The sequence below is a fragment of the Bradyrhizobium sp. B097 genome, from assembly GCF_038957035.1.
In the GTDB taxonomy this organism is placed as follows: domain Bacteria; phylum Pseudomonadota; class Alphaproteobacteria; order Rhizobiales; family Xanthobacteraceae; genus Bradyrhizobium.
In genome coordinates, this window is sequence record NZ_CP152412.1 from 2133889 (window position 1) to 2189428 (window position 55540).

At 65.7% G+C, this 55540-nt stretch carries 55 protein-coding genes (2 of these 55 running past the window's edge); 22 read left to right on the top strand and 33 right to left on the bottom strand.

Annotated features, from left to right (window positions below):
* The 3 genes from AAFG07_RS09845 to AAFG07_RS09855 form a co-directional block, all read right to left on the bottom strand.
* Positions 1–739, bottom strand: partial view of an SDR family oxidoreductase gene (locus tag AAFG07_RS09845; protein WP_342727102.1) — the 5' portion only. 122 nt of this gene lie to the left of the window's left edge; only the first 739 of its 861 coding nucleotides appear in the window; it begins with the start codon at positions 737–739; its stop codon lies off the left edge, out of view.
* Between the two features lie 237 nt (positions 740–976).
* The gene (locus tag AAFG07_RS09850) at positions 977–1480 is read right to left on the bottom strand and encodes a DUF1993 domain-containing protein (protein WP_342727103.1); all 504 of its coding nucleotides are present in this window, start codon (positions 1478–1480) and stop codon (positions 977–979) included.
* 321 nt (positions 1481–1801) lie between these two features.
* On the bottom strand, positions 1802–3148 hold the full coding sequence (locus AAFG07_RS09855; RefSeq protein ID WP_342727104.1) for a lytic murein transglycosylase: 1347 nt from the start codon (positions 3146–3148) through the stop codon (positions 1802–1804).
* Positions 3149–3331: 183 nt separating this feature from the next.
* On the opposite strand from AAFG07_RS09855, the gene AAFG07_RS09860 reads away from it, so the two are divergent.
* Both AAFG07_RS09860 and htpX read left to right on the top strand, forming a co-directional pair.
* Positions 3332–4984 carry an ATP-binding protein gene (locus AAFG07_RS09860; RefSeq protein WP_342727105.1) on the top strand — a complete coding sequence of 551 codons (1653 nt, stop codon included), beginning with the start codon at positions 3332–3334 and terminating at the stop codon, positions 4982–4984.
* A 239-nt stretch (positions 4985–5223) separates the two neighbouring features.
* A complete protein-coding gene (gene htpX, locus AAFG07_RS09865; RefSeq protein ID WP_342727106.1) occupies positions 5224–6156 on the top strand; it encodes a zinc metalloprotease HtpX in 933 nt (310 codons plus the stop codon).
* A gap of 232 nt (positions 6157–6388) precedes the next feature.
* Here htpX and AAFG07_RS09870 read toward each other — a convergent pair whose 3' ends face one another.
* Positions 6389–7339 carry an aldo/keto reductase gene (locus tag AAFG07_RS09870; RefSeq protein ID WP_342727107.1) on the bottom strand — a complete coding sequence of 317 codons (951 nt, stop codon included), beginning with the start codon at positions 7337–7339 and terminating at the stop codon, positions 6389–6391.
* 269 nt (positions 7340–7608) lie between these two features.
* Between AAFG07_RS09870 and AAFG07_RS09875 the strand changes: the two genes are divergently transcribed.
* Positions 7609–8070, top strand: a complete 462-nt coding sequence (locus AAFG07_RS09875) for a GYD domain-containing protein (protein WP_342727108.1) — start codon at positions 7609–7611, stop codon at positions 8068–8070.
* A 267-nt stretch (positions 8071–8337) separates the two neighbouring features.
* Here the strand turns inward: AAFG07_RS09875 and AAFG07_RS09880 are convergent, their stop codons facing one another.
* Together AAFG07_RS09880 and AAFG07_RS09885 are read right to left on the bottom strand one after the other, a co-directional pair.
* Complete coding sequence (locus AAFG07_RS09880; RefSeq protein ID WP_342729108.1) at positions 8338–8670, bottom strand: nuclear transport factor 2 family protein; 333 nt, start codon at positions 8668–8670, stop codon at positions 8338–8340.
* Entirely contained in the window at positions 8615–8752 is a 138-nt protein-coding gene (locus AAFG07_RS09885; RefSeq protein WP_342727109.1) for a hypothetical protein, read from the bottom strand. Before AAFG07_RS09885 ends, AAFG07_RS09880 begins: the two co-directional genes overlap by 56 nt.
* A 431-nt stretch (positions 8753–9183) precedes the next feature.
* Between AAFG07_RS09885 and AAFG07_RS09890 the strand changes: the two genes are divergently transcribed.
* A complete protein-coding gene (locus tag AAFG07_RS09890; RefSeq protein WP_342727110.1) occupies positions 9184–9822 on the top strand; it encodes a serine protease in 639 nt (212 codons plus the stop codon).
* A 351-nt stretch (positions 9823–10173) separates the two neighbouring features.
* Here AAFG07_RS09890 and AAFG07_RS09895 read toward each other — a convergent pair whose 3' ends face one another.
* On the bottom strand, positions 10174–10416 hold the full coding sequence (locus AAFG07_RS09895; RefSeq protein ID WP_342727111.1) for a DUF1127 domain-containing protein: 243 nt from the start codon (positions 10414–10416) through the stop codon (positions 10174–10176).
* 163 nt (positions 10417–10579) lie between these two features.
* On the opposite strand from AAFG07_RS09895, the gene AAFG07_RS09900 reads away from it, so the two are divergent.
* The 3 genes from AAFG07_RS09900 to AAFG07_RS09910 all read left to right on the top strand — a co-directional run bounded on the left by AAFG07_RS09900 (position 10580) and on the right by AAFG07_RS09910 (position 13593).
* On the top strand, positions 10580–12214 hold the full coding sequence (locus AAFG07_RS09900; RefSeq protein WP_342727112.1) for a winged helix-turn-helix domain-containing protein: 1635 nt from the start codon (positions 10580–10582) through the stop codon (positions 12212–12214).
* A gap of 218 nt (positions 12215–12432) precedes the next feature.
* On the top strand, positions 12433–12864 hold the full coding sequence (locus AAFG07_RS09905) for a hypothetical protein (protein ID WP_342727113.1): 432 nt from the start codon (positions 12433–12435) through the stop codon (positions 12862–12864).
* A 471-nt stretch (positions 12865–13335) separates the two neighbouring features.
* A complete protein-coding gene (locus tag AAFG07_RS09910; protein WP_342727114.1) occupies positions 13336–13593 on the top strand; it encodes a hypothetical protein in 258 nt (85 codons plus the stop codon).
* A 186-nt stretch (positions 13594–13779) separates the two neighbouring features.
* On the opposite strand, the gene AAFG07_RS09915 is transcribed toward AAFG07_RS09910, so the two are convergent.
* Positions 13780–15222 (bottom strand): short-chain fatty acyl-CoA regulator family protein, encoded by a 1443-nt coding sequence (locus AAFG07_RS09915; protein WP_212315602.1) that lies wholly within the window; start codon positions 15220–15222, stop codon positions 13780–13782.
* A 242-nt stretch (positions 15223–15464) separates the two neighbouring features.
* On the opposite strand from AAFG07_RS09915, the gene AAFG07_RS09920 reads away from it, so the two are divergent.
* From AAFG07_RS09920 to AAFG07_RS09930, 3 genes are all read left to right on the top strand, one after another.
* Positions 15465–15674 carry a hypothetical protein gene (locus AAFG07_RS09920; protein WP_016839740.1) on the top strand — a complete coding sequence of 70 codons (210 nt, stop codon included), beginning with the start codon at positions 15465–15467 and terminating at the stop codon, positions 15672–15674.
* A gap of 209 nt (positions 15675–15883) precedes the next feature.
* Complete coding sequence (locus AAFG07_RS09925; protein WP_342727115.1) at positions 15884–16459, top strand: hypothetical protein; 576 nt, start codon at positions 15884–15886, stop codon at positions 16457–16459.
* 74 nt (positions 16460–16533) lie between these two features.
* Positions 16534–17301 (top strand): hypothetical protein, encoded by a 768-nt coding sequence (locus AAFG07_RS09930; RefSeq protein ID WP_342727116.1) that lies wholly within the window; start codon positions 16534–16536, stop codon positions 17299–17301.
* Here the strand turns inward: AAFG07_RS09930 and AAFG07_RS09935 are convergent.
* Positions 17298–18185, bottom strand: a complete 888-nt coding sequence (locus tag AAFG07_RS09935; protein WP_342727117.1) for a metallophosphoesterase — start codon at positions 18183–18185, stop codon at positions 17298–17300. The two genes, AAFG07_RS09930 and AAFG07_RS09935, sit on opposite strands and share 4 nt — an antisense overlap.
* 147 nt (positions 18186–18332) lie before the next feature.
* Here AAFG07_RS09935 and AAFG07_RS09940 point away from each other — a divergent pair, with 147 nt between their 5' ends.
* From AAFG07_RS09940 to AAFG07_RS09950, 3 genes are all read left to right on the top strand, one after another.
* Positions 18333–18821 carry an NUDIX domain-containing protein gene (locus tag AAFG07_RS09940; protein WP_342729109.1) on the top strand — a complete coding sequence of 163 codons (489 nt, stop codon included), beginning with the start codon at positions 18333–18335 and terminating at the stop codon, positions 18819–18821.
* A gap of 39 nt (positions 18822–18860) precedes the next feature.
* Positions 18861–19373 carry an N-acetyltransferase gene (locus tag AAFG07_RS09945; RefSeq protein WP_092124535.1) on the top strand — a complete coding sequence of 171 codons (513 nt, stop codon included), beginning with the start codon at positions 18861–18863 and terminating at the stop codon, positions 19371–19373.
* A gap of 114 nt (positions 19374–19487) precedes the next feature.
* Positions 19488–19805: an EthD family reductase gene (locus tag AAFG07_RS09950; RefSeq protein WP_092124536.1), complete on the top strand. Its 318-nt coding sequence runs from the start codon at positions 19488–19490 to the stop codon at positions 19803–19805.
* 185 nt (positions 19806–19990) lie between these two features.
* Here AAFG07_RS09950 and AAFG07_RS09955 read toward each other — a convergent pair whose 3' ends face one another.
* The 6 genes from AAFG07_RS09955 to AAFG07_RS09980 form a co-directional block, all read right to left on the bottom strand.
* A complete protein-coding gene (locus tag AAFG07_RS09955) occupies positions 19991–22357 on the bottom strand; it encodes a TonB-dependent receptor (protein WP_342727118.1) in 2367 nt (788 codons plus the stop codon).
* 123 nt (positions 22358–22480) lie between these two features.
* The gene (locus AAFG07_RS09960) at positions 22481–22903 is read right to left on the bottom strand and encodes a DUF2946 family protein (RefSeq protein ID WP_342727119.1); all 423 of its coding nucleotides are present in this window, start codon (positions 22901–22903) and stop codon (positions 22481–22483) included.
* Positions 22904–23075: 172 nt separating this feature from the next.
* A complete protein-coding gene (locus AAFG07_RS09965; protein WP_342727120.1) occupies positions 23076–25139 on the bottom strand; it encodes a hypothetical protein in 2064 nt (687 codons plus the stop codon).
* A 1-nt stretch (position 25140) separates the two neighbouring features.
* Positions 25141–27951, bottom strand: a complete 2811-nt coding sequence (locus AAFG07_RS09970; protein WP_342729110.1) for a DUF4159 domain-containing protein — start codon at positions 27949–27951, stop codon at positions 25141–25143.
* Positions 27951–28892, bottom strand: coding sequence for a DUF58 domain-containing protein (locus AAFG07_RS09975; RefSeq protein ID WP_342727121.1), 942 nt, complete (start codon positions 28890–28892; stop codon positions 27951–27953). The genes AAFG07_RS09970 and AAFG07_RS09975 overlap by 1 nt, the downstream gene beginning before the upstream one ends.
* Positions 28892–29896 (bottom strand): MoxR family ATPase, encoded by a 1005-nt coding sequence (locus tag AAFG07_RS09980; protein WP_342727122.1) that lies wholly within the window; start codon positions 29894–29896, stop codon positions 28892–28894. Before AAFG07_RS09980 ends, AAFG07_RS09975 begins: the two co-directional genes overlap by 1 nt.
* Positions 29897–30125: 229 nt before the next feature.
* Between AAFG07_RS09980 and AAFG07_RS09985 the strand changes: the two genes are divergently transcribed.
* The 4 genes from AAFG07_RS09985 to AAFG07_RS10000 are packed head-to-tail and all read left to right on the top strand — an operon-like array spanning position 30126 to position 32963.
* Positions 30126–30782: a DUF1285 domain-containing protein gene (locus AAFG07_RS09985; protein WP_342727123.1), complete on the top strand. Its 657-nt coding sequence runs from the start codon at positions 30126–30128 to the stop codon at positions 30780–30782.
* Positions 30779–31450 (top strand): CoA pyrophosphatase, encoded by a 672-nt coding sequence (locus AAFG07_RS09990; protein WP_092124541.1) that lies wholly within the window; start codon positions 30779–30781, stop codon positions 31448–31450. Before AAFG07_RS09985 ends, AAFG07_RS09990 begins: the two co-directional genes overlap by 4 nt.
* The gene (locus AAFG07_RS09995; RefSeq protein ID WP_342727124.1) at positions 31447–31710 is read left to right on the top strand and encodes a DUF6111 family protein; all 264 of its coding nucleotides are present in this window, start codon (positions 31447–31449) and stop codon (positions 31708–31710) included. Before AAFG07_RS09990 ends, AAFG07_RS09995 begins: the two co-directional genes overlap by 4 nt.
* A complete protein-coding gene (locus tag AAFG07_RS10000; RefSeq protein WP_342727125.1) occupies positions 31707–32963 on the top strand; it encodes a CCA tRNA nucleotidyltransferase in 1257 nt (418 codons plus the stop codon). Before AAFG07_RS09995 ends, AAFG07_RS10000 begins: the two co-directional genes overlap by 4 nt.
* 145 nt (positions 32964–33108) lie before the next feature.
* Here the strand turns inward: AAFG07_RS10000 and AAFG07_RS10005 are convergent, their stop codons facing one another.
* The 6 genes from AAFG07_RS10005 to AAFG07_RS10030 form a co-directional block, all read right to left on the bottom strand.
* Complete coding sequence (locus tag AAFG07_RS10005) at positions 33109–33360, bottom strand: DUF2158 domain-containing protein (protein WP_342727126.1); 252 nt, start codon at positions 33358–33360, stop codon at positions 33109–33111.
* A 138-nt stretch (positions 33361–33498) separates the two neighbouring features.
* On the bottom strand, positions 33499–34239 hold the full coding sequence (locus AAFG07_RS10010) for an HAD family hydrolase (RefSeq protein ID WP_342727127.1): 741 nt from the start codon (positions 34237–34239) through the stop codon (positions 33499–33501).
* Positions 34230–35126 carry an oxygen-dependent coproporphyrinogen oxidase gene (gene hemF / locus AAFG07_RS10015; RefSeq protein WP_342727128.1) on the bottom strand — a complete coding sequence of 299 codons (897 nt, stop codon included), beginning with the start codon at positions 35124–35126 and terminating at the stop codon, positions 34230–34232. Before hemF ends, AAFG07_RS10010 begins: the two co-directional genes overlap by 10 nt.
* A gap of 2 nt (positions 35127–35128) precedes the next feature.
* Positions 35129–35494 carry a 6-carboxytetrahydropterin synthase gene (locus tag AAFG07_RS10020; protein ID WP_342729111.1) on the bottom strand — a complete coding sequence of 122 codons (366 nt, stop codon included), beginning with the start codon at positions 35492–35494 and terminating at the stop codon, positions 35129–35131.
* Positions 35495–35528: 34 nt separating this feature from the next.
* Entirely contained in the window at positions 35529–36161 is a 633-nt protein-coding gene (gene queE / locus AAFG07_RS10025) for a 7-carboxy-7-deazaguanine synthase (RefSeq protein ID WP_342727129.1), read from the bottom strand.
* Positions 36162–36171: 10 nt separating this feature from the next.
* Positions 36172–36672, bottom strand: a complete 501-nt coding sequence (locus AAFG07_RS10030; protein ID WP_342727130.1) for a tRNA (cytidine(34)-2'-O)-methyltransferase — start codon at positions 36670–36672, stop codon at positions 36172–36174.
* A gap of 277 nt (positions 36673–36949) precedes the next feature.
* Here AAFG07_RS10030 and petA point away from each other — a divergent pair, with 277 nt between their 5' ends.
* The 3 genes from petA to AAFG07_RS10045 all read left to right on the top strand — a co-directional run bounded on the left by petA (position 36950) and on the right by AAFG07_RS10045 (position 40514).
* Positions 36950–37480: a ubiquinol-cytochrome c reductase iron-sulfur subunit gene (gene petA / locus AAFG07_RS10035; RefSeq protein WP_342727131.1), complete on the top strand. Its 531-nt coding sequence runs from the start codon at positions 36950–36952 to the stop codon at positions 37478–37480.
* 72 nt (positions 37481–37552) lie between these two features.
* Positions 37553–39625: a cytochrome c1 gene (locus AAFG07_RS10040; RefSeq protein ID WP_342727132.1), complete on the top strand. Its 2073-nt coding sequence runs from the start codon at positions 37553–37555 to the stop codon at positions 39623–39625.
* A 214-nt stretch (positions 39626–39839) separates the two neighbouring features.
* Positions 39840–40514 (top strand): dienelactone hydrolase family protein, encoded by a 675-nt coding sequence (locus tag AAFG07_RS10045; RefSeq protein ID WP_342727133.1) that lies wholly within the window; start codon positions 39840–39842, stop codon positions 40512–40514.
* Between the two features lie 148 nt (positions 40515–40662).
* Here the strand turns inward: AAFG07_RS10045 and AAFG07_RS10050 are convergent, their stop codons facing one another.
* Positions 40663–41661, bottom strand: coding sequence for a VOC family protein (locus AAFG07_RS10050; protein ID WP_342727134.1), 999 nt, complete (start codon positions 41659–41661; stop codon positions 40663–40665).
* Positions 41662–42016: 355 nt separating this feature from the next.
* Here AAFG07_RS10050 and AAFG07_RS10055 point away from each other — a divergent pair, with 355 nt between their 5' ends.
* Both AAFG07_RS10055 and AAFG07_RS10060 read left to right on the top strand, forming a co-directional pair.
* Positions 42017–44182 (top strand): anthranilate synthase component I, encoded by a 2166-nt coding sequence (locus tag AAFG07_RS10055; RefSeq protein ID WP_342727135.1) that lies wholly within the window; start codon positions 42017–42019, stop codon positions 44180–44182.
* 116 nt (positions 44183–44298) lie between these two features.
* Positions 44299–44838, top strand: a complete 540-nt coding sequence (locus AAFG07_RS10060) for an adenine phosphoribosyltransferase (RefSeq protein WP_092124551.1) — start codon at positions 44299–44301, stop codon at positions 44836–44838.
* 144 nt (positions 44839–44982) lie between these two features.
* On the opposite strand, the gene AAFG07_RS10065 is transcribed toward AAFG07_RS10060, so the two are convergent.
* The 11 genes from AAFG07_RS10065 to AAFG07_RS10115 all read right to left on the bottom strand — a co-directional run.
* Positions 44983–45651, bottom strand: a complete 669-nt coding sequence (locus AAFG07_RS10065) for a hypothetical protein (RefSeq protein WP_342727136.1) — start codon at positions 45649–45651, stop codon at positions 44983–44985.
* Between the two features lie 132 nt (positions 45652–45783).
* Positions 45784–46527 (bottom strand): hypothetical protein, encoded by a 744-nt coding sequence (locus AAFG07_RS10070; RefSeq protein ID WP_166214394.1) that lies wholly within the window; start codon positions 46525–46527, stop codon positions 45784–45786.
* 163 nt (positions 46528–46690) lie between these two features.
* Positions 46691–47953, bottom strand: a complete 1263-nt coding sequence (locus AAFG07_RS10075) for a M48 family metallopeptidase (protein WP_342727137.1) — start codon at positions 47951–47953, stop codon at positions 46691–46693.
* A gap of 34 nt (positions 47954–47987) precedes the next feature.
* Complete coding sequence (locus tag AAFG07_RS10080; protein ID WP_092124555.1) at positions 47988–48548, bottom strand: LemA family protein; 561 nt, start codon at positions 48546–48548, stop codon at positions 47988–47990.
* Between the two features lie 291 nt (positions 48549–48839).
* Entirely contained in the window at positions 48840–49133 is a 294-nt protein-coding gene (locus tag AAFG07_RS10085) for a small ribosomal subunit Rsm22 family protein (RefSeq protein WP_342729112.1), read from the bottom strand.
* Positions 49016–49804, bottom strand: coding sequence for a small ribosomal subunit Rsm22 family protein (locus tag AAFG07_RS10090; RefSeq protein ID WP_342727138.1), 789 nt, complete (start codon positions 49802–49804; stop codon positions 49016–49018). The genes AAFG07_RS10085 and AAFG07_RS10090 overlap by 118 nt, the downstream gene beginning before the upstream one ends.
* A 146-nt stretch (positions 49805–49950) precedes the next feature.
* Positions 49951–53415, bottom strand: coding sequence for a chromosome segregation protein SMC (smc, locus tag AAFG07_RS10095; protein WP_342727139.1), 3465 nt, complete (start codon positions 53413–53415; stop codon positions 49951–49953).
* Positions 53416–53761: 346 nt separating this feature from the next.
* Positions 53762–54418, bottom strand: coding sequence for a DsbA family protein (locus tag AAFG07_RS10100; RefSeq protein ID WP_050403998.1), 657 nt, complete (start codon positions 54416–54418; stop codon positions 53762–53764).
* Between the two features lie 122 nt (positions 54419–54540).
* The gene (locus AAFG07_RS10105) at positions 54541–55020 is read right to left on the bottom strand and encodes a DciA family protein (RefSeq protein ID WP_342727140.1); all 480 of its coding nucleotides are present in this window, start codon (positions 55018–55020) and stop codon (positions 54541–54543) included.
* Positions 55021–55052: 32 nt separating this feature from the next.
* Positions 55053–55373 carry a HigA family addiction module antitoxin gene (locus AAFG07_RS10110; protein WP_229164846.1) on the bottom strand — a complete coding sequence of 107 codons (321 nt, stop codon included), beginning with the start codon at positions 55371–55373 and terminating at the stop codon, positions 55053–55055.
* Positions 55345–55540, bottom strand: partial view of a type II toxin-antitoxin system RelE/ParE family toxin gene (locus tag AAFG07_RS10115; protein ID WP_342727141.1) — the 3' portion only. It continues 89 nt past the right edge of the window; only the last 196 of its 285 coding nucleotides appear in the window; the start codon falls outside the window, past its right edge; its stop codon occupies positions 55345–55347. The genes AAFG07_RS10110 and AAFG07_RS10115 overlap by 29 nt, the downstream gene beginning before the upstream one ends.

Genomic DNA, 55540 nt, shown 5'->3' on the forward strand with positions numbered 1-55540 from the left:
GGCGGCCGAAAGGCACTGTCACGGCGCGGTCCGATCGCCTGCGGCTGGCATCGCGGCCCATCGGCGTGTCCATGAAGCCGGGCGCGATGACATTGCAGCGAATGCCCTTGTCCTCGCCGGCCCGCGCGATCGCCCGTCCCAGCGCGATCTGCGCTGCCTTGGAGGATTCATAGGCCGGGTGGCGGCCGCCGGCGCGCTGGCTCGCCATCGAGGAGATCAGGATGATCGCGCCGCCCGGCGCCATCACCTCGAGCGCCTTCTGCGCGAACAGCATGTGGCTGCGGACGTTGACGGCGTAGTCGCGGTCCCAGGCTTCTGCCGTCATTTTGGGCAGCGACAGGCCGGAGGAAATGCCGACATTCAGCGCCAGCCCGTCGAGCCCGCCGAGTTCTTGCGCGCAGCGTTCAACCGCGGGGGCGATCGCCGCGACGTCGGAGACATCGACCACGTCGGTGAAGGCCTTGCCGCCTTCACCCGTGATTTGCGCGACGGTATCGTCGGCGGCGGCCTTGTTGACGTCGAGGCACGCGAGCGCGGCGCCTTCGCGCGCGAACAGCACGCTCATGGCGCGGCCGTTGCCGATCGGCGGCGCTTCATCCACGGTGGTGCGCTGTCCCGCGCCGACCACGATGATGCGCCGGTCGGCGAGGCGGCCGTGGTTCTTCGCAAGCCCCAGCGATTCCGCATGCAGCGAGGCGGACGGATCGACGGCTCTTGGTGCGTGGGTTGTGGTCGGCATGGTGTGCTCCCTGACGTCTTGTTGTTGTCAGGGAGCAGTAGCACGGCCAAGCGTGCGAGGCGACGTGTCGCGCCGAAACCTTGGCGAAGGCGGAAAATCCCGCGGCGGGGAATATATTTGCCGCCGTCATTCCGGCGCGATGCGCAGCATCGAACCCGGAATCTCGAGATTCCCCGGTGCGCAATAGCGCACCTGAGGTTCGTCCTTCGGACGCCCCGGAATGACGCGCGGAGCGCGTCAGCTGACGCCGAGGAAATCGCGCTTGCCGATCTCGACACCGTTGTGGCGCAGGATGCCGTGCGCGGTGACGGCATGGAAGTAGAAGTTCGGGAGCGAGAAGGCGCTGACGAATTGCTGGCCCTTCAGGGTCATGGTGCGCTCGGCGCCGATCGGGAAGGTGACGTCCTTGGCGTCGGCGCCGTCGAACTGCTCCGGCTTGAACGATTTCACATAGTCGATCGTCTTCGCCAGCCGCTGCTTCAGTTCGCCGAAGCTCTTCTCGGTGTCGGGCGTCGACGGCACCTCGCTATGGGTCAGCCGCGCACAGCCTCTTGCGGCGTGATCGCAGACCAGCTGCACCTGCTTGGTCAGCGGCAGCATGTCGGCATAGAGCCGCGATCCCAGCAGCACCTCGGGCGCGATCTTCTTCGCTTCGCAATGCGCCTCGGCCTTGGTCAGCTCGCCGGTGAGGCTGTTGAGGATCTGCAAGTACGCGGGGACGACGGCGTCATAAAAGGACATGTGGATGCTCTTTGTTCTGATGAAATCCGGATCTGCCGAACGGCGATGCTGCACATGGGGCCGCGAAGGGAATAATACAACTGCGGACGGCTGTAACACTTGGTCAAATATTTCTCGCGGTGGCGCTCTTAATCCCGTCATCCCGGCGCAAAGGCTTCGCCTTTGTCGCTGGAGGTGCGAGCCTCCTCGGCGAGCCTCGAAGGATGCACGGCCCGGCTGTTGGCCGATTCATCCTTCGAGGCTCGCTCCGCTCGCACCTCCAGCGACAAAGGCGAAGCCTTTGCGCGGGGATGACGGGGAGAGATTTCGCGCGTAGCATCCCTACCGCGTCGGCGGCATCGCGGCGTCCGCGGCCGGCTGCGTGCGGCCACCGCCGCGCATCCGCGCCAAGAGCTCCGCGGTCGGCCAGGAGTCCGCCGGCAGGCCGTATTTTATCTGCATCGCTTTCACCGCGCTGCGGCTCGCCTGGCCGAGCACGCCGTCGATCTTGCCGACGTCGTAGCCGGCGCGCGCGAGAAGAGTTTGCAGCTCCTTGATCTCGCCAAACGGCAGTTGCGCGACCGGCGCGTGCGGCCGCTGCATCGGCGGTGCGCCCGCGATGCGGCCGGCGAGATAGCCGGCAGTGGTCGAATAGATCAGCGAGTTATTCCACTCGGTGTAGGCGGCGAAGTTTGGATAAGCGAGGAAGGCTGGTCCCATTCGGCCCATCGGCAGCAGCAGCGAGGCCGCCATCTCGTCATTCGGCAGAGCCTTGCCGTCGGTCAAGGTGACGCCGAGCGCTGCCCATTTCGAGCGCGGCAGCTTGACAGTGAGGTCGGCCTGGTCCCACGGAAAGTTCGCGGCCTGCGGCACGCGCACCTCCTGCAGCCACGGCTCGCCGCGGCGCCACTTCAATCCGTTGGCGATGTAATTTGCGGTCGAGCCGATCACGTCGGGGCCGCTCTGCAGGAGATTGCGATGGCCGTCGCCGTCATAGTCGACGGCATAGTTGAAATAGTGCGTCGGCAAAAATTGCGTCTGGCCGAGCTCGCCGGCCCATGAGCCGATCATCTCGTCGGGCGTCAGGTCGCCGCGCTCGATGATCTTCAGCGCCGCGATGGTCTCGCCCTGGAACATTTCCGAGCGGCGGCAATCATAGGCCAGCGACACCAGCGATTTCAGCGTCGGCAGATTGCCCATCTGGACGCCGAAATCGCTCTCTAGTCCCCAGAACGCGGCGATCACCGCCGGCGGCACGCCATACTCCTTCTCGGCGCGCGCGAACGCGGCCGCGTAGGTTCGGATGTATTGCTGGCCCTGCTGCATCCGGTAGTTCGCAGCCATGCGGCCGGCGAACTGGGTGAAGATCTGCCCGAACACGCGCTGGCCGCGGTCGCGGTTGACGATGCCCTGGTCGTAAACCAGATAGGGCGCGGTCTCTGCGATCGTACGCTGCGAGACGCCGGCGGCGACCGCCTTCTGCTTCAGCTCGGCGAGGAAGCGATCGAAGTTCTGCCCGTTGTGGCAGGACGCAGCCCTTGGCGATGCTGTGGTGGCCGGGCGCGCCCTGACCGGGGCCGGCCCTGCGGGATTGGGCAGCGGCTGCTGCGCCTGACCCAGCGATGAGAGCGCCAGCGCCCCCGCGATCGCTGCGAACATGATCGGGGCGCGGAGGGCGGATGCTGGCATCGATGTCACCGGCTGGAAAGGAGGATCAAGGCACATCCTGCATACACCAGGGCGACAGCGGGCAACAACGGGGGTGCCGCTGTTAGACCAATTGGGCTTCGGCAGGTTGAGGAGCCGCCGCTATGATCGGCAGGTGATTCGCGGGCAGGGGTGTCGGCGGATCGATCACGCCCGGAGGGACCCATGTGGAGTTTTCTCGAGCGTCTGTTGGATTCGTCGACGTTTTCGCCACACGGCATCTGCCTGTTGTGGGAGCCGGAGTTGATCTGGCTGCACGTGATTTCAGACGCGATCATTGCCGCTTCGTATTTTTCGATTCCGTTTGCGCTGGCGATCCTCGTCTCCAAGCGCCGCGACTTCCAGTTCGGCTGGATGGCCTGGCCGTTCGCCGCGTTCATCCTCGCCTGCGGCCTCACCCATGTGTTCTCGATCTACACGCTGTGGGTGCCGATCTACGGGCTCGAAGGAATAGTCAAGGCGCTCACCGCTGTCGCCTCGATCTTCACCGCGGTGCTGCTCTGGCCGCTGATCCCGAAAATCCTGGCGATCCCGACCGAGGCGCAGCTGCGCGAGGCCCATGTCGCGCTCGCCGAGGAGGGCCGGCAGCGCCAGCGCTCGGAAGTCCTGCTCGAGCGTTTCCGCGAGGCCGAGGTCAATGAGAGCAAGATACGCCAGGCGCAGAAGATGGAAGCGGTCGGACAGCTCACCGGCGGCATCGCGCACGACTTCAACAACATCCTCACCGTCATCACCGGCACCATCGACATCCTGGCCGAGGCGGTCACCCACAACCGCCAGCTCACCGAGATCACCAGTCTGATCCGCGACGCCGCCGAGCGCGGTGCATCGCTGACGCGGCATTTGCTCGCCTTCGCGCGCAAGCAGCCGCTGCAGCCGAGTGATGTCGACGTCAATGCGCTGATGATCGACACCATCGAGCTGCTGCGGCCGACCATCGGCGACCATGTCGATATCGACTTTCGCCCGATGCCCGATCTGCCGCGCGCGCTGGTGGATTCCAACCAGCTGGTTACCGCGATCATCAATCTCGCGCTGAACGCGCGCGACGCGATGCCGAAGGGCGGCAGGCTGCGGATCGAGACCCGCACCGCCGAGCTGAAGCCATCAGACGTGCACGGCCATGACGGGCTTGCCGCCGGCGACTATGTCGCGATTGCGCTGATCGACAACGGCCAGGGCATCGCAGAAGCCGATCTCGCCAAGGTGTTCGAGCCGTTCTTCACCACCAAGGACGTCGGCAAGGGCACCGGCCTCGGGCTTTCCATGGTCTACGGCTTCGTCAAACAGTCCAACGGCCACATCGCGCTCGATAGCGAGGTCGGCCGCGGCACGCGGGTGATGCTCTATCTGCCGCAAGCGGCGGTGCTCTCGCCGGCCGTGGCGCCCGAGCGGCGGCAGCCGGAGGTGCGCGGCGCGCAGGAGATCGTGCTCGTCGTCGAGGACGACAGGCTGGTGCGCTCCTACGTGCTGACCCAGATCGAGAGCCTCGGCTACACGACACGCTCGGCCAACAATGGCGGCGAAGCGCTGGCCGTGCTCGACAGCGGCGCGCCGGTCGATCTGTTGTTCACCGACGTCATCATGCCCGGTGCGATGAACGGACGCGACCTCGCCACCGAGGCGCAGCAGCGGCGGCCTGGTTTGCGCGTGCTGTTCACCTCGGGCTACACCGATGACGCCATCGACCAGGACGGCAAGCTCGAGCAGGGCATCCTGTTCCTGGCCAAGCCCTACAGCCGCGCCCAGCTCGCCCGTATGCTGCGGGTCGCGCTGCGCGAGCAGGCGGCGGCGCGCGCGCAGGAGCCAGCGGAGTAGCCACGATGCCGTAGCCGTAGCCCGGATGGAGCGAAGCGAAGTCCGGGAACAGTTTCACCACGGGGACGGCCCCGGATTCCGCTCCGCTCCATCCGGGCTACCGATCGCGACACATGACCAATCGTTAATCCACGCCGCGTCGCTGCGACGCACACCTTCCCCTTGCGGCCTCGGCGGCAAAATCCCTACCTCAGCGGCGTCAGTTGTGGCAGCATTCCGCTCGCCGTGAGGGAACCACGATGAATTATTTCCGCACCGCGCTTCTGCTTGCCGGCCTCACTGCGCTGTTCATGGGCGTCGGCTATCTGATCGGCGGCGGCACCGGCGCCGTGATCGCGCTGATCGTCGCGGCTGCGACAAATCTGTTCACCTACTGGAATTCCGATCGCATGGTGCTGTCGATGTACGGCGCCCATCAGGTCGATGCGCGTTCGGCGCCGGACCTTTACAATCTCGTCGCCGAGCTCGCGCAGCGCGCCGCGCTGCCGATGCCGCGCGTGTTCGTGATGGACGAGGCACAGCCGAACGCGTTCGCGACCGGCCGCAATCCGGAGAACGCCGCGGTCGCCGTCACCACCGGATTGATGCAGCAGCTCAGCCGCGAGGAGCTCGCCGGCGTGATCGCGCACGAGCTCGCGCATATCAAGCACCATGACACGCTGACCATGACGATCACGGCGACGATCGCCGGCGCGATCTCGATGCTGGCGCAGTTCGGCATGTTCTTCGGCGGCAATCGCAACAACAACGGCCCCGGCATCGTCGGCTCGATCGCGATGATGATCCTGGCGCCGCTCGGCGCCATGCTGGTGCAGATGGCGATCAGCCGCACCCGCGAATACGCCGCCGACAATTTTGGCGCGCGCATCGTTGGGCAACCGATGTGGCTCGCGTCCGCGCTCGCGAAGATCGAGAACGCCGCGCACCAGCTGCCGAACATGGAGGCGGAGCGCAATCCGGCCACCGCGCACATGTTCATCGTCAACCCGCTGTCGGGCCATGGCGTCGACAATCTGTTCGCCACCCACCCCTCGACCGCGAACCGCATCGCCGCGCTGCAGCAGCTCGCCGCCGAGCTCGGCACCCAGACCGCGCCACGCCCGGCCGGCGCCAGCTATCCGCCGCGCAGCCCGTGGGGCGGTGCCTCAGGCCAGCGCGGGCCGTGGGGCTAGGGCGGGACGAGGCTAGGCTGAATATCGGGCACAGATTCCTTCGCCTCTCCCGCTTGCGGGGGAGGCCGACGCGCGCAGCGCGGCGGGTGGGGGCTCCCTCCATAATACGACTCGTGGAGAGAGCCCCCACCCCGGCCCTCCCCCGCAAGCGGGAGAGGGAGCGCACCGCCTTTGCGGCTGCCATTCAACAAATCTAATCTTGCTTCAGCGCCCGTAAGCGTTGCCCACCCCGCTACGCGCTCGCGGCGTCCAGCCGCTCGACCTGACCCTTGCTCAGCTCCAGCTTCGCCGCCGCGACCAGCGTTGCCACCTGCTCGGGCTTGGTTGCGCTCGCTATCGGCGCAGTGATGCCGGGCTTCGCCATCAGCCAGGCGAGCGCAACCGCGGCCGGCTCGGCGTGGGTCTCCGCGGCGACCTCGTCGAGGCCGGCGAGGATCCGCATGCCGCGCGGGTTCATGTATTTTGGAATGCTGCGCGCACCGCGCGGGCTCTTGGCGAAGTCGCTCTCCGAGCGATATTTGCCGGTCAGGAATCCGGCGGCGAGGGAGAAGAACGTGATCACGCCGACGTCGTTCTCCTCGCAGACGCGCTGCAGCGCGCCCTCATAGCTCGACCGCTCCGCCAGGCTGTATTCGGGCTGCATACTCTCATAGCGCGGCAGCCCATTCGCCCTGGAAATATCCAGCGCGCTCTTGAGCCGCTCCGCCGAGAAATTCGAGGCGCCGATCGCCCTGATCTTGCCGGCCTTGATCAATTTGTCATAGGCGGCGAGCGTCTCTTCCTGCGGCGTCGTCTCATCGTCCTTATGGGACTGGTAGAGGTCGATGTGGTCGGTCTGCAGCCGCCGCAGCGAGTCCTCGACGGCGCGCGCGATGTAGTCCGGCTTCAGGCCGACATTGCCGTCTCCCATGTCCATGCCGACCTTGGTGGCGAGGACGATGCGGTTGCGGTTGCCGCGCGCCTTCATCCATTTGCCGATGATCGTCTCGGACTCGCCGCCGTGATGACCCGGCACCCAGCGCGAATAGACGTCGGCCGTATCCAGGAACGTCAGTCCATGCTCCAGCACGCTGTCGAGCAGCCGGAAAGATGTAGTCTCGTCCACCGTCCAGCCGAACACATTGCAGCCGAAGCAGAGGGGAGGGACGGTGATGCCGGAGCGGCCGAGCGCGCGATGCTTCATGAGTGTTCTTTCTCTTGTTCTTGGCGGGAGGCGCGGGACACTGAGGCAGATTGCCCTTGTTTGCAAGGCACCGTGCCGGCCACAACGATCTGAGGCGAATCCGGAAATGATCGATTGGAAGGAATGATGCAGGCCGCGCATCAGGTCAGCTTCGCTGCCCCTCAGTCTGCGTCTTCGGGCGATTTCGTCGCAGCGCAGGATTTCATTCGCAGGACGTTTGATGTAGATTGTCGCGCGAGCTGCCACCGGTCACGCCGGAATTCCGGAGAATGAGCGGCAGCGCAACTGGCCATCGGCAGGCCGCTTCTTCCTCATTTCAGTACGAAATCTTCTTCTGCCCGGGCGGTGCTCGGGTGAATGCCTTTTTCCATTCCCAGCCAAGTGGAGGGATTGCCATGCACTTCTGCCTCTCAGGGGAATACACGCCGCGTTCCATCAACAGCATCATGGAGAACCCGACAACCAATCGGCTAGAGGCGGCCAAGAAGTTGATCGAGGCGGGCGGCGGCAAATTGATTTCGATGTACAGCATGGCGGCCGATGGCCCCGGCGTGATGGTGATCTTCGACGTGCCGGATCCGACCGTCGCACCCGCCATCACTGGCGTGGTCGTGGCGGCCGGCGCCATCCAGAATGTGAAGCTGGTCCGGCTGTTCACGCAGGACGAGATCAAGGTGGTGCGTCAGCACGCGAGCAAGCTCAAGGCCGCCTACTCGCCTCCAGGAAGTTAGCAGGCACGGACGACGAAACGCGGCGCAGATCGATCTGATGACCGCTGTCCCTCGCGCGCGGCGGCGCTTCGCAGCGTCCCGCGCGGAGACGAGGACCGTTGCGCGCCGCAGATCCGGGGCGCGTTCACGGGATGGGCAGTCGCTCAGGCGGATGTCGCGCGCGCATGCTGGCTCGCATAGCCCCGGCCGGTTGTGCCGTCGCATGACGTCCGCCGCCTCGTTCAGCGTGTCTTCGGCGCGGCGATCGCAGCACCACGCCACCGCCGCTCACGAGGGCAGAGAGTCCAGATACACGTAAAGCGCCGCGATCTTGCCGTCCCGCGCGATGATGAAATCCACCCCGGTATAGACCGGCGTTTCGCCTCTCGGCCCGGAGCCCCACGCAAGGCGTCCCGAATTGTGCAGCGCCTGCGGCGCGCCATGCGGCGTGTAAACAAAGTGCGGATGCGTCGCGCGGAGATCGCCGGCGAACTTGTCGAGTGCGTCGCGGCCGGCAAGAACGCCCGGCGGCGCGTAGAGCACGCAGTCCGCGGTGTAGAGCTCTTCAATTGCGGCCCTGCGGGCGCACCGGATCGCCTTCGCCGAAAACCTCCGGAAGATTGCGGGTGAGCAGCGTCTCGATCACGCGGACGTCAGCTCCCGCGGAGGGGGCGACGCTGGTTTTGCTGGCATGCTCGTTCATCTGAGACCTCCATGTGATATCTGAAATCATGTGGTCGCAGCCACCGTTGCGAAACGGCAATGATGGAAAGTCATCGTTTCATATTTTGATGCATCGACGTGACGGCGTTGCGGTCGAAAACGCTTTGGCGCGCCTCATCGCACGTCGAGCCCTCTTCAGCCACCTTTCAGTGCGGTGTATGTACAAACGTTGCCGCCAAGCGATTTGCGCGGCGGCGTCGAAGGGCAGGCGCTTGGGGTCTGCGGAGTTGGGGTCTGAAGGTGCATCACTTGGTTTCGATGTTGGACGCGGCGTCGACGGCGTGCGCGGGATTGCCTGTCCGCATGGTCCGGCTGGCCTGCGGTATTGCGATCGGTTGCGCCCCGATTGGCTTCGCTCCGCAACCCGCGGCGGCGCAGGTGCCATTCTCCCCGTTTCAACCAGTGCGACAGATGGAGGCTGCGAAGCCGCTGGCGCGTGACGTCACTGGCCCGCCGGCCGCCAGCCAGCGGCTCGACGGCACCGCGTTCTTTGTCGACGATCTCGGGCATATGCTGACCGCGCGGCATGCGGTCGCGGACTGCGCCCGCATTGTCGTCAGCAAGGAGGGGCGGGCTGTCGCGGCGCGCGTGGTGGCGCTGGCCGCGAGCGACATTGCATTGATCAAGGTGCCGCGCACGCTAGGCCTTGCGGCGGTATTCCCGCGCGCCGACACGTCCGTTGCCAACGACATGGTGTTTGCCGAGGCCTATGACCGCCTGAAGCCGATGCTCGCGCATGGCGGATCGCTCGGCAATGCGTTCGTCGATACCACCCTGCGCGATCCCGAGCACCTCGTGCTGCGCTCGAATGTTACCTTCGGCACCAGCGGAGCGCCGGTGCTGGATTCCCGCGGCCTTGTCGAAGGCGTGGTGAGCCGCAGGACCACGGTCGATCGCGTGCTGGCGGTCGATGCTGTGCACGCCAAATCCTTTCTTGCCGCGCATGGCGTGCACTTCCAGGAAGACGACCGGCCGCAGATGAGTGGCACCGCGTCCCGCGCGCATCGCGCCGCCAGCATCTCGGCACGCGTCACATGCCTGCAACAATGACCGATTAGTTGCGGCGATGGCTGATGCTCTCGCGCGGTCCTGTCAGTCGCGCCTGCCAAGCGTTGCGCTGAAACCCGACCGGTCGGCGTTGACGAAGGTCGTCACCGTTGCCGCCATTGCATGCAGACAAGATCGAATAAGAAGCCAAGACGCCCGGCGCCACCATCTCGCGCTACCGGACGGGGCAGCCGCCTCCGGCCGTTGCCAGTATTCCTCATACCAGTCGGGTTGGACCCGGAATGCGCGCACTGTCTGTTCGGATCTCATGAGAGGGGTCTTTCGTACTGACGTGACGCAGCCTCTTCCCAAAGCGATGCTATCGTCGGCGTTCCTGTCGCCGGGCACCTCTGCTCATGTAGGATAGATGGCGCCCCGCGGGTCGACCGCGCGATGCGAGGCGACATAGTCGATCTCGCCGCGCGCAATACCGATATCCCGTAGCTCGTGATCGTTCAGATTGCTCAGCCGCTGCCGTAGCTGCGCACGTTCCTGCCAATCCAGAAGCGCGGCCCAGCACTGGCTGACGATGGCAAGGCGCGGATGTGCTGATGCAATCGCACGCGCCGATCCAACCACATTGTAGGGCGTATCCATTGGACATCTCCCGACGTCTCGTCCTCTGCATGAAGGTGGCAGGACGGCGGGAAGCCTGCTTGACATATCGCTTACATTTTCCTCACCGGCGGCTTACTCTTTCGACGCCAGCCCGCGTGGGAGCGCCTTCGGGCGACCGGAGGGCCATTTGGAGAATGGTCCCTTGCGCTATTCCTTCGAGGATTACGTATTGGACACCGAGCGGTGCGAACTGCAACGCGGGCCTGGGATTGTCCCGACGACGCGACAGGTTTTCGCGCTGCTTGACTACCTGATCCGCAACAGGGATCGCGTCGTCAGCAAGGACGACCTTGTCGCCACGATCTGGGATGGACGGGTCGTTTCCGATGGAGCGGTGACGACGCGCCTGAATGCTGCCCGACACGCGATCGGCGATTCCGGTCAAGAGCAACGCCTGATCAAGACACTGCCTCGACAAGGCTTTCGCTTCGTGGGCGTGGTGCAAGTGGTACAAGAACCGCCGACTGGATTGCCGGCCATGGCTCTGGACGGGAAGGACGTAAACCGGCTCGCGCACCCGGAATGGTCGCCCCGCCGCGAGATCCGGCACGAGGTGGACGCGGCGCCCGGCACTCCAAGCAACATGCCGTCGGTCGCGGTGCTGCCCTTCGCTAACCTGTCGGGGGACAGGGAGCAGGACTATTTCAGCGACGGCATCACCGAAGACATCATCACCGAGCTGTCACGGTTCTCGCAGCTGTTCGTCGTCGCCCGCAACTCGTCCTTCACGTACAAGGACAAGGCTGTCGACGTCCGTCAGATCGGTCGGGAGCTTGATGTGCGCTACCTGCTCGAAGGCAGCATTCGGCGTGACGGAGAGCGGGTTCGGATCACGGCGCAGCTAATCGATGCCCTGACCGGGGCGCATCATTGGGCCGAGCGGTACGACCGCGAGTTGAAGGACATCTTCGCGGTCCAGGAGGACGTGGCGCGCACCATTGTCGCTGTCCTCGCCGACCACGTGTATGTGGCGGAGCTCGAGCATGCCAGATGCAAGCCGACGGAGAATCTGGGCGCCTATGATCTCTATCTTCGAGGAATGGCGGAAGCCTACAAGTGGACGAGAGAGGGGAACGAAGCAGCGCTCCGCCTGTTCTACAGGGCCGTCGAACTTGATCCCGAATTCCCGACGCCCTACGGCGCTGCGGCGATGCGTTTCAGCGTGCGCAAGGGGTTCGGCTGGATTGTCGATCCCGATCAGGAGGTCGCTGAAGTCAGGAGATTGGCCCGCCGGGTGATGCAACTGGGCAAGAACGACCCGATCGCCTTCGTGCATGTCGGGCATTCGTTGGCCTATGTCGCCAAAGACCTCGCTGAGGGCGTCGCCTTGATTGATCGCGCGCTGGCCCTGAACCCGAACCTCGGGGCCTCGTGGGCACATAGCGGCTGGTCGCGGTTGTGGCTTGGGGAGGCAGACCTGGCCATCGAGCACTTTGGACGCGCCATGCGGCTGAGCCCTGTCGATCCGGGCAGGTTCTGGCCGCAGGAAGGAACAGCTCATGCTCATTTCTTCGCGGGCCGCTACGACGAAGCACTGTCATGGGCGAGGATGGCGTTGTGCAGCCGGCCGGACAGCCACGCCGCGCTGCGCATCGGCGCCGCGAGTGGCGCGCTTGCCGGGCACTGCGACGAGGCCAGGAGACTTGCGACGCGATTGCACGAGGTCGATCCGGCGCTACGCCCAGCGACGCTGAACACTGTGTTGGGTCCGTATCGGAACCTCGAAGACGTGGCGAAGTATGCGGATGCGCTACGACGGGCTGGCCTACCCGACTGACGGCTGCGAGGTCGGCGGGTTGCGGCGAGAGCGGCGTCCAGCAGTTCATCGCCTTGCGCAGGCGGGCCCCATAGTGATCGGCCAAAACACCGAGGAGGCGGCCAGCATCCCGGCGCGCGTCACATGCCTGCAACAATGAACGACTAGTTGCTGCAAGCGCTAATACTCTCGCGTTGCCTTGTCAGCCTGCTGTCCGCGGTCAACCCTTGTCCAGAACCATGCTTATCTTGCGGGGCACGCTGGTGCTCTCGTTCGGCCTGCTGATCTTCGCCCCGGCGCCCGGCCATGCCCAGGACGCCAACTTTCGCAATCCGGAACAGGCGCCGCCGTCATGGGCGCAGTTTGCCAAGCTGGTCAAATACCGGTTCGAGGAATGGATCGCGGCCGACGAGACGGTTGCCAATCGCTTCCGCAACTGGGTCATCGAGCATTCCGGCAAGGAGAACGGGCCACCGCCGACGCTCGTGGTGCGCGCCTGGCTCAATCCGGACGGCACCGTCGAGCGCGTCACGTTTCCGGCGCTCAATGATGCCGGCGCGACCGAGGACCTGCGCACCATCCTCAAGCGCGGCAATGTCGGCGAGGCTCCACCGCCGGAGATGTTGCAGCCGCTGAACCTGCGCTTCTCGCTCAATCTGCGCAAACCTTGAAGCGTTCTCGCGCGTGCTTGCGTTTCCTCGTCATTCCGGGGCGAGCGAAGCGAGAGCCCGGAATCCATTGATCTACGAGTTATGCTGCATGATGGATTCCGGGCTCGCGTCAAAGAGGCGCGCCCCGGAATGACGTGGGAGAGAGGCGCCGCGCCTCGAGTGCTGATTTACTCGACGGCACAGCCCCGGTGCGTTCCCAATGTACCTGTCATCGCGCGGCTCGACCGGGCGATCCAGTACGCCGCGGCCTCTCGGTTCAAGCAGTGCCGTCTCTGGAATACTGGATCACCCGCTTTCGCGGGTGATGACACCGCGTAGTTGTTTGACACTTGAATCAGAACAATCCCGTCATCCCCGCACAACCAAAAATGCTGCTTGTTGCGCAATGCTGGAACCACGAGTCCCGTTTACAATGCCTGCCACGGAGTATGGGTCCCTGCTTCCGCAGGGACGGCGCATGGGGTGAACACCATGGCTAAACAACAGCCCGAACGTTCGCGGCGCGCGTTCATCGCCGTCGCCGTCGCAGGAATTCCCGCGGCACTGCTGCCGCGACCTGCCGCGGGCTCCGACAAAATGACAAAGCCGCAGGCCGAATATCAGGACACGCCGAACGGCATCTACTCCTGCGGCCTCTGTACGCTATTCGTCGCGCCCGACGGCTGCAAGGTGGTCGAGGGCGCTATCAGCAAGGACGGCTGGTGCAAGGCCTTTGCCGCGGTCGATTGAGACACCCTCCCCTGGAGGGGGAGGGTCGGCTCACGTTGAGCGCAGCGAAACGTGAGACGGGGGGGTGATCTCTCAACACGGGCGGCACCCGATACGAGAGACCTTCACCCCACCCCGCCGCTCATTTCATTCGCGTCGACCCAAGAGCGAGCTTCGCTCGTCTCGACCCCTCCGGGGAGGGTGAAGCTACAACTCCCGCGCATTCGAGAACGCGAACGACGACACCCGCCGCGTGGTCTCGTCCAGGATCAGGCTGCGCGTGATCGGCGGCTCGGCGCGCTGGCTGCAGTTCTCGCGCTCGCAGAGCCGGCAGTTGACGCCGATCGGCGTGCCCTCGACCTTCTCCAGATCCATGCCTGTCGCATAGACGAGCTTGGCCGCATGACGGATCTCGCAGCCGAGCCCGATCGCAAAGCGCGGCTGCGGCTGCGGATAGGGCGCCACCGGCCGCCGCACCGTCTGCGCGATCGAGAAGTAGCGCGTGCCGTCCGGCAGCTCGATCACCTGACTCAACAGGCGGTCGGGCATGTCGAAGGTCGAATGCACGTTCCAGAGCGGGCAGGTGCCGCCGAATTTGGAGAACGGGAAGGTGCCGGAGGAAAACCGCTTGGACACGTTGCCGGCATTGTCGACCCGCAGCAGGAAGAACGGCACGCCGCGCGCGTTCGGCCGTTGCAGCGTGGTGAGGCGGTGGCAGACCTGCTCGAAGCCGGCATTGAAGCGCTGCGCCAGCACGTGGACGTCGTAGCTCAAGGCCTCGGCCGCCGAATGAAATGCCTGATAGGGCATCATCGCGGCGGCCGCGAAATAATTGGCGAGCGTGATGCGGTACAGCCGGCGCGCGGTGTCGTCGAGCGGACCGGCGCGGCTGACGATCGCGTCGATCGCGGCACCGCATTCGACAAAGCCGATCTGCAGCGCGAGCTGGAAGCTGCGACCGGCACTGTCGACCAGTTCGGAGATCAAGAGCTGACGGCGATGGCGGTCGAAACGGCGCAGCGTCTCGCGCATCACGTCGACCGGCATGACGCGGGTGACGATTGAATGTTTTTCGCGCAGCCGCGTGGCGAGTGCCGTGAACAGGCCTTCGGTCGGCACGTTGAGCTCGTCGCGCAGATTCTCCGCCGCGGTCTCGAGCTCCGGAAAATAGTTGCGGTTGGCCTCGATCAGGTCGCGCACCCGCTCGATCGGGTTGGCGTCGAACTGCGAGCCCTCGCGATCGGCCATCTGCGCCGCCACCAGCGTCTCGCCGCGGCGCGCCTCGGTATAGGCGGCGTAGAGCCGCTGCAACGCATGCGTCACGCCGGGGCACAGCTCGGCGAGATCGCGCAGTTCCTGCTTCGGCAGGTCGATCTGGCGGAACAGGGGATCGGAGAAGATCTCGTTGAGTTCCGCGAAGAAGCGGTCCTCGTCGGCGGTGGCGAGGTCGCGCAAATCGAGGTCGTAAGTCTCGGCCAGCCGCAGCAGGATCTGCGCCGTCACCGGGCGCTGGTTGCGCTCGATCAGGTTGATGTAGGAAGGCGAGATGCCGAGCCCCTCGGCGATCTGGGTCTGCGACAGCCCCAATTGCTGGCGGATCCGCCGAAAGCGCGGACCGACGAACAGCTTCTTTCCGGACTCGCCCGGCATGGCAGCCTTCCTGACCCATTTTGTGACAAAGTTTACAAATCGACATTTATTACAAGTTCAGATGTTACATGACATCACCAATAAAAAACAAGGTATCTGTACGAACTTCCCGTTTTCGCGTTTATCTCCTGACACGCACTTCGCGATGCTCTGTCAAGAATGTCGATACGGCGAGCAGGTCGCGGGGATCAGAATTCAGGCGGCTGAGCAAGGGCAGCAGGATTTTTTGGAGGAGACTGACGATGAGCAAGGGCAGCAATTTCTGGGTGATCGGCGGCGAGTTCGGCTCGATGAACTTCCACAAGCTCGTCGAAGGCTCCGCGCAGGTCCGCGGTCCGTTCAAGACCCGCAAGGAAGCCGAAGAGTGCTGGAAGGAAGTCTCGGAAGAGAGCCGCCACAAGGCCGGCGTGCGCTTCTCGATCGTCGAGGAGCCGTCGCGGGTTTCGGCCTGACACCAAATTACCTGAGCTAAGAAACGTCCAAGGACGGCGGCCCCATCCGGTTCATCCGGGTGGGGTCGACCGCTTTTGGGACAGGGCCGGGATCTTTCAGTTGGGGATAAGTGGCCACCTAAGTGCTTGGGAACCAACGTGCTTTGCGGACGTCATGGTTGCTGATAGGTTAATGGGTAAGGCAACCCGTCACCACGAGGCCGTAAGGCATGTCCGATCCGCAGAACACCGGCAGCGAGGCGCGCGAGATGCGGCCGACGCTGCGAGAGGCGCTGCGGCGGGCGCGGATCGAGGCGGCCGATCGCACCGGCGTCGTCGTCGAGCTGCGCGATGCCGAGGTGGCGCGGCTCGAGATCCTCAACGACGCGCTCGATCCGCTGTTCGCGCAGGTGCCGGAGAAAGTCGACCTGTTCGACCGCGGCATCAGCCAGGGCGAGACGCCGCGGCTTTGGATCGACGTGGTCGCGCATGTACTGATGGGCCGCGACAAGCGCATCTACCGCTTCGTGCAGGACACGAGATTCGGCCGCATCGTGCTCGCCGAATCGCACGACGTGGCCGTGATGGTCGATGCGGTCACCGACTATGTCGCGCGGCGCATGATCGAACGCGAGCATGCGATGGTGGCAACGCCGCTTCCGGTTGCCGAGCCGCCGGCTCCGCCGCCCGTGCCGGTGGTGGCGCCGAAGCGCCGCGGCGGGATCGGCTTGTTCGTGCTCGGCTTCGTCCTGGGTGCGCTGGCGCTGTTCGGCTTCGCTCTGCTGGCGAGCTTGCAGAACTTTTAGAGCATGATCCGGAAAAGTGCGAAGCGGTTTTCCGAAAGAGATCATGCTCAAATAGGGGAAGGGCGGGGGGCATCGTGGTCGTAACTCCCGCCTCGGCATTTTTCGGCATCCTGGCGGCGGCCGCGGTGGTCGGCAGCGCCGTGCTGTTCGGCAAATGGCAGACGCTGCGGCGCGCCGAATATATCCGCACCTTCAAGTGGCCGGCGGGCCTGTTGGCCCGGCTCGAGCAGCATCACCCCGGCTTCGCCCGCAAGGACAGCGCGCTGGTGTCGCGCGGTCTGCGGCAGTTCTTCCTCGCCTATCTGATGAGCGGCAAGCGTTACGTCTCGATGCCGTCGCAAGCGGCCGACGACCTCTGGCACGAATTCATTCTCTACACCCGCGAATACGACGCGTTCTGCCGCCGCGCCTTCGGATCCTTCCTGCATCACACCCCCGCGGTCGTGCTGGTGAAGGAGCGGCGCCGGAGCAATGAAGGGCTACGGCGGGTTTGGTGGTACTGCTGCAAATACGAGAACATCGATCCGGTCAGGCCGACGCGGCTGCCGCTGTTGTTCGCGCTCGACGCCAAGCTGAGCATCGCGAACGGCTTCATCTACCACACCGACTGCGAGGCACTGCGCCGCAGCGGCATCGGTGGCAGCAGTCCGTATTGCGGCGGCGATTTCTCGGACTCATCGATCGACGGATCGTCGGCCGGGTTCGGCGATGCCGGCAGCGATGGAAGCAGCGGTGGCGATGGCGGTGACGGAGGCGGCCACGGCGGCGGCGATGGTGGAGGCGGCGGTGACAGCGGAGGCGGCTGCGGCGGTGGTTGCGGCGGCGGTGGTGGCGGCGACTAGGACAGCCGCACTTGCTTCAGCTCGCGAATGCCGTCGTGAGCGCCGAGGCCGCGCACGGTCTGCTCGCAGCGCCAGCCGTTGCCGTCACGCTCGATCGAGAACAGGTTGTAGGCCGCCGCCGGATAGTGCTTGCGCGCCAGCGCCGATGCCGACGGCACGCCGATCGCCGGGATTTTCCGCTCGGGGCCGTCGAACCACATCGTCGAATGGATGTGGTCATGGCCATGCAGCACCAGCTCGACGCCGTGCCGCTTGAGCAGCGCCAGCAGCTGATGCGAATCGGTCAGCCGCTTGGCGCGCCCGTCGGAGTGCAGCGGGTGATGCACCAGGAGGACGCGAAAGGCCTCCTCCCGCGACAGCCGCGCGAGGATCGCATCCAGCGCGCCGAGCTGGGCATGGCCGAGCCAGCCGGTCGCCATCAGCGGCGGCGTCGGCACCGCCGAGGAGACGCCGATCAGCGCCACCGGGCCGCGGCGGCGCACGAACGGAAAATGCGATGCCGCGCCATCGGCGTCGCCGCGCAGATAGTCGCCGAAGTGACTGACGAAGCGATGCCGGGTCGCGCGCACATAGGCGTCGTGATTGCCGGGGACCACGGTGACGTCGGCGGCACCGCCGACACCCTCGAGCCATTGCCGCGCCGGATTGAACTCGGCATCCAGCGCCAGGTTGACGAGATCGCCGGTCACGGCGACATGGTCCGGCTGCTGTGCCTGCATGTCCGACACCAGCGTGTCGAGCACGTCGCGGCGATGATATTTGTGACGGTTGCGCGTCCAGTTCAGGTAGCCGAAGGCGCGCTTGCCGGCGAGATCGCGCAGCCGCGCCGCCGGCAGCGGCGGCAGATGCGGATCCGACAAATGCGCGAGACGGAACACCGCCATCACGCGATTCCCCTCGGATTGTCGGTGAAAAGTGGCCGGCAGCCGGTCATGTCGTGCTATCCCGAACGTCCTGTCCTGTATTGGCAAGAGCTGCGCAGGCGCGCAAGGATCAAAGCACGGATCAAACACCATGATGTCGAGGGTTCAGTGACGGTCCTGCTCGATTTACGCAAGCGCTACGAGCCGCAGATCAGGTGGGTGTTTCATTTCTACTGGCGGCTGGCCCGCAGCATGACGCTCGGGGTCCGCGCCGTGGTGCTCGACGCCGACAACAAGGTGTTCCTGGTCAAGCACAGCTATGTCCACGGCTGGTATCTGCCCGGCGGCGGGGTCGAGGTTGGTGAAAGTTTTATCGAAGCGCTGCGGCGCGAGCTGGAGGAGGAGGGGCGGATTGAGCTCGACGGCGAGCCGGTGCTGCACGGCATCTTCCACAACAGCCACGTCTCGCCGCGCGATCATGTCGCGGTCTATGTCGTCAGGAGCTACCGGCAGGACCGGCTGCCGGAGCCGAATCGCGAGATCGTGGCCTGCGGCTTTTTTGACCCGGCTGATCTGCCTCATGACACCACCCCCGGTACGCGGCTGCGGATCGCGGAGGTGCTTGAGGGCAAGCCGCCGCCGGCCACATGGCGGTGATGGACCGCGCCCGCGCCAGATGCTATCCCGCGCCCCACAATGACTGAATTGTCCCTGACCATCCTGCCCGAGACCCCAAAAGACGCCCAGGCGATCGAGCGCCTGCACGAGCGCACCTTCGGGCCCGGCCGCTTCGCGCTCAGCGCCTACCGCTTGCGCGAGCACGTCGATCATCTGCTCGATGTTTCCTTCACGGCGCGGATCGGCACGCTGCTGGTCGGTTCGGTGCGTCAACTCCCGGTCACGGTCGGCGATACGCCGGCCCTGATGCTCGGGCCGTTGACGGTCGAGCCGCCGTTCCGCAGCCGCGGCGTCGGCCGCGCGCTGCTCGAGCGTGCGATCAACGACGCCCGCGCCAAGGGCCATCGGCTCATCGTGCTGGTCGGTGACGCGCCGTACTATTCGCGGGTCGGCTTCAAGCCGGTCCCGAAGGGACGGATGACGATGCCCGGCCCGGTCGACTACAGTCGCCTGCTTGTCATGGAACTGGTCGACGGCGCTGCCGAGGGCGTATCCGGGCCGATCCAGCCGGACTGGAGCAAGGCGATCTGACATCCGCGCGAGCGTCGCCCGGAACGGTTGCGCGCTATCGGAAACTGAAGCACAGTTGAGGCAAGCGCCGGGACAAGACCGGCGCATGTCATATCAACAGGGAGAGTGCGCGCCATGATCAAGGTCAGTGTGATGTATCCGAACAATCCAGGCGCACGCTTTGATCACGAGTACTATCGCGACAAGCACATGCCGCTGGTGAAGGCGCGCCTCGGCGACGCCTGCAAATACTACACGGTCGACAAGGGTCTCGCCGGCGGCGCGCCGGGGACGCCCGCAACCTATGTCGGGATGTGCCACATCTTCTGCGACTCGGTTGAGGCCTTCGCGGCCGGCATGGGCAAGCACGCCCAGGAGATCATGGGCGACATTCCGAATTACACCGATCTGCAGCCGGTGATTCAGATTAGCGAAGTCGTCGTCGGCCACTGAACGTTTCGATCGAGCGAATCTCGCGACTCCACTCGCGTCAGAGACGCTTGTAGCCCGGATGGAGCGAAGCGCGATCCGGGATCAGCCCCACTGCGTGGGCAGTGTCCCCGGATTGCGCTGCGCTTCATCCGGGCTATGCGACTGCAAACTCCCTCTGCTGCAAACGGCAGAGGGAGTTGCTTGTCTCAGAACTTCAGATTGGCGAAGGCCCGCACGCCGAGGCCCGGCATCAGCACCTCGTCCTTGGTGTAGGACACCGAGTTGCGGATGTTCTGGTTGAGCAGATTGTTGCCGGCCAGACCAAGCGTCATCTCGCGCGCGCCGATCCATGACTGCGTGAGCTTGGTGTTGTAGGTGATCTCCGCGTTCAGCAGGTTGTATCCCGCCGTCGGCGTCTCGCCGATCACCGCGATGTCGCTCTGCGCGAAGGCGTGCACCAGGTTGATGCGGGTGAACCAGTTACTGTCGCGCCAGTAGACGCCGCCGCCAAGCCGCACCGGCGGAATCCGCGGCACGTTGCTGCCGTCGGTGAAGGTGGCGCGGACCACGTCGAACTGGTTCTCGATGCCCCAGATGCCGCCGTTGAGCGGGCCGATGTCGAGCTGGCTCTGGAATTCGGCGCCGCGGAAGATGGCATCGCGCTGCGAATACACCGCCAGCCGGCTCTCGTTGCTCGGATCGCCGTTGCCGCAGGAATCGAAATCGCTGCCGCACATCACCCCGGTCAGGCGGCGATAGATGAAATTGCTGAAGCGGGTGTAGTAGGCGGTGGCCTCGAAGCGGAACGGACCGGTCGCCTTGCGCAGGCCGACCTCGACCGATTTCGCGGTCTCGATGGTCAGGTTCGGATTGCCGATGTCGAAGGTCGCGGTCGCATCATGCGCGCCGCGCGAGAACAGCTCGGCGGGCTTCGGCGCACGCTCGACATATTGCGCCGTGATGCTGCCGACGAGATCGCCGGGCAGGTTCTGGATCAGCCCGACGCTGCCGCTGACAGGAGTGTAGGACGGATTGCGCGCGACCGAACTCTGCGGCGCGCCGTCGGGCAGGAAGTCCGCCGGGAAATCCGGCGTCGATCCGTGCAGGTCGACATGTTCGATGCGGCCGGCGAGCTGCGCCTTGGTCGAATCCGTGAACTTGAATTCGTTGAACACGTAGCCCGCGATGCGGTTGTTGTTGTTCGGGCTCCACAGGCCGTTGAACAGCGCGCCGGGGTCGTCGGGGCTCGGCGCGGTCAGCTCCTGATGCCCGCCCTGCAGGCCGAACGCCGTGGTCACCGTGGCGAAGCGCGCGTTGAACGGCATCATCTGCACCTCGACGCGGGCCTCCTGCTCCTTGCTGGTGAAGGTCTGGCGCACGCCGTCGCTGAACAGGTCGGTCGGATCGGCGAGGCCGAGCTCGTTGTGCCGATAGTCGGTCGCGCCGACCCAGAACCGCACGGCGTCGATTGCTGCCGCATCGGGCCGGTACTCGCCCTTCACCGCGATCTTGGTCTGGTGCGCGTCGATCCGGGTCTGGTGATCGGCGCCGTCGATTCCCGGAATGTGATAGAGCGAGTCGTTCTGGGTGATCGACGCGCCGATATAGCCGCCCTGGAAGAAATAGGACGCGCCGACCGAGGCACCGTCCGACTGCGTCGCGGAGTTCGGCTGGCGGCCATTCACCGGCCGCGTCTGATCGAACAGATACGGATTGCTCGGGATGCTGTAGTCGCTGGTGGTGCGGCCATAGACATCGGCATGCACGGCGACATTGTTGCCGCCGGCGTCCAGCAGCATGCCGCCCTCGACGCCGCGATTGACCGAGCTCACGGACGTGCGGGTCTCGACATTGTGGCAACCGGGCGCGCCGGTGTCGGCCAGCGGCGCCTTCACCGGCAGTCCGTAGCTCTGGAACGGCGCTGCCGCGCAGGTCGGCATCGCGTCCGGAATCCGGTTGTTGGTGGCGCTCACCACGCCGCCGATCGAGGTCGAGCCGTAACGCAGCGCGGCAGGTCCTCGGACCACCTCGATCTGGTTGGTCGAGAACGGATCGATCGGCACGAAATGATCTTCGCCGAGATCCGACACGCCGCCGCCGCCAAGACCGTTCTCGACGATGCCGACGCGGTTGACGTCGAGGCCGCGGATGATCGGCCGGCTCGATGCGCCGGGCGCGAAGCTCGATCCGGTGATGCCGGGCTTGGAGAACAGGAGATCGCCGAGCGTGGCGCCGCCGGAGCGCCGCAGTTCCTCGTTGGGCACCACGGTGACGGTTGCGAACTGGTCGGTGACGACGGGCAACACGCCCTGCTGTGGTGCGGGCGCGGGTGCCGCTTGCGCCGGTTGCACGGCTGCGGCGCGTTCGCGGTTGCGGCTAGGCGCAGCCCGGACGACGTGAACCGGCGCGCGCGTCGGCGCGGTGCGGTGCCGCTGGATCGGGCTTGGCGCCGTGACCGTGATGTCAGGGAGTTGCGTCGGCGGGTCATCGGCCACCGCGCTGCCATGCATTGCGCCGAGCAGCAGCCAGCTCGCGCCTCCGATGTGGAGTGCTCGTTTCTTCTGAAGTGTCATTGTCCCGATCCAAGTCCTGATCCAGGGCCGTCGAAATGACGGATCGATCCCGATTTGCCCTGGCGGAGCAGGCCGCAACTGTGACGCGGCCGTCCGCTCAGGGCGTGCAGCAATCAGTCGATGTCAGGACAGGGGAGGTGCGCGGGAGTGGAAGGCCGCAGGCGCCGACTTCAGGTGGACGAATTCGGCATTGGTGGTGCGGAACAGAAGCTCGATGGCTTCCGGCAGCAGCAGCACCGGCGGCGCCGTGAACAGCATGCTGCTCGCGAGCGAGATGACGGTGCAGATCGCGCAATGATCCGCCGGATGCCGGTCGTTGTCGTGCTTCGTGGGCGGCGCGGTCTCGGTCAATTGGACCGCAAGGTCCGGCGTTGCCGAGGTCCCGATATAGGCGAGATCGAGCAGCGACAGGCCGGTCTGGACCGCGGGTGCCGCTTGCGCGGCCGCGATCGGGTGGAAGTGCCCAAACGACAGCACGAACTGGACGGCGAGCGCGAACAGCGCCAGCCGCGAACCAGTCTTGATGCGTCTCCGGAACCACTTCACGCCGATTGAACCCCACCCATCGGGACGGCGCTCATTCCCCAGCCGCCCGATGTTACATTATAACATCGGAGGGTGGCCGCGATGTCAACGGTGGTTCAGACACACTGTGTCGATCCGTTGCTGGTGTGTGATTGAGGCAACGGGGCCGGTTGGACGTTGAGCGCTGTTGGTCTCAGCGTCCCTCACGCAGCCAGGTTGCCGCGAATGCGCCGAGCAGCAGCAGCAGGCCGACCAGGCCGGCGAACATCGGCAGCACGCCGACGCCCTTGACCACGCTGGCGTCGCGCATCTTGACGCCGAGCCAGCCGTCGCCGCGGAAGATCGTCGACGCGCGCACCGGCACGATACGGGGCATGTCGAGGCTCGATCCATCGACGATGCGCCGCGCGTCGCCGCCGGTCGCCTGCGCCAGCGGCTTCAGCATGTCGGTGGTTGAGGTGACTTCCGAGAATTCCTTCGGGTTGGTCGGGCCGACATTGATCAGCGCCTTCAGCGTGCCGTCGGTGGCCTGCCACAGGCCGAGCTCGCTCGCGGGCAACGTGGCGCGCCACTCGCCGGGATCGCCGGCGGTCAAGGTCAGTTCATGCGTGGCGCCGCTCGGCGACGTCACGGTGACCGGCGCGACGGTGTCGGCCATGGTCTGCCGCACCACCACGAGGTCTTTGCCCTGCACCTGCATGCGCAGCGCCTCTTCGTCGAGGTCGGGCTGCTTCATCAGCCAGTGCGACACCCGCCGCAGCAGATCGAGATGCGGTCCGCCGCCTTCATAGCCGCGCGCCCACAGCCAGATCTGGTCGGAGAGCAGCAGCGCGACGCGGCCCTCGCCGAACCGCGACAACAGCAGCAGCGGCTTGCCGTCGGCACCGGTCATGACCGGCGGGTTGATCGCGTTGCGGGTGTCGACGGTGCGGAAGAACCGGCTCCAGTGCGGCGGCTCGGCATTCGAGCCTTCCAGCCCGCGTGTCACCGGATGACGTTTCCCGGCATCGCTCAGATGCGCGTAGAACGGCTTCTCGGTGACGCCGACCGGCTCGGCCGGCAGCACCGAATCCAGCGGCGTGCGCCAGATGCTGGTGGTCGAGGCGTAATCGGGACCGGCCGAGACCAGCACCGCGCCGCCGGAGCGGACATAGCGCGCGATGTTGTCGAAATAGGCGATCGGCAGCACGCCCTGGCGGGCGTAGCGGTCGAAGATGATCAGCTGGAATTCGTTGATCTTCTGCTGGAACAGCTCGCGGGTCGGAAACGCGATCAGCGACAGCTCGTTGATCGGCGTGCCGTCCTGCTTCTCCGGCGGGCGAAGAATGGTGAAGTGGACGAGATCGACGCTGGGATCGGACTTCAACAAATTGCGCCAGGTGCGCTCGCCGGCATGCGGTTCGCCGGACACCAGCAGCACGCGCAGCTTGTCGCGCACGCCGTCGATCGCCACAACGGCGCGGTTGTTGACCGGCGTCAGCTCGTTCTCGAGCGGCGAGGCCTCGATCTCGACGATGTTCGGACCGGCATGCTTGATGTCGATGTCAACGCTGGAGGTCTGGCCGCTGGTCAGCGTGCGCTCGTTGATCACCTCGCCGTCGCGGCGGATCGTGACCTTGGCGCGCTCGCCGGTGACGCCCTGGTCGTCGAGCCGGTAGGTGATGGTCTGGGTCTGGCCGACGATGCCGAAGCGCGGTGCAGCCGTGACCGCGATGCGGCGGTCGCGCTCGTCCTTGCGGCCGGTGATCAAGGCGTGCACCGGTGCCTGGAAGCCAAGCGCTTGCGCGTTCCCGGGAATGTCGTGCACGCGGCCGTCGGTGATCATGAACGCGCCGGCGACGCGCTCGACCGGAACGTCCGACAGCGCCGACGTCAGCGCGCCGAACAGCTTGGTGCCGTCGGTTTCGCCGTCGGCCTGGCCGGCCTCGACGACGCGGACCTCGAGGCCCTTGATCTGCTTCAGGCTGTCGACCAGCGCCTGCCGTGCCTTGTCGGTCTCCTGGTTGCGGGTGCCGAAATTCTGGCTCGGGCTCTTGTCGATCACGATGGCGGCGACCGAGGTCAGCGGCTCGCGGTCCTCGCGGGTGAAGGAGGGATTGGCCAGCGCAAGCAGGATCAGCGCCAGCGCAGCGACACGCACCGCGGCGCCGCGCGCGCGCGACAGCAGCAGCAGTGCCGCGATGACGACGATCGCGCCGAGCGCGATCCACAGCACGATCGAGGGAACCAGCGGTGTGAACGCGATACCGTAGTTCATGTCATTGTCCCAGCCGCTCGATCAAGGCAGGCGCGTGCACCTGGTCGGCCTTGTAGTTGCCGGTCAGCGTGTACATCACGATGTTGACGCCAGCGCGGAAGGCGAATTCGCGCTGGCGCGGCTCGCCCGGTGTCAGCGGCAGCATCGGCTGCCCGTCGGGACGGATCGCCCAGGCGCCGGCGAGATCGTTCGAGGTGATGATGATCGGCGAGACGCCGTCGCCGCCGCGCGCCGGGCGCTGTGCGGCCTCCTCGTCGTCCTCGCGCGGCAGCGCCTCGACCCAGGTCTGGCCCGAGTTGAAGCGGCCGGGGAAGTCGCGCAGCAGATAGAACGTCTTGGTCAGCACGTGCTCGCGCGGCACCGGCTCGAGCTCGGGCACGTCGAGGGTTGACAGCAATTCGCGCAGCGTCTGCATGCCGGGCGTCTGCGACGCGCCATTGTCGCCCGGCGGCGCCTCGACGGCGTCGCGGGTGTCGAAGATCACCGTGCCGCCCTGCTTCATGTAGGCGTCGATCTTGTTGATGGCGTCCTGCGCCGGCTTCGGCGCGCCCGGCACGATCGGCCAGTAGATCAGCGGGAAGAATGCCAGCTCGTCGCGCGCGGGATCGATGCCGACGGGATCGCCGGCTTCCAGCGCTGTGCGCTGCCCGAGGAACAGCGTCAATCCGGACATCCCGGCCTTGACGATGGAATCGACGTCGGCATTGCCGGTCACGACATAGGCCAGCCGCGTCTGCGACACCGCCTTGATAGCGAAGTCGTCGGTGCTGGCGTTCTGGGCGCGCGTCGGCGACGGCACCATCATGGTCGCAAGGATGAAGGCCAAAACGAGCACGGCCGGCGCGGCGCGCCGGCGGATCAGCGCGGCAAGGCCGCCGCCGAGCATCGCCACCACGATCGCATCGAGCAGGAACAGCGCCAGCGCCGTCGACAGCATGATGCCGCGCAGGTCACGCGGCTCGGTATTGGTGTAGGTCGCATGCTTCGCGCGCAGGCCGGAGGTGTCGAGCGGCGCAATGCGGTCGGCGGAGGCCAGCGTATTGACCGCGATCGGGCTCTCGGCGGTGCCGTAGAAGCCGGGCGGGTGGTCCGCGGTGCCGCGGTCGCGATAGTCCGCCGACATCGGCTTGGCGGTCGAAGGCGGCGGGCCGAAGGCACCGAAGCCGTCGAGCGTGCGCAGCGGCGCCACTGTCTCGGCGTTGGGATCGCTGGCGACGCCAGGGCCGGGCTTCGAGGTGTAACCGGACATGTCGATCAGCCGGCGCAGCATCTCGACGAAAGTGCCGGACATCGGCAGATCGGACCAGCGCATGTCGGCGCCGACATGGAACAGGCTGACCACGCCCTTGCCGCGATGCTCGCCGGTGACGAGCGGCGTGCCGTCTTCCAGCGAGGCCCAGCTCTTGGTCGCGAGCACGGCGTCGGGCTCGGCCAGCACCTGGCGGCTGACGGTGATGTCCTTCGGCACGGTGAGGCCCGTGAACGGGCCGTCGGCGGCGAACGAGGCCATGTGCTGCGGCTTCTCCCAGGTCAGGCTGCCGCCGAGCGTGCGTCCGCCGCGGCGCAGCTTGACGGGAACGAGGTCGTCATCGGCCTGCGCGAGGCGAGGGCCTGCGAAGCGCACCAGCACGCCGCCTTGCTCGATCCAGGCATTGAGGCGGTCGCGGATCTCCGGCGACAGCGTGCCGACGTCGGCCATCACGATCATCGGCAGCCGCTGGTCGAGGAATTGTCCGATCACCTGCTGCGGCGCGCCGCGATCGCCGAGCCTGACGTCGGCGAAGGGCGACAGCGCGCGGGAGAGATAGAAGGTCGAGGCCAGCAGCGGCTGCGCGGTGTCGTTGCTCGCACCCGAGACCACGCCGATGGCGCGGCGGCGCCAGCGCCGGTCGAGCAGCTGCACGGCGCCGGCCGAATGCTCGCCGGAGATTTCGAGCCGCGCGATGTCGTTGCGCAATTCGACCGGAAGATCGAAGGCGGCTTCGGTCTCGCGCTCCTGCGGGCCGAATGCATAGCGGGCCTCGCCGATCGGCGAGCCCTTGGCGTCGACCGCGCGCACCGTTCCCGCCGCGATGCCGCTCTCGGTGCGCAGCACCTTCACAGTCATCTTGGCGGCGGCGTTCTCGGCCGCGACCAGTGCCTGCGCGGATTGCGCGCCGCCGGCATAGATCGTCAGATTGCGGCTCTCGATCACCTTGCCGAGACCTTCGGTGAATTCGCTGCCGCGACCGGTGTCGACGCCGTCGGACAGCCAGGCGATGTCGCAGTCGCCGGTCGATTTGAGGAAACGTTCCAGCGTCGCCAGGGTTTCAACGCGGTCGATCGAGTAGGGTTTTGGCGCAAGCTGGCGCAGCGCGACGCGCGCGGCGCCGGCCGGCATCAGCGTGATGTCGCGCGTCGGCTCGGACAGCGGCACCAGCGCGACGCCGCGGCGGTCGCTGTCGGCATTGGTGACCAGCTCGTCCGCGGCCTTGATCCGCGCATCCCAGCTCGAGGCCGCGCTCCAGCCGTCGTCGAGCAGGATCACCAGCGGCTGCTTGCCGGCGGCAACGCCGGTCTGCGGATTCCAGATCGGTCCAGCGGCGGCGAAGATCACCAGCGCGGCGGCGGCGAGCCGCAGCAGCGTCAGCCACCACGGTGTGCGCGACGGCGTCTCCTCCTTCGGCGCGATGTCGAACAGCAGCCGCGTCGGCGGGAATTCGATCCGGCGCGGCCGCGGCGGCATCACGCGCAACAGCCACCACAGCACCGGCAGGCTGACCAGCCCCAATAGCAGCAATGGTTCGGCGAAGGAGAGCGGGAGGCCTGCGATCATGCGCTGCGTCCCGCCTTGACGGTTGAGCGGCCGCCGCCCTTGCTCACCATCATGCCGGCATGCAGGAACAGCAGCAGTTCGGCCGCGGAGCGGCTGGTGGTGTGGGTCGAGAACAGCCAGTCGAGCCGGTTGGTCTCGGCACGGATCTGCTCGCGATGCAGCGCGACGCGCGCGACATAGTCGCTCGCCCAGCTCTCGGCACGGCCCGCGGTGATGACGCTACCGGCCTCCGGCTCGACGAATTCGACGCGGCCGGAATAGGGGAAGGTCTCTTCGGCGGGATCGACGACCTGAATCATCGTGCCGTGCGCGCCCGACGAGGCAAGCCCGGCCAGCATGGTCGTGATCTCCGCGATCGGCGACCAGAAATCCGACAGCACGACGACTTCGGCCAGCGACGACGGCACGAAGGACGGCGGCAGGCTCGCGCGCGTCTTCTCGTCGTGCAACATCGCTTCCGCCATCTTGTCGATCACGTTGAGGCTTGCAGTCGGGTTCAGCAGGCCGGGAATGCCGACGCGTTCTCCGCCCGCAACGAGCAACTCGGCAAGCGCGAAGGCGACGATCAGTCCGCGCTCCAGCTTGCTGTCGCGGGCTTCGCGCGAGGCAAAGGCCATCGAGGGCGAGCGGTCAGGCCAGATCCACACGGTGTGCGCTGCCTCCCACTCCTGCTCGCGGACATAGAGATGGTCGTCGCGTGCCGAGCGGCGCCAGTCGACGCGCTGCGACGGCTCGCCGGAGACGAAGCGGCGGTATTGCCAGAAATTCTCGCCCGAGCCGGCGCGGCGGCGCCCGTGCAGGCCATGGATGACGTTGGCGGCGACACGGCGGGCCTCAAGCACAAGACGCGGCAGCGATGCGGCGAGCGTTCGGCTTTCGCCATCGGCACGTCGAACCGCCAGGATCTCCTCGTTCTGGTGCCTGTTGTCTGCCGCCATCAACCGATCCGCGTCTTCAACTGCTTGATCACGTCAGGAATGGTGCGGCCCTCGGCGCGCGCCGAGAAGGTCAGCGCCATGCGGTGCTTGAGCACGGGCTCGGCGAGATCGAGCACGTCGTCGATCGACGGTGCGAGCCTTCCGTCGAGCAGCGCGCGGGCGCGGACCGCCAGCATCAGCGACTGGCTGGCGCGGGGACCGGGTCCCCATGCGATCAGCTTGCCGGCTTCGCCGCCCTCGGTGCCGGGGCGCGCGGCGCGCACCAGCGTCAGGATCGCCTCGACCACGGAATCGCCGACCGGCAGGCGGCGCACCAGGCGTTGCGCGGTGATCAGCGTCTCGGCGTCCATCGCCGCCTTGGCGAGCGTCTCATCGGCACCGGTGGTTTCGAACAGGATGCGCCGCTCGGCGTCGCGATCGGGATAGTCGACGTCGATTTCCATCAGGAAGCGGTCGAGCTGCGCCTCGGGCAGCGGATAGGTGCCTTCCTGCTCGAGCGGATTCTGCGTCGCGAGTACGTGGAACGGCTTCGGCAAATCGTGCCGCGCGCCGGCAATGGTGATGTGCTGCTCCTGCATGGCTTGCAGCAGCGCCGACTGGGTGCGCGGGCTGGCGCGGTTGATCTCGTCGGCCATCAAGAGTTGCGCGAATACCGGACCAGAGATGAAGCGGAACGAACGCTTGCCGGCGGAGCTCTCGTCGAGCACTTCGGCGCCGAGAATGTCCGACGGCATCAGGTCGGGCGTGAACTGGATGCGCTTGGCGTCGAGCCCGAGCGTGACGCCGAGCGTTTCGACCAGCTTGGTCTTGGCGAGGCCGGGGACGCCAATCAGCAGCGCGTGGCCGCCGGACAGGATTGTCACCAGGGTGTTTTCGATCACCTGGTCCTGGCCGAAGATGACGGTGGCGACCGCTTCCTTGGCAGCCTTGATCTGGCCCGCGACCTGCTCGGCCGAGCGGACGATCACATCTTCCAGTTTTTCGACGCTGTCTGCACCGGCCATTCGATCCGCTCCTTCTTGACGATGCGCTCGATTCTCGCGTCGTCACCACATGGACCGCATGCTAAACCTATGCGAAGGCCATGTATTCGTTGAATTAAACTATCCCCACCTTATCGGTATTTCAGGGTATGAACGGCATCACGATGTGGCGAGAATGACATCCCGACCACATCTCAGGATACGTGCACCAAATGTGCCAGATTGAGGGTTGGAAACTTCAGGGCAAACAATGGCGAAGCAAGGGCAGAGCGATTCCGGCAGTGAAACTACGGGGCTCGAAACGAAGGCCCTCGGAGGCAAGGGCCTCGAAGGGCTGACCACCGCCGCCAACCAAGCCGCGACATCGGGTCCAGCCGGACGCAAGGGCCTGCCTCCGGTTCATCTGTGGAATCCGCCGTTCTGCGGCGATCTCGACATGCGAATCGCGCCCGACGGCACCTGGTTCTACATGGGAACGCCGATCGGACGCCCCGCGCTGGTGCGGCTGTTCTCCACGATTCTGAAGCGCGAGGACGGCAAGCACTTTCTCGTGACACCGGTGGAGAAGGTCGGCATCCGCGTCGACGACGCGCCGTTCCTTGCGGTGGAAATGCAGACCGAGGAAGACGCGCGCGGCCGTTTGCTCCGGTTCCGCACCAATGTCGACGACTGGGTCGATTGCGAGAAGGGCCACGGCCTCAGATTCGAGGCCGCCGAAGATGGCGGATTGACGCCCTATCTGCATGTCCGCGCCGACCTGTGGGCCAAAGTCACCCGCGCGCTCTACTACGATCTGGTTGACATGGGCGAGGAGCGGATGGTCGATGGTCAGGAGATGTTCGGCATCGAGTCCGGCGGCGAATTTTTCGCGATGGCCGATGCCAGCCAGGTGAGGGGCGCACTTTGAACGAGCCGTTGCTGAAGGTGAAGCCGGCGACGATCAGCTCGACGGAATTCTTCGCGCGAGCCCGCACGCGGCTCGACTTCGAAGTGCCGCCGGGCCTGGTCGATCCGCATATCATTCCGCGCACCGGGGATTCCGGCAACGATCGGATGCTCGAGATCGTGGCGCAGGAGCAGCCGGTGCGGCCGGCCGCGGTGCTGATCCCGGTGGTCGATCATCCCGAGCCGACCGTGCTGTTGACGCAGCGTTCGCCCAATCTGTCGAGCCACGCCGGACAGATCTCGTTTCCCGGCGGCAAGATCGACGCCACCGATGCTTCGCCGCTCGATGCGGCGCTGCGCGAAGCCTGTGAAGAAGTCGGGCTGAAGCGGGAATTCATCGACCCTGTCGGCTATCTCGACCTCTATGGCACCGCGTTCGGCTTCCGCATCCTGCCGACGGTCGCCAGGGTGAAGCCGGGATTTACCCTGGAGATCAACGAGGCCGAGGTCGTCGATGCGTTCGAGGTGCCGCTCGCCTTCCTGATGAACCCCGAGAATCATCAGATCCACACCAAGGAATTCCGCGGCATGGACCGGTCCTACTACGCGATGCCGTTCGCCGAGCGCTACATCTGGGGCGCGACCGCCGGCATCCTGCGGGTGCTGTATGAGCGGATCTACCTGTCATGATCCGCACGGTGTTGACCGAGGTCGGAATCTTCCTGATCCCTTTCGCGGTCTATGCCATCTTCCTCATCGCGACGCGGTCCGGCGTGACGCTACCGGCATCCTGGCCGCTCGACATGATCGCGAAGCTGACGCTGGCGGCGCTGGTGCTGGTCATCGTGAGCTTCGTGCTGCTGGCCGAATTGACCGGCGCGCCGCCGAACTCGACCTACGTTCCCGCCCATATCGAGAACGGCAAGCTGGTGCCGGGAGCTGAGAAATGAGCGAGGTGCGCCTGTTGTCCGACGCGCCATGGCTCGCCTCGGGGCCCGCGGCGCGCGTGCTCGGCCTGCTCAATGCCGACGGCGAGGAAGCGCGGGTGATCGGCGGCGCCGTGCGCAACGCGCTGATGCGGATTCCGCTCGCCGACATCGACATCGCCACCACCGCATTGCCGGAGGAGGTGATCCGCCGTGCCAAGCGGGCGGCCATCAAGAGCGTGCCGACCGGGATCGAGCACGGCACGGTGACCCTGGTCGTCGACGGCCAGCCCTTCGAGGTGACGACGCTGCGCGAGGACACCGAGACCTATGGCCGCAAGGCCAAGGTGGCGTTCGGGCGCGACTGGGTGCGCGACGCCGAGCGGCGCGACTTCACCATCAACGGCCTGTCGGTCGACGCCTCCGGCGTCGTGCACGATCACGTCGGCGGTCTCGCCGACATCGAAGCGAGGCGGGTGCGCTTCATCGGCGATCCCGCGCAGCGGATAGCCGAGGATTATCTGCGCATCCTGCGCTTCTTCCGCTTCCACGCCGCCTATGGCGCAGGCGAGGTCGATCGCGCCGGCTATCTCGCTTGCATCAGCGGGCGCGCCGGACTTGCCGGCCTCTCGGCCGAGCGCATCCGCATGGAGATGCTCAAGCTCGTGGTCGCGAACGGCGCCGCCGGCGCGGTGGTCGCGATGGGCGATGGCGGGTTGCTGCTGCCGCTGTTCGGCGGCGTCGCCTATACCGGGCCGTTCGCGGCGATGATCGAGATCGAGCAGCTGATGGCGCTTAAGCCGAATGCGACCCGCAGGCTGGCCGCGCTGACGGTCGCCGTGACCGAGGACGCGCGGCGGATCGCAAGCCGGCTGCGGCTCTCCAACGCCGAGGCCAAGGCGCTCGACTCGATGGGCCATCGCTGGTGGCGCCTGCCCGGCATGGACGAGGCGCGTGCCAAGCGCAGGCTCTACCGGCTCGACGAGGAGCCCTATCGCGACCGGCTGCTGCTCGCCTGGGCGCGAACCGGCGCGGACCGCGATGTCGATCAATGGCGCGCGCTCGCCACGCTGCCGCAGCGCTGGCGCGCGCCTCACTTTCCGTTGCGGGCGTCGGATTTCATCGCACGCGGGATCGCCGAGGGACCAGCGCTGGGGCACGTCCTGACCTTGGCCGAGGATGCCTGGCTAGCCGCGGATTTCCCGCTGGATCCGCAGGTGTTGTCTGGCATCGCCGACCAGACCGTTTCCCGTTTCACCCGCGATCATCGGCTCTAGATTTTCTGGCTGGGTTTGTCGCTGGATGTTCTTGCCGGCATCTCAATGCCGCCGTGATCATCGGCGGCATGGTGACGATTGGCTGAACGACGATTGTGGAGACGATGCCGCCGGCATGTGCCAGACAGCATCGCGCCAACAGATCTCAAGCCGCCTTGCGCTTCTTCTTGCGGTCGCCGTCGTCGTCCTCGTCTTCGTCGTCCTCTTCTTCCTCGTCTTCGTCCTCGTCCTCGTCGTCTTCCTCTTCATCGTCTTCCGGATCGATTTCGGCCGACTCAAGTGCGACGAGCGGCAGGGTTTCGCGAAACAGGTCGCCGTCCGTGCCCATCCACAGGCACTCGACCTTGTCTTCGTCGACTTCCACCACCGTGATCGGATGGCCGCCGGATTTCAGCATGACGACATCGCCTGGTTTCAGTTCCATGATTATCCCTCCGCGCTGGATGACGCGGACGGCAAGCTAGCGACCGGTGATGACAGTGCGATCACGGCCGGCGCCTGGCGCGGTGGATTTGCGGTGAAAACAGAAGCTGCGTTATTTCGGCGCGGCCGGAACCAGCTCGGTCAGCGAGCGGATGATGCGGTCGGGCTTGATCGTCGATCCCGGCGGCAGCCCGACACCGTGCACGTCCATCCAGATCGCATAGATGCCAAGCCGCTGCGGCGCCACGACTTCCCACTCCAGATTGTCGCCGATCATCCAGGTATCCGATGCGGTGACGCCGAGCGCCTGCATCGCGTGCAGATAGGCGCGCTCCTCCGGCTTGCCGAAACCGTGCTCGCCCTCGATCTGGATGTGATCGAAGCGATGGCCGAGCGCGAAGCGCTCGACCTTGGCGCGCTGCATGTCGGCGGCACCGTTGGTGACCAGCGCGAGCTTGATGCCGAGCGCCTTGAACGTATCGATCGCTTGATGCGCGCCAGGGAAGACAAACATCTCCTCCTCGCGATAGGCGGTGAAGCGATCGGCGATGCGGTCCGCGAGATCGTCCGGCAGCGTACGATGGCCGGCCGCCGCAAGCTGAGCGAAGCCGCCCTTCACGGTCAGCCGCCGCGCCTCGCCGAGCTTGATCCGCCAGATCGGCTCGGCGGTCGACCAGAATTGCCGTGCAGAGGCCAACAGCGCCGTCGCGACCATGTCCGGGGGCAGGGGAGCGAGCTCCGCGGCGAACTCGGTGGTGATCGTGTTCCAGGCGATCTCGGGACGTCCATAGGCCGACAGGATGGTGTCATCCATGTCGATCAGCATCGCGCGCGGCAGCTTGGTCACGGCCATTTCACCTCCGGCGGCAGCGATGACAGGATCGAATCGACATTGCCGCCGGTCTTCAGGCCGAAGATGGTGCCGCGATCATAGAGCAGGTTGAACTCGACATAGCGGCCGCGGCGGATCAGCTGCTCGTCGCGATCCTCCGCGCTCCAGTCGGCCTCGAAATTGCGCCGCACCAGGTCGGGATAGATCTTCAGGAAGCTGCGCCCGACGTCCCGGGTGAAGGCGAGGTCGGCTTCCCAATCGCCGCTGTCGTGCCAGTCATAGAAGATGCCGCCGATGCCGCGCGCTTCCTTGCGGTGTGGCAGATAGAAATAGTCGTCGCACCATTTCTTGTACTTGTCGTAGTCGGCGACGCCGTTCGGTCCGCTGCAGGCCTCTTTCATCGCGGCATGGAAGGCGACCGTATCGGGGTCTTCCTGGGTGCGCCGCCGGTTCAGCACTGGCGTCAAGTCGGCACCGCCGCCGAACCAGGCCTTGGTGGTGACGACGAAGCGGGTGTTCATGTGCACGGCGGGCACGTTCGGATTGCGCAAATGCGCGATCAGCGAAATGCCGGAGGCCCAGAACCTCGGATCGTCGGCGGCGCCGGGAATCTGCGCGCGGAATTCGGGAGCGAACTCGCCATGCACGGTCGAGCAGTGCACGCCGACCTTCTCGAACAGCCGGCCCTTCATGATCGACATCACGCCGCCGCCGCCGGGCTTGCCGGTATGGTCGGTGCGATCCCAGGGGGTGCGCACGAACCGGCCGGCATTGCCGGGATAGAGCGCTGCGGGGGCATCGTCCTCGAGCTTCTCGAAGGCCGCGCAGATCTCGTTGCGCAGCGCCTCGAACCAGCCGCGCGCACGCGCCTTGCGGTCTTCGATGATGGCGGGGTCTGTTGGCAGCATGGCTAACCTTGCGGGCCGAAATAGCTGCAGCTCTCGTTGCAGCTGTCGCGATGGACGCTGACGCGGGTCAGCTTGCCCGCGTGTTGCAGCCGCTCCCAGATGAAGCGTGAGAGATTCTCCAGCGTCGGCACGCCGATCGCCTCGATCTTGTTGAGGAACTTGTGGTCGAGCGTCTTCTGCACCTCGGCCATGGCGCGTTCGAGCAGGCCGAGATCGACCACCATGCCGGTTTTCGGATCGGGTGTGCCGCGGACGGTAACCTCGGCTCGAAACGAGTGACCGTGGATCTCCTCGCTGGCAGTGCCAAAGGTCGTTCCGGATAGCGCATGCGCAGCCTCGAACCGAAACGCTTTCGTCAATTCCCACATCTCGTTCAACAATCCAGTTCTGACAAAGTAGAGTTCATCTGATGCCGAGCGTCTTGTGCGTCTGCACGCTGAGGCGCCATTGCGGGTGCTTCAGGCAGTATGCGATCGCCCGCTCGGTATTCTCGATCACGTCGGGGCCGTCCATCGGTTGCAGCGAGAAGCGCTCGAAGGCGAGCCCGGCGAAATCCTCCGGCGTGTTTTCCGGCTGCGGATAGACCAGCTTGAGTTCGTGCCCCTTGCGCACCACGAGCTCGGATGCGGCCTTGGGGCTGACGCAGACCCAATCGAGCCCGTCGGGCGGGGCGATGGTGCCGTTGGTCTCGATCGCGATCGCAAAGCCGTGGCCGTGCAGGGCCTCGATCAGAGCTTTATCGACCTGCAGCAGCGGCTCGCCGCCGGTCAGCACCACGTAGCGGTCGGCTTCGCCCCCGGTCCATTGCGCGGCAATGGTGCCGGCGAGCTCGGCCGCGTCGGCATAGCGGCCGCCGAGCGTGCCGTCGGTGCCGACGAAATCGGTGTCGCAGAAGCGGCAGACTGCCCCAGTGCGGTCCTGCTCGCGGCCGCTCCACAGGTTGCAGCCGGCGAAGCGGCAGAACACGGAGGCCCGGCCCGCATGGGCGCCTTCGCCCTGCAGGGTGAGAAAGATCTCCTTGACCGCGTAGCTCACCAAAAATCCCTTAAGTTGCCGAACCGGCAGTTCCTGAGCCGGCAAGTCCTGAACCGGCAAGCCCTGAACCCGTCTGTCGCAGCGCTTCTCCGACTGCCATGGCCGCGGTGACCGCCACATTGAGCGAGCGCAGGGACGGCTTGATCGGAATCAGCAGCCGCGCATCCGCGGCGGCCACGACCGCCTCGGTCACCCCTGCCGTTTCGCGCCCGAAAAGCAGGACATCGGAGGCCGTATACGCGAAATCAAGATAGGATTTCGCCGCCTTGGTCGTGAACAGGACCAGCCGGCATCCGGCCTCGGCCCGCCATTCCTCGAATTTCGACCATGAGTCGTGACGCTTCAACCGCACATGGTCGAGATAGTCCATACCCGCCCGGCGGAAATTCCGGTCCGAGGTGTCGAACCCTGCCGGTTCGATGATATGGGCTGCCACGTCCAGGCAGGCGCAGAGGCGCAGAATCGTCCCTGTATTCTGGGGGATGTCGGGCTGGAACAGCGCGATCTGCATGGTGCGGGCGACCTGTGAAATCCGGATGAAATTGTCTCAATAAAACATCGCTTGGCGCGGATTTCGTGCATTGCACGTGTGCGAGCCGATAGCGGGCTTGCGCTCGTCCGGCAAGGGTGCCAATAGAACGATTCTGGACTGCTGTTCCGCCATTTGGGGTGGGGAATAGTGGTTTTCTGCCGCCGCGGGGGCCGCGGGCGCCGGCAGCCTTTCTTGGGGCGCGTTCTGCGTCTCCGGGGCGGTTCCACCGGCTGCAGAAAAGAAAGGGCTAGGAATCGTGACGACAGCGTCTTCGGCGGACCATCCGACACGCCGTGATTTTCTCTTTGTTGCAACCGGAGCTGCCGCCGTCGTCGGCGCAGCCGCGACCGTCTGGCCGCTGGTTGCCCAGATGAACCCGGATGCCGCGACGATCGCGGCCGGCGCGCCGATCCAGGTCGATCTGACGCCGATCGCCGAGGGCCAGGACATCAAGGTCTTCTGGCGCGGCAAGCCGATCTACATCAGCCATCGCACCAAGAAGCAGATCCAGGAGGCCCAGAGCGTGCCGCTCTCGAGCCTGCCCGATCCGCAGCCCGACTCGGCCCGCGTCAAGGCAGGCCACGACCAGTGGCTGGTCGTGATCGGCATCTGCACCCATCTCGGCTGTATCCCGATCGCCCATGAGGGCAATTACGACGGCTTCTTCTGCCCCTGCCACGGCTCGCAGTACGACTCCTCCGGTCGTATTCGCCAGGGGCCGGCGCCCGCCAACCTGCCGGTGCCGCCCTACGCCTTCCTTTCCGACACCAAAATCCAGATCGGCTAAGTCCCGGACCCTCCGGGATTTCGGCTTCCCCTTGGACCCATCGCGTCGTTTTTCTTCTTCAGGATCGCATCAATGAGCGGACCATCTGATTTTCAACCGAGCAACCCCGCCTTGAAGTGGATCGAACGGCGCCTTCCGATCTTCGGCCTCGTCCACTCCTCGTTCGTGGCCTATCCGACGCCGCGCAACCTGAACTACTGGTGGACCTTCGGCGCCATCCTTTCGATGATGCTGGCGCTGCAGATCCTGACCGGCGTGATCCTGGCGATGCACTACACGCCGCATGCCGATCTCGCCTTCAAGTCGGTCGAGCTGATCGTCCGCGACGTCAATTACGGCTGGCTGCTGCGCAACATGCACGCCTGCGGCGCGTCGATGTTCTTCTTCGCCGTCTACATCCACATGTTCCGCGGTCTCTATTACGGGTCGTACAAGGAGCCGCGCGAGGTGCTGTGGATCCTCGGCGTCATCATCTACCTCCTGATGATGGCAACCGGCTTCATGGGCTACGTGCTGCCGTGGGGCCAGATGAGCTTCTGGGGCGCTACCGTCATCACCAACCTGTTCTCGGCCGTGCCGTATTTCGGCGAGAGCATCGTGACCCTGCTGTGGGGCGGCTATTCGGTCGGCAACCCGACGCTGAACCGCTTCTTCTCGCTGCACTATCTGCTGCCGTTCGTGATCGCCGGCGTGGTCGTGCTGCACATCTGGGCGCTGCATGTCGCGGGTCAGAACAACCCGGCCGGCGTCGAGGCCAAGACCGAGAAGGACACCGTTCCGTTCACGCCGTATGCGACGATCAAGGACGCGTTCGGTGTGTCGTGCTTCCTGATCTTCTTCGCCTGGTTCATCTTCTACATGCCGAACTACCTCGGCGACGCCGACAACTACATCCCGGCGAATCCCGGCGTGACCCCGGCGCACATCGTGCCCGAATGGTACTACCTGCCGTTCTACGCGATCCTTCGTTCGATCCCGAACAAGCTCGCCGGTGTCGCGTGCATGTTCGGTGCGATCATCGTCTTGGCGTTCCTGCCCTGGCTCGACAACGCACGGACCCGGTCGTCGAAGTATCGTCCGCTGGCCAAGCAGTTCTTCTGGATCTTCGTGGTGGTCTGCATCCTGCTCGGCTATCTCGGCTCGCAGCCGCCGGAAGGCATCTATGTGATCGCCGGCCGGATCCTGACGGTGTGCTACTTCGCCTACTTCCTGATCGTGCTGCCGCTGCTCGCCCGCATCGAGACGCCGCGCCCGGTGCCGAACTCGATCGCCGACGACGTGCTGGCGAAGAGCAAGGGCAGGGCGGCGACCGCAGCCTCCGTCATGTTTGCGCTGGCGGTGGCTGGCGGCCTGTTCGCCGGCAGCACCCAGAACGCCAAGGCCGAGGAGGGCGGCGACGCCCCGCCGGCCCAAAGCTGGTCGTTCTCCGGCCCGTTCGGCAAGTATGACCGCGGCTCGCTGCAGCGTGGCCTGAAGGTCTACAAGGAAGTCTGCTCGGCCTGCCACGGCCTGAACTACATCGCGTTCCGCAACCTCGCCGATGCCGGCGGCCCCGGCTATTCGGAGGCGCAGGCGGCGGCTCTCGCGGCCGAGTACAAGATCAAGGACGGCCCGAACGACCAGGGCGAGATGTTCGAGCGCCCGGGCCGCCCGGCGGATTACTTCCCGGCGCCGTTCCCGAACGAGCAGGCCGCGCGCGTGGCCAATGGCGGCGCGGCACCGCCGGACCTCTCGCTGATCACCAAGGCGCGGTCCTACAAGCGCGGCTTCCCGCAGTTCGTGTTCGACTTCTTCACCCAGTACCAGGAGCAGGGCCCGGACTATGTCGACGCCGTTCTGCAGGGCTTCGAGGACAAGGCCCCGGCCGGCGTGACGATCCCGGAAGGCTCGTACTACAACAAGTACTTCCCCGGCCACGCCATCAAGATGCCGAAGCCGCTGTCTGACGGTCAGGTGACCTTCGACGACGGTTCGCCGGCGACGGTCAAGCAATACGCGCACGACGTCACCACGTTCCTGATGTGGGCCGCCGAGCCGCGCATGGAAGAGCGCAAGCGGATCGGCATGCAGGTGTTCTTCTTCCTCGTGATCTTCGCCATCCTGATGTACTTCACCAAGCGCAAGGTCTGGGCCAACGCTCACTGACCTCGGGTATCGCGAGTTTTGAAAAAGCCCCTTCGGGGGCTTTTTTGTTGCCTGGACGTCATTCCGGGATGGTGCGTGAGCACCAGACCCGGAATCTCGAGATTCCGGGTTCGCTCTGACGAGCGCCCCGGAATGACGCTGTCGTCAATTGCGTCCGCCACCGAGTACGGACAAAATACCGGCCAATCAGCCGGCCAACATTGCGGAGGAACTCATGGGTACCAGCATCAACTTCAAGCGTCCGGACGGCAAGGAAGCATCAGGCTATCTCGCCAACGCCGCGCGCGGCAACGCGCCCGGGGTCGTCGTGATCCAGGAATGGTGGGGGCTGCAGGACCAGATCAAGGGAATGTGCGACCGCTTCGCGCGGGCCGGCTTCGATGCGCTGGCGCCCGATCTCTACAAGGGCAAGGTGGTGCCGTATCACGACACCGACGCGGCCGGCAAAGAGATGAACTCGCTCGACTTCATGGACGCCACCACGCAGACGGTGCGCGGCGCCGCGCAATATCTCGGCAAGAACGGCGCCAAGGTCGGCCTGACCGGCTTCTGCCTCGGCGGCGCGGTGACCATCATCGGCGCCACCAAGATCCCGGAGCTGACCGCCGGTGTGGTGTTCTACGGCATTCCGCCCGAGCAGGCGGCCAAGCCCTCGGACGTCAGAATTCCATTGCAGGGGCATTTTGCCACCAAGGACGACTGGTGCACGCCGGCGCTGGTCGATGGTTTTGAGAAGGCGATGAGGGCCGCCGGCAAATCGCTGGAGCTGTACCGCTATGACGCCGACCACGGCTTCGGCAACGAGCAGCGCCTGTCAGTGCACGACCGGCAGTGTGCCGAACTGGCCTGGGACCGCGCGACGGACTTCTTCAAGAGACATCTGGGATAAAGACGCGTCCCGCACACGCTGTGTCGTCCCTGCGAAAGCAGGGACCCATAACCACAGGATGCGGTTGTCTGGCGAGATGACTGCCAGTGTGCCCTTTACCAAAGCCGCGGCGTATGGGTCCCTGCTTTCGCAGGGACGACGGCGAGATTTAGCTCTCCGCCTTCACCCCGTCCCACCACGGACAGGTGCCCGACATCAGCTTGAAATTGCCTTCCAGCACCTGCACTGGCGCGCGCTTGCCCTCGGCGGCGGCGCGCATCCGCATCTCGCGCGCGACGGCGCGGTCCTCCGGCGACAGCCAGACGCGCTCGTGGCCCCACAGGCTCGGGCCATCATGCATCTCGAACGGCGTCCAGTTCTTAGGGTCGATCTCGCGGCCGCCCCAGCCGCACTCGACCATGAAAGCTGACGGCGACTTGGCGTAGAACGAGGTCATCAGGTCATTGGTGTGACGGCCGAGCGTCACGTTGACCCGGTCCTCCTTCATCGCGATGTCGTAGGCCTGACCGACATCATCCAGCGAGAACAATTCCACCATCAGATGATGCATGCCGTTGCTGCCGGTCTCGATCAGCGCGAGCGAATGGTGGCGGGCATTGACGTGGAAGAAATAGGCGCGGAACGGTTTTTCGATGTAGTCGCTGAGGCCGAAGCCGAGCACGTCGACGTAGAAGCTCATGACGGGTGCGATGTTCGCGACGGTCAGCACCGCATGACCGAGCCCGAGCGCGCCGGTGCGGAAGCCGGAAATGGATCGTCCCGGCTTGAACGGCGTGTCGTCGATCTCGGGGCCATGAAACGCCTCCAGACGGTTGCCGGCCGGGTCCTGGAACGAGATCAGTCCGCGCACCCGCCTGCTATCTGCGAGCGCCTGCGGCTCGGCGGTCACGGCGACACCGGCGCGCTCCAGCCGCGCCGCCAGCGCGTCCAGCGCCGCGGCATCCGCCACCTCCCAGCCGAAGAACCTTGTCCCTTCGCCCTGGGCGCGGTCGATCACGATGCGCTGCTTGCGATCGTCCATCCGGAAGGCGAGCAGCGCGTTGCCGCGCTCGATCGCCTGCAAGCCGACCAGCCCGGTGCCGAACTGCCGCCAGTCGTCGAGCGCGTCGGAGCCGAAGCCGGCATATCCGAGACCCAAAATCGCCATCTGCGTCTCCACCATCTGTCTGTTTTTTGGGCGGCCGACCGGCCGCCATTTCGTCAAATCCTACGCGGATTCCGGTCGCTTCAAACCCCGAAAATGCCGTCCAACAGGGCGTCCAAGGGGCTTCCAAGGTTGGGGCAGGGGTGTCGGGCCGTCCCTTGACACGGCCCGCGCCCGGTGGTGAGTAGCGGCCATGAGCACCGTTGCCAGTCCATCCCGTCGTTGGTGGCCCACCTTCTCATAGGTGGCCGGTGCGTTTTCATTTCTCAAAAACGTCGAAGGTCGCCATCGCAGTGCGACGGTCTCCCTTCGTTTGTCCTGTGTGGCGCTCTCTTCCCAAGTTTCGTAAGAGGATCACATGAACAGGACAGTCTTCTCCCTGCCGGCCAACAGCGAATACCTCACCAATGGCGGCCTCGCGGTCGCGCGCGTGGTCGAGCAGTTCACCGGCGGCGCCAACCGTCTTGACGATTTGATCGCGCTGCTGGACCGCCGTCGCGGCGTGGTGCTGTCCTCGGGCACGACGGTGCCGGGCCGCTACGAGAGCTTTGACCTCGGCTTTGCCGATCCGCCGCTGGTGCTGGAGACGTCGGGCACCGATTTCTCGTTGCAGGCGCTGAACCCGCGCGGCGAGGTCCTGATCGCCTTCCTCGGCGACGTGCTGCGCGAGCCCTGCGTCGTCATCACCGAGCGTAGTGCGACCAGGCTCGCCGGCCATATCGTCCGCGGCGCCGCGCCGGTCGAGGAAGACCAGCGCACCCGCCGCGCCAGCGTGATGTCGCTGGTGCGCGACATGGTGGCGGCGTTCACCTCCAATGCCGATCCGCTGCTCGGCCTGTTCGGCGCCTTCGCCTACGACCTCGTGTTCCAGATCGAGGACATCGTGCAGAAGCGCACCCGCGAGGCCGACCAGCGCGACATCGTGCTCTACGTGCCGGACCGCCTGTTGGCGTATGACCGCGCCACCGGCCGCGGCGTGGCGCTGAATTACGAGTTCACCTGGAAGGGCAAATCCACCGCCGGCCAGTCGCACGAGACCGCGCCGAGCCTCTACGCCAAGACCGGGCGGCAGGGCTTTGCCGATCACGCCCCGGGCGAATACCAGGCGACGGTTGAAGTCGCTCGCGCGGCGTTCGCCCGCGGTGATCTGTTTGAGGCAGTGCCCGGGCAGCTGTTTGCCGAGCCCTGCGAGCGTTCGCCGGCGGAGGTGTTCCAGCGGCTCTGCCGCATCAATCCGTCGCCCTATGGCGCGCTGATGAATCTCGGCGACGGCGAGTTCTTGGTCTCCGCATCGCCCGAGATGTTCGTGCGCTCCGACGGCCGCCGGGTCGAGACCTGCCCGATCTCGGGCACCATCGCGCGCGGTTCGGATTCGATCGGCGATGCCGAACAGATCCGCAAGCTCCTGAACTCGGAAAAGGACGAGTTCGAGCTCAACATGTGCACCGACGTCGATCGCAACGACAAGGCACGGGTCTGCGTGCCCGGCACCATCAAGGTGCTGGCGCGGCGGCAGATCGAGACCTACTCAAAACTGTTTCACACCGTCGACCACGTCGAGGGCATGCTGCGGCCGGGCTTCGATTCGCTCGACGCCTTCCTCACTCATGCCTGGGCGGTGACGGTGACCGGCGCGCCGAAATTGTGGGCGATGCAGTTCGTCGAGGATCATGAGCGGTCGCCGCGGCGCTGGTACGCCGGCGCGATCGGCTGCGTCAATTTCGACGGCAGTATCAACACCGGCCTCACCATCCGCACCATCCGCATGAAGGACGGTCTCGCCGAGGTGCGCGTCGGCGCCACCTGTCTGTTCGACTCGGATCCGGCCGCCGAGGATCGCGAATGCCAGGTCAAGGCGGCGGCACTGTTCCAGGCGCTGCGCGGCGATCCGCCGAAGCCGCTGTCGGATTTCGCGCCTGACGCCACCGGCTCGGGCAAGAACGTGCTCTTGATCGATCACGACGACAGTTTTGTACACATGCTGGCCGATTATTTCCGCCAGGTCGGCGCCAACGTCACCGTGGTCCGGCATATCCATGCGCAGGACATGCTCAAGAAGAAGAGCTGGGACCTGCTGGTGCTGTCGCCCGGGCCGGGCCGCCCGGAGGATTTCGGCATCGCGAAGACCATCGACACCGCGCTGGAGAAGAAGCTGCCGATCTTCGGCGTCTGCCTCGGCGTGCAGGCGATCGGTGAGTATTTCGGCGGGCAGCTCGGGCAGCTCGGCCAGCCCGCGCACGGCCGACCGTCGCGGGTTCAGGTGCGCGGCGGCAGGTTGATGCACAATTTGCCGAATGAGATCGTGATCGGCCGCTATCACTCGCTCTATGTCGAGCGCGACAGCGTGCCCGAGGTGTTGGCGGTGACCGCGACCACCGAAGACGGCGTCGCGATGGTGATCGAGCACAAGACCCTGCCGGTCGGCGGCGTGCAATTCCATCCGGAATCGCTGATGTCGCTCGGCAACGAGGTGGGCCTGCGCATTGTCGAGAATGCATTCCGGCTTAACGTGAGTACCAAGTGAAGGCAAAGTTTAACCATCGTCATTCCGGGATGGTGCGCTAGCACCAGACCCGGAATCTCGAGATTCCGGGTTCGATGCTGACGCATCGCCCCGGAATGACAGCCAGAGCGAGACCAATGACCTTCGACCACGACATCAAGGCGACCGTTCGCACCATCACGGACTACCCGAAGAAGGGCATCCTGTTCCGCGACATCACGACGCTGCTCGCCGATGCCCGCGCCTTCCGCCGTGCGGTCGACGAACTGGTGCATCCCTGGGCGGGGGCGAAGGTCGACAAGGTCGCGGGCATCGAGGCGCGCGGCTTCATCCTCGGCGGCGCGGTGGCGCATCAGCTCTCGGCCGGCTTCGTGCCGATCCGCAAGAAGGGCAAGCTGCCGCACACCACGGTGCGGATCGCCTACTCGCTGGAATACGGCATCGACGAGATGGAGATGCATGCCGACGCCGTGCAGCCCGGCGAGCGCGTGATTCTGGTCGACGATCTGATCGCGACCGGCGGCACCGCGGAGGGTGCGGTGAAGCTGCTGCGCCAGATCGGCGCCAATGTGGTCGCGGCCTGCTTCATCATCGACCTGCCCGATCTCGGCGGCGCCGCCAAGCTGCGCGCGATGGACGTTCCGGTGCGCACGCTGATGGCGTTCGAGGGGCATTAGCTCTCTCTCTCCACGTCGTCCCTGCGAAAGCAGGGACCCATAACCACGAATGTCAGTCGTGGACAGGCTGTGGCCCCAGCCTTCGCCAAACATATAGCTGTGGTTATGGGTCCCGGCTCGCGCTTCGCTTGGCCGGGACGACAGTTATCCCCGCTGCAGCAGCATGCTCAGCTCGAGATCGCGGAACGTGGTGTAATTCCGCCGGATCCACTGATGCAGCTCGGTCGATGAGTCCCTCTCCTGGCGCAGATAGCCGGTGAAGGAGAAGGTCAGCCGGTCGATATAGGTCTTCAGGAACACCGGCAGCGCGCGGAAGCGCAGCACCCGGCTGGCGGTCATGACCGGCGGCAGCTCGCCGCGCACCACGAATTCATTGTCGATCACGATGAGTGCGTTCGGCGGGATCATGCCCTGCAGCGTCTGGTAGCCGTGCACCGAGGCGCGGTCGGTATCCGCCACATACAGGATCACAGGCGAGACGCGGCGGCGCAGCGCCTCCTTCATCAGCCCGATCTGGTCGACCATTTTGAAGAATTCGTCGAAGGCGTGGTAGCCGAGGTCGATCACCTTGGCGATGCCGTCATTGACGATGACGCGGTCCATCAGCTGCATCTTGCCGTAGGTGTCGATCACGTCGGCGGTTTCGGTGATCCGCGGCAGATAGTCGAGCAGCGACGGCTCCTTCAGATTGATGTCGTAGCAGACGACGTCGCCGTTCTTGAGCAGCAGGAATTCGCCGAGCAGCCGCGCGATCAGCGTCTTGCCGACCTGCGGGCGGGGCGAGCAGATGATGTAAACGGGCGTGGACGACATCGCCCGCTATATCAGGCCAAATTTTCGCCCAATCCAGCCCCATCGCCGCCCCCCGGCGCGATTTTTTTCGCTGCGCCAGCGCGACTCTTTCGCTGGCCCGGGCGGGACTTTTGGCCCCCCCTGCGCGCGCGACTATTTTTCGCCCTTGGCCGACTTGGCGCCGACCAGGTCGGTCAGCTTGATCCGGTCGAACTCGCTCCAGACATTGGCGAGCCAGTGCCGGACATAGCCGCGCAGCACGAAGGAGTAGTTCGCGGCGTCGTCGTTGATGCCCTTGTTGGCAACGAACTTCAGGAACGGAACCGAGGAGACCTCGACCTGCTCGTAGGCCATTTCGTTGAGCTTCGGGATGGTGAGGTCGACGGCGTCCTTGATGCGGTGGAAGTAGGAATTGTAGGTCGCCTGGTCCCACTGGAAGAACTGGGTGTCGTTGATGAAGTTCTTCACCAGGAAATATTTCGCGCCGCTCATGAAGTTGGCGGTCTCGGCGATTTCGTCCAGCGAAGCGATCGACGGGCCGAGGATGTGGAACACGGCGAAGGTGATCTGGCCGGAGCGCGCCGCGTCGAGGAAGCCGATATCGCGCAGCGAGGCCAGCGCGGGCGACAACAGGCCGGCGCGGACGTCGATCACGGTGACCGAGGAACCGGCGTTCAGCGTATCGAAGATCTTCATCTGGTCCGCGGTCGTCGTCATGTCGACGATCTCGGTGATGTCGGGATGGAAGCGCTTCAGCGTGCCGCGCGGCGACTCGGTGTCGAAGGCCCGGGTCTGCACGTTGTTGGCACTGAAATAGTCCAGGAGCGTCCGCGAGACGGTGGTCTTGCCGACCCCGCCCTTGTCAGCGCCCACCACGATCACAACCGGCTTTGCCATGGAAGTCCCTTAAAGCGCGCTCCCGACCGCGATGGCGATCGGCAAGTCCCCACACTGCTTTGGGCGCGAACATGGCAGAAACGAGGGAGAATTCAATTCCTTAAGGTGCCCACAGTGGGTTTGGTAGGGATTTCCTTAATGGACTGAGGAGCCTAGGGCACGATCAGCGGTGTCGGCCCCAAGGGCCCTGAAGTGGGCCTTGCAAAGGACCCAGCGGTCCCAATGGTCCCTGTGCGGGGCTGCTGCCCGGCAGCGGCGGCGGATTGTTCGGTTGTGCAGGCGGCGTGTCGCCCCAGGGGCCGTGAGTTGGGCCATGAGTGACAGGCGGAGGCTGGTCGCCCGCCGCGGACGGCTGGTCCTGCGTTCCCGTCGCGTCCGATGACTCATCCGGCAGCGCCAGCGGTCCGGGATCGTGGCCGCCGGCAAATTTCACCAGGGCATCGACCCGGGACTTCACCGACGGATGGGTGGCAAACAGGTCGGCAAAACCCTCGCGCGGATTGTCGACGCAGAGTTCCATCACCGCCGAGGTGGCGCCCGGCAACTCGCCGCGGTTCTCGATCTTGCGCAGCGCCGAGATCATCGCATCGGGATTCTTGGTCAGCTCGACCGATCCGGCATCGGCGAGGAATTCGCGCGATCGCGACAGCGCGAGCTTGACCACCTGCGACAGCAGCCAGGCCAGCATGATCAGCGCGACCGCGATGATGATGACAATGATCGCGCCGCCGCCCGAGCCCTTGCTGTCGCGGTCCGAAGAGGACGACGTCGATCGGGAGGATGACGATGACGACCAGCCACCTCCGCTGCCGCCGCTCCACGACAGATTTGTGAATAGGCGGAAGAACAATTCGCCGAAGAAGCCGACGACGCCGGCGATGATCACGGCGACCACCATCAGCTGCACGTCGCCGTTCTTGATATGGGTGAGCTCGTGGCCGAGCACGGCCTCGATCTCCTGATCATCAAGCGCTTTCAGAAGACCCGTGGTGACCGTGATGGCGTATTGCCGCGGGTTCAGTCCGGTCGCGAACGCGTTCAGCGCCGGACTGTCCATCACCTTCAGCTTCGGCATCGGGATGCCGCGCGAGATGCAGAGGTTTTCCAGCAGATTGTAGAGCCGCGGCTGCTGCTGCCGCGTCACGCTTTCGCCGCCGGTGACGGCGTCGATCATCTTCTGGTGGAAGAAATAGGCGATCACGATCCAGGCCACCGCCGCGATCGTCGCCCACGGGAAGGCCGAGACCAGATCGCGCGAGGCATGGGTCAGATAGTAATCGGCCGTGCGGCCGCTATCGATCATCACCTCCGCGACCAGCGCGCCGGCATAGACCAGCACGTAGATCAGCAGGAACAGGCCGGCGAGCAGCAGCATCGAACGAAACTTGTTCGATGCGATATGCGTGTAGAGACCATAGGCGGCCATGACGGAGCAGCCTCTCGCCGGCGCGCGTTGCGCCTCAGAACTTCACGCTCGGTGCCGCCTCGACCTCCGTGCGGCTGGCGCCGAGGTCGAAGAAATCCTTGCGGGTGAAGCCGAACATGCCGGCGAACAGTGCGGCCGGCATCTGCTGGATGCCGGTGTTGTATTCCTGGACCGCGTTGTTGAAGAAACGGCGACTGGCGGCGATCTTGTTCTCGAGATCGGAAAGCTCGGAGGCGAGCTGCTGGAAATTGGCGTTGGCCTTGAGGTCCGGATAGGCCTCGGACAGTGCGATCAGCCGGCCGAGCGCGCCGGAGAGCTGGTTCTCCGCCGCCGAGACCTGGGCCGGCCCCTGAGCCGAGATCGCCGAGTTGCGCGCCTTGATGACGTCGTCGAGCGTGCCGCGCTCATGTGCGGCATAGCCCTTCACGGTCTCGACCAGGTTCGGGATCAGGTCGTGGCGCTGCTTGAGCTGCACATCGATATCGGCAAAGGCCTGGCTGACGCGCTGGCCGAGCGCGACGAGGCGGTTGTAGGCGCCGAACGCAAACAGCACGAGAAGGACGATGACGCCGATAACGATCCAGCTTGTCGACATGACAGGGCAGCTCCTGATGGACGAGACGGCGGCACCGTAGCCCAAGATTGGGGCGCAGGGCAGCCCGCCGCGAAATGGTGGGCAATCGTTGGTCGGGATGGATACGAATTGGTTCAACATCGTCCGGTGAGGTCGATGTCGTCGTCCCGCTAATTCTACGTCGTCCCGGCCTAGTGCGCGATTGCGCACGGGGGCCGGGACCCATACGCCGCGGCCCGTGGAAAAGGCACAAGCGGCGTCGGCTTCGCTTCACAACCGGGGTCCCGGCCTTCGGCGGGACGACGCAAGTCGCTAAACCGCATCACCCCAGCGCCAGCGCCGGGCGCTTGCGTAATCGGCCTTGGCGCGGCGGGGTACTCTGGCGACGGCGACGCCCTCGGGCGTGCAGAGCTTGGCCGCAACCTCGACCTTGCCGACATCCGGCTGCGCCAGCACGCGCGATGGCCTTCTCTCAACGCGCGCGCGGCTCAGCGCGACATAGGCGAAGCGCTCGTCCTCGAACGGGGCATCGGCGCCCTTGACCTGCTTGTGCGCGCGTGAGCGTTGCAGGCGCTGCGAGAAATGGCACCAGTCTGGCGCCACCAGCGGGCAGCCGCCGTCATGTGGCAGGGGGCTGTGACATGCGCGCCGGTGGCGATCAAGCGTGCGCGGAGCGCGATGATCCGCGCATAGCCGGCAGGTGTGCCGGGTTCGACGACCAATAACGTATCGCCGGTTTTGGACCACAGCGCATCGGCCAGTGCCGCGCGCTCGGCCTCGCCGAGCTCGCCGATCATGTAACTGGCGACGACGAGATCGGCCGGGGCGGCCTTGTCCAGCAAAGCGCGGGCCTGACCGAGCTGGTAGCTGGCGTCGTGCAAACGAATGCTGCCGTGAAACAGCCCCTCGGCGAGTGTTCGCAACGCGCCGTTGGCGTCGAGCAGGGTGAAGCCCTTTAGCGACGTGAACGTCTCCGCCGCCGCCCAGGTCGCGGTCCCGGGGCCGGCGCCGACATCAAGCAGGCTCGCCGGCGCAAAATCCGGCCGGATCTCCGTCAGCGCATTGAGGCTCGCCACCACGGCCGCATAGGTCGCCGGCATCCGCGCCAGCGCGTAGGCCAGCGCATCGGTTTCGGTCCGGATCGTCCCGGAGCCGCCGCCCTCGCGATAGGTCTGTGAGATCACCGCCGCGCGGCCGGCGGCATCGCTGCGCGAGCGGCCTTCGAGGCGGGTGTTGAGGGCCGCACGCAGTTCCGCTGGAAGGTCGGGTGAGGTCATCCGCTGCACTATCGCACGTCATTGCGAGCGGAGCGAAGCAATCCATGGCACCGCTTGTGGAGGCGTGGATTGCTTCGTCGCTGTCGCTCCTCGCAATGACGGGGCCGAGAGGCCTCGCCTCAAGTCCGAGGTGCTTCGACGTAGCGTTACGCCACGTTCTGGTCGAGGATATCGACCGCGCCCTGCAGGTCGACCGACACCAGCTGCGACACGCCGCGCTCGGCCATGGTGACGCCGAACAGCCGGTTCATCCGCGCCATCGTGATCGGATTGTGCGTGATGATGATGAAGCGGGTTTCGGTCGACGCCGTCATCTCGTTCAGCAGGGTGCAGAACCGTTCGACGTTGTGGTCGTCGAGCGGCGCGTCGACTTCGTCCAGCACGCAGATCGGCGACGGGTTGGTCAGGAACACCGCGAAGATCAGCGCGAGCGCCGTCAGCGCCTGCTCACCGCCTGACAGCAGCGACAGGGTCTGCGGCTTCTTGCCGGGCGGCTTGGCGATGATTTCGAGGCCGGCCTCGAGCGGATCGTCGCTCTCGATCAGATGCAGCGCGGCTTCGCCGCCGCCGAACAGCTCGGTGAACAGCCGCTTGAAGTGGTTGTTGACGGTCTCGAACGAGGTCAGCAGACGCTCGCGCGCTTCGCGGTTGAGGCTCTGGATGCCCTGCCGCAGCCGCTTGATCGCTTCGACCAGGTCGTCGCGTTCGGTGGTCAGCGCGGTATGCTGGGTCTCGACTTCCTTGAGTTCTTCCTCGGCGCGCAGATTGACCGCGCCCAGGCGCTCGCGGTCGCGGCGCAGCTTCTCGAGTTCTTCCTCGACCTGCGCGACCGGCGGCAGCTCCGCGCCGGGCTCGATCTCGGCCATGCCGACGACCGCGCTCGGCTCGACCTCGAGCATGTCGTGGATCTCGCGCTCGATGTCGGCGAGGCGGCGGCGGGTGCCTTCCATGCGCTCTTCGGCGCGCGCGGTGGCTTCGCGGGAAGAGGAGAGCGCTTCGAGCGAGGTCTTGGCGAGGCGATCGGTTTCCGCCATCGCGGCTTCCGCCGTCGCCAGCGCATCGGCGGCGATCCTTCGATCGCCCTCGGCGTGCTCGATCTCCGTGATCAGCGCGCTGCGCTTCTCGGCGAACACTTCCGGCGCATTGGCCAGTTCCTCGCGCTCGGCCGACACCTCGGCGATGCGCTCTTCGATGGTCCCGACCTGCGAGGCGGCGCTGGTCTTGCGGCTCTGCCACTCGTTGCGTTCGGCAACGATGGCCTGCACGCGGCGGTCGGCGAGTTCGGCCTCGCGGGCGAGCGCCTGCGCCTCGGCGCGGACTTGTGCCGCGGCACGGCGCTGGTTGTCGATCTCGGCGCGAACCGCGGCGAGCTGGGCTTCGGTCTCGACGCCCGGCGGCAATTCGGACAGCGCGGCAACCGCGTTCTCATGGGCCGCTTCGGCTTCGGCGCGGTCGGCGGCGACGCGGCTGTGCGCCTCGGTCAGCGCCGATTTGCGCGCAGAGTGACGGTTGATCTCGCGTTCGGTCGCGGCATGGCGCTCACGCGCGGCGTCGGTCTCGCGGCGGGCGGCACGCACGGCTTCGCGCGACGCACCCTCGGCGGCGGATGCCGAGCGCAATTCTTCTTCAGCCGTCTCCAGCGCCTGACGCTTGGTGGCGGCATCGATGCGGGCCTGTTCCAGCTCATGCTCGATGTCGACCAGGCGGGCGCGTTCGGCGAGGCGGCGGGCGGCGCCGGTCGGGGCATGGGCGTCGGCGACAAAGCCGTCCCAGCGCCAGACGTCGCCTTCGAGCGACACCAGCCGCTGACCGGTCTTCAGCTGCGACACCAGCGCCGCGCCGCGTTCCTTGGCCACCACGCCGATCTGGGCGAGACGGCGCGCCAGTTCCGGCGGCGCCTGGACGTGATCGGCCAGCCGCTCGACACCATCCGGCAGCGCAGGGTCGCCCGCGGCTTCACCGACATTGGTCCAGCGCATCGGCGCAGAGGAATCCACCGGCGCGTCGAGGTCGTCGCCGAGCACGGCGCCGATCGCCTTTTCATAGCCCTTGGCGACCGTGATGCCGTCGATGATCGGCGGCCACAGATTCTTGGTCTCGCTGGTGACGAGCTTGGAGATGGTGCGGGCTTCGGTCTCGAGCCGCTGCACGCGCTTCTCGGCTTCGGCGAGCGGATTGCGGGAGGCTTCCAGCGTCTGCCGTACGGCGGCGTGATGCGCCTCGCTGGACTGCACGGCCGCCTCGGATTCGGCGAGCGTCTGCTGCGCCATCTCCATGGCGGCGGCGAGCGCGTCGATGTCGCCGAGATTGCCGGTCTCCTGCGCGAGCTTGGTTTCCTCGGCCTGGACGTTGGCGATCTCCTGATCGAGCCGCGCCAGCCGGTCGCGATGCGTGCGCACGCCGGCTTCGAGCTGGTTGCGCTTGGCGGTCAGGTCGGCGAGCTGCGTGGTCAGCTCGGAGAACTGGCGCTCGGTCGCGGCCAGGATCTCCTCGGCCTCGGAGACGCGCTCGTCGACGCCGGAGCGCTTCTCGACGCGCGACTTGATCTCTTCCTTCAGCTCCGCGTCTTCGGTGTCGAGGCGCTGCAGCGCGATGTCGGCATCGGAGGTCTGCTGCTGCTCGCGCGCGATGTCCTGGGCGAACTGGGTGAGGCGGCGATCGAGCTCGCCGACGCGCTCCTTGGCGCGCTGCTCCTCGCGGTCGAGCATCTCGCGCGCATTGGTCAGGCGCTGCAGGCCGGCGGCGGCGCGTGCCTCGGCATCGCGCAGGGCCGGCAATTCGGCGGCGCGGATCGCTTGGATGCGGGCGGATTCGGCCTGCTCGCGGGTGCGCTCGGCCATCTCGCGCACGGAGATATCATGGGTGTGCGCGGCATCGTTGACGTCGGCATTGGCCTCGATCCAGCGCAGATGGAACAGCATGGCCTCGGACTTGCGCACCTTGGCCGCGACCTCGCGGTAGCGGATCGCCTGGCGCGCCTGCTTCTTCAGGCCTTCCATCTGGCCGGAGAGCTGGCCGATCACGTCCTCGACGCGGGTGAGGTTGGTTTCGGCCGCCTTCAGCCGCAGTTCCGCCTCGTGGCGGCGGGCGTGCAGGCCGGCAACGCCGGCGGCGTCTTCCAGCACGCGGCGGCGCTGCTCGGGCTTGGCCTGGATGATTTCGCCGATCTTGCCTTGGTGGACCAGCGCCGGCGAACGCGCGCCGGTGGCGGCATCGGCGAACAGGATCTGCACGTCGCGGGCGCGCACGTCTCGGCCGTTGATGCGGTAGACCGAGCCGGCCTCGCGCTCGATGCGGCGGGAGATTTCGAGCAGCTGGCTGTCGTTGACCGCGGCCGGCGCCGAGCGATCGGAATTGTCGATCGTCATTACGACTTCGGCGTGGTTGCGCGCCGGACGATTGCCGGAACCGGCGAAGATCACCGCATCCATGTCGGCGGCGCGCAGCGACTTGTGCGAGGTCTCGCCCATCGCCCAGCGCAGCGCTTCGACGAGATTGGATTTGCCGCAGCCGTTCGGTCCGACGACGCCGGTCAGGCCCGGCTCGATCATGAAATCGGTGGGTTCAACGAACGACTTGAAACCGTGCAGGCGGAGGCGCGTGAGCTTCATGTACACAAATCTCGTTTGGCCGGGCGCGAATCTCCCTGCCGTGACAATACCATGGATGGCAATGTCGGTGTCTGGGGTGAATAGCTGCGTGCAGCTCTCATGAGCGGCGACAATGGCGATGCGAGTGCGTCAGGGCAACCGCTTGACCAAGCTTTTCCCAAGGGATTTGCAGGGGATTTACAGGGGTTTTGTGGCCTCTGCGTGTCCTCGAAGATTCGCATCGTGCGAATCAGGTTTTCAACAGGGAAATGATGCGACGGCGGCATGCCATGATCGCAAATCATCCACAATTATCGTGCCGCGACTCGAACGCGGGCACGACGACGTCGGATTCGCGGGTGCGTGATCAGCTCTTCAGCAGCGGATCGATGTGCTTGCTGAACTCCTCGAACGAGGTCTCGCCCTTCAGCATCTCGCCATTGACGAAGAAGGTCGGCGTCGAGTTCACCTTCAGCACGTCGTTGGCGTATTTCTGGTCGGCGGCGATCTTGTCGAGCAGCGTCTGATCCTTCAGGCAGTCCTCGACCTGCTGCTGGCTGAGGCCGGCCTGCTTGCCGATCCGCGTCAGCGTCTCGGTGGTGTTCTTGACCACCCAGTCGTTCTGCTGGCGGAACAGCAGGTCGATCACGGCGAAGAACTTCGGCGCGTCGTCCTTGGCGATGCAGCGCGCCAGCATCGAGCCGGCGGCGGCCTTGATGTCGAGCGGGAATTCGCGGAACACGTAGCGGACCTTGCCCGAGTCGATGTAGGTCGACTTGATCTTCGGGAACACGGTCTCGTTGAAATTGGCGCAGTGCGGGCAGGTCATCGAGGCGTATTCGATGATGGTCACCTTGGCGTCCTGCGGGCCGAGGCCCATGTCCGGCAGCGATTGCGGCTTGGCGACCTCGGCGGCGGTCTGCGCGAACGCGTCCGTGATCAGGCGCAGCGGCGACAGGCCGGCGAGGGCGGCAAGCCCGGTCAGCGAGAGAGCGGTGGTGAAAGCGCGGCGCGTGATGATCAAGGTCAGCTCCCGGATTGGCGCATTCACGCCAGAATGAAGGGGGTCCCGAAAAGAAGCCTTCGCTAGCTTGAAACGACCATTGTGGCAATGCCGGGGTCTCGCGGCGGAGCCTGCGAAAAGCGTCAATTTCGCTTGATCGAGGCACCCAGCCGGGCCAGCGCGGCGCGCAGATCATCGTCCTCGACGGCCGCAAGATTTGCCGCCTCCCGGGCCACGGCTTTGGCGTCGGGCTGGCGCGGCCGGGTCGGGGGGGCGCGGCGCGACAGCGGCGCCTGCCGGATCGTCAGGCGGCCGACCGCGTGCCAGCCGAAGAAGCGGTTCACCCGTTCCAGGATGACGTCGGAGGAGTGCTGGATCTCCAGCGCCATCGGCCCCTCGACCCGCAGCACCAGCGTGGCCGGCTCCTGCGGCTGCCCCTCCACCGGCCGCGGCCACTGGATCTTCAGGGGCTCGCAATAGGCCGCGACCCGCTCGCCCGCGATCTCGGTCCAGCGCGTCACCAGTTCGCGCGCGGCAAAGCCCTGCTTGGCATAGGCGTCGGTGAAGACGTCGCTGAGCAGGATCGACAGGGGCTTTGCGCTGATCGGGCCGGGTCTGGGCATGGGAGGGGTTATAGCACGTTGCCGAGCCGCCATCAGGCCGCGCGCGGCCGGATGGCCTTGAGATCGCGGTCGATCTCGCGGCGCCGTTGCATCAGGTCATAGTCCATCTGTAACCCGAGAAAGAACCCCTCCGAAACACCAAAATAGCGCGCGAGACGCAGGTCGGTGTCGGCGGTGATGTCGCGTTTGCCGAGCACGATCTCGTTGATGCGACGGGGGGGCACATGAACGGCTCGCGCCAGTCCGTTCTGACTGAGGCCCATCGGGTTGAGGAACTCCTCGAGCAGGATTTCGCCGGGGTGGGGGTTGCGAAGCAGCCCGCTCTTAGTCGTGGTAGTCGACGATTTCGACATGTGCCGGTCCTCCTTCATCCCATACAAAGCAGATCCGCCATTGATCGTTGATGCGGATCGAATGCTGCCCCAACCGGTCGGCTCTCAGCGCCTCCAGGCGGTTGCCGGGCGGCACGCGCAGGTCACCCAATGCACGGGCTTGGTTCAGAAGACGAAGTTTCCTGAGC

What these genes read in the sequence shown, in the direction of transcription:
- AAFG07_RS10060 (WP_092124551.1), top strand. Translation starts at nt 44,299, where the DNA reads ATGACCTTCGACCACGACATCAAGGCGACCGTTCGCACCATCACGGAC.
- AAFG07_RS09965 (WP_342727120.1), bottom strand. Translation starts at nt 25,139, where the DNA reads ATGAACTACGGTATCGCGTTCACACCGCTGGTTCCCTCGATCGTGCTG.
- AAFG07_RS09950 (WP_092124536.1), top strand. Translation starts at nt 19,488, where the DNA reads ATGATCAAGGTCAGTGTGATGTATCCGAACAATCCAGGCGCACGCTTT.
- AAFG07_RS10110 (WP_229164846.1), bottom strand. Translation starts at nt 55,373, where the DNA reads ATGTCGAAATCGTCGACTACCACGACTAAGAGCGGGCTGCTTCGCAAC.
- AAFG07_RS09985 (WP_342727123.1), top strand. Translation starts at nt 30,126, where the DNA reads ATGGCGAAGCAAGGGCAGAGCGATTCCGGCAGTGAAACTACGGGGCTC.
- AAFG07_RS09885 (WP_342727109.1), bottom strand. Translation starts at nt 8,752, where the DNA reads ATGAACGAGCATGCCAGCAAAACCAGCGTCGCCCCCTCCGCGGGAGCT.
- AAFG07_RS10000 (WP_342727125.1), top strand. Translation starts at nt 31,707, where the DNA reads ATGAGCGAGGTGCGCCTGTTGTCCGACGCGCCATGGCTCGCCTCGGGG.
- smc (WP_342727139.1), bottom strand. Translation starts at nt 53,415, where the DNA reads ATGAAGCTCACGCGCCTCCGCCTGCACGGTTTCAAGTCGTTCGTTGAA.
- AAFG07_RS09945 (WP_092124535.1), top strand. Translation starts at nt 18,861, where the DNA reads ATGACTGAATTGTCCCTGACCATCCTGCCCGAGACCCCAAAAGACGCC.
- AAFG07_RS10045 (WP_342727133.1), top strand. Translation starts at nt 39,840, where the DNA reads ATGGGTACCAGCATCAACTTCAAGCGTCCGGACGGCAAGGAAGCATCA.
- AAFG07_RS09875 (WP_342727108.1), top strand. Translation starts at nt 7,609, where the DNA reads ATGAGCGGCAGCGCAACTGGCCATCGGCAGGCCGCTTCTTCCTCATTT.
- AAFG07_RS09935 (WP_342727117.1), bottom strand. Translation starts at nt 18,185, where the DNA reads ATGGCGGTGTTCCGTCTCGCGCATTTGTCGGATCCGCATCTGCCGCCG.
- AAFG07_RS09975 (WP_342727121.1), bottom strand. Translation starts at nt 28,892, where the DNA reads ATGGCGGCAGACAACAGGCACCAGAACGAGGAGATCCTGGCGGTTCGA.
- AAFG07_RS09995 (WP_342727124.1), top strand. Translation starts at nt 31,447, where the DNA reads ATGATCCGCACGGTGTTGACCGAGGTCGGAATCTTCCTGATCCCTTTC.
- AAFG07_RS10075 (WP_342727137.1), bottom strand. Translation starts at nt 47,953, where the DNA reads ATGGCCGCCTATGGTCTCTACACGCATATCGCATCGAACAAGTTTCGT.
- AAFG07_RS09980 (WP_342727122.1), bottom strand. Translation starts at nt 29,896, where the DNA reads ATGGCCGGTGCAGACAGCGTCGAAAAACTGGAAGATGTGATCGTCCGC.
- AAFG07_RS10090 (WP_342727138.1), bottom strand. Translation starts at nt 49,804, where the DNA reads ATGACCTCACCCGACCTTCCAGCGGAACTGCGTGCGGCCCTCAACACC.
- AAFG07_RS10050 (WP_342727134.1), bottom strand. Translation starts at nt 41,661, where the DNA reads ATGGCGATTTTGGGTCTCGGATATGCCGGCTTCGGCTCCGACGCGCTC.
- AAFG07_RS09870 (WP_342727107.1), bottom strand. Translation starts at nt 7,339, where the DNA reads ATGAAGCATCGCGCGCTCGGCCGCTCCGGCATCACCGTCCCTCCCCTC.
- AAFG07_RS10065 (WP_342727136.1), bottom strand. Translation starts at nt 45,651, where the DNA reads ATGTCGTCCACGCCCGTTTACATCATCTGCTCGCCCCGCCCGCAGGTC.
- AAFG07_RS09855 (WP_342727104.1), bottom strand. Translation starts at nt 3,148, where the DNA reads ATGCCAGCATCCGCCCTCCGCGCCCCGATCATGTTCGCAGCGATCGCG.
- AAFG07_RS09955 (WP_342727118.1), bottom strand. Translation starts at nt 22,357, where the DNA reads ATGACACTTCAGAAGAAACGAGCACTCCACATCGGAGGCGCGAGCTGG.
- AAFG07_RS10005 (WP_342727126.1), bottom strand. Translation starts at nt 33,360, where the DNA reads ATGCTGAAATCCGGCGGCCATCCGATCACGGTGGTGGAAGTCGACGAA.
- htpX (WP_342727106.1), top strand. Translation starts at nt 5,224, where the DNA reads ATGAATTATTTCCGCACCGCGCTTCTGCTTGCCGGCCTCACTGCGCTG.
- AAFG07_RS09895 (WP_342727111.1), bottom strand. Translation starts at nt 10,416, where the DNA reads ATGGATACGCCCTACAATGTGGTTGGATCGGCGCGTGCGATTGCATCA.
- AAFG07_RS09915 (WP_212315602.1), bottom strand. Translation starts at nt 15,222, where the DNA reads ATGCCGGGCGAGTCCGGAAAGAAGCTGTTCGTCGGTCCGCGCTTTCGG.
- AAFG07_RS10080 (WP_092124555.1), bottom strand. Translation starts at nt 48,548, where the DNA reads ATGTCGACAAGCTGGATCGTTATCGGCGTCATCGTCCTTCTCGTGCTG.
- AAFG07_RS09925 (WP_342727115.1), top strand. Translation starts at nt 15,884, where the DNA reads ATGTCCGATCCGCAGAACACCGGCAGCGAGGCGCGCGAGATGCGGCCG.
- AAFG07_RS09920 (WP_016839740.1), top strand. Translation starts at nt 15,465, where the DNA reads ATGAGCAAGGGCAGCAATTTCTGGGTGATCGGCGGCGAGTTCGGCTCG.
- hemF (WP_342727128.1), bottom strand. Translation starts at nt 35,126, where the DNA reads ATGCTGCCAACAGACCCCGCCATCATCGAAGACCGCAAGGCGCGTGCG.
- AAFG07_RS10010 (WP_342727127.1), bottom strand. Translation starts at nt 34,239, where the DNA reads ATGGCCGTGACCAAGCTGCCGCGCGCGATGCTGATCGACATGGATGAC.
- AAFG07_RS09905 (WP_342727113.1), top strand. Translation starts at nt 12,433, where the DNA reads ATGCTTATCTTGCGGGGCACGCTGGTGCTCTCGTTCGGCCTGCTGATC.
- AAFG07_RS10105 (WP_342727140.1), bottom strand. Translation starts at nt 55,020, where the DNA reads ATGCCCAGACCCGGCCCGATCAGCGCAAAGCCCCTGTCGATCCTGCTC.
- AAFG07_RS10070 (WP_166214394.1), bottom strand. Translation starts at nt 46,527, where the DNA reads ATGGCAAAGCCGGTTGTGATCGTGGTGGGCGCTGACAAGGGCGGGGTC.
- AAFG07_RS10020 (WP_342729111.1), bottom strand. Translation starts at nt 35,494, where the DNA reads ATGTGGGAATTGACGAAAGCGTTTCGGTTCGAGGCTGCGCATGCGCTA.
- AAFG07_RS10040 (WP_342727132.1), top strand. Translation starts at nt 37,553, where the DNA reads ATGAGCGGACCATCTGATTTTCAACCGAGCAACCCCGCCTTGAAGTGG.
- AAFG07_RS09860 (WP_342727105.1), top strand. Translation starts at nt 3,332, where the DNA reads ATGTGGAGTTTTCTCGAGCGTCTGTTGGATTCGTCGACGTTTTCGCCA.
- AAFG07_RS09850 (WP_342727103.1), bottom strand. Translation starts at nt 1,480, where the DNA reads ATGTCCTTTTATGACGCCGTCGTCCCCGCGTACTTGCAGATCCTCAAC.
- AAFG07_RS09910 (WP_342727114.1), top strand. Translation starts at nt 13,336, where the DNA reads ATGGCTAAACAACAGCCCGAACGTTCGCGGCGCGCGTTCATCGCCGTC.
- AAFG07_RS10055 (WP_342727135.1), top strand. Translation starts at nt 42,017, where the DNA reads ATGAACAGGACAGTCTTCTCCCTGCCGGCCAACAGCGAATACCTCACC.
- AAFG07_RS09890 (WP_342727110.1), top strand. Translation starts at nt 9,184, where the DNA reads ATGGAGGCTGCGAAGCCGCTGGCGCGTGACGTCACTGGCCCGCCGGCC.
- AAFG07_RS10030 (WP_342727130.1), bottom strand. Translation starts at nt 36,672, where the DNA reads ATGCAGATCGCGCTGTTCCAGCCCGACATCCCCCAGAATACAGGGACG.